The organism is Actinoplanes sp. NPDC049598 (genome assembly GCF_040675435.1).
Lineage (GTDB): Bacteria > Actinomycetota > Actinomycetes > Mycobacteriales > Micromonosporaceae > Actinoplanes.
In genome coordinates this window covers 1-57,050 of record NZ_JBFAOX010000006.1, presented here as the reverse complement: position 1 = coordinate 57,050, position 57,050 = coordinate 1, and the positions used below count along the sequence as shown (strand labels likewise).

The following is a 57,050-nucleotide window of genomic DNA, read 5'->3' as shown; positions in this document are numbered from 1 at the left end:
CGTACGCGTGTGAGGGCCCCACCACCAGCACGTCGGCCGGGGAGAGCTTGGTGTCGGGGTCGTCGAGCAGCCACGCCACCCGGCGCAGGGCCGTGACCGTCTTCCCGGTGCCCGGCCCGCCCTGGATCACCAGCAGGCTGTCGGCCGGCGTCCGGACCAGCTCGTCCTGGGCGGCCCGGATCGTCGCGACGAAATCCGGGCCGGCCTCGGTCGTCCCCTGCCGCACGGCATCGAGCAGCGCGTCCTCACCGCCGGGCGGAGCAGCGGGCCCCGGCTCGTCGCCGCTGTCCACGCCGGTTCAGTCGCTCGCGAGGGGCACTTCGAGGCGTACGCAGCCGTGCAGGTCGAGAAAGACCCGGTCCGGCGCGCGCACCACGCGGAGGACGACGTCGGAGCAGTGCGGGCAGCGGGCCACCCGCCCCGCGGTCGCGCCCCACAGCACCAGGGTGGCCACCGCGTCCGTGTGACCGCAGCCGGCGCACTTGTACTCGGCCGCGGTCACGTCGACGGCGAAGATCTCCCGCAGGTCGCCGGCCATGGCGTTGCCGTCCAGCGGCTCGTGGCTCTCCTCGCTCACGACGCGCTGCTCCTCGCTCACGACGTGCTGCTCCTCGCTCACGACGTGCCTCCGAAACGTTCGGTGCGGATGCGGCGCGGGTCGTGACCGAGGGCGACCAGGATGTCGGCCGCGGTCTCGACGAACGCCGTGGGTCCGCAGACGTAGCAGTCCGGTGCGAAGTCCGGCGGCCAACCGTACGTGTTCAGGGCCGCCACGTCGATACGCTTCGGTGCGGCGGGCCACCCGTCCGGGGCCTTCCTCGTGTACACGAAATGCACATCGAGGCCGGCGTCGTCGCGTACCCGCCGGCGCAGCTCCTCGGCATAGAGCGCGTCCTCGGGCGTACGCACCGAGTAGATCAGCCGGAACGGCTGTTTCGTGCCCGCGAGGGCCCGGGCCCGCACCATCGCCATCAGCGGCACCACACCCGAGCCGCCGCCGATCAGCGTCACCGGCGACGTGCTCTTGGACCGCCAGACGAACCAGCCGCCGACCGGGCCGCGCAGCTCGACCTGATCACCCACCTGCAGGTCGTCGGTCAGGTAGGGCGAGACCTCACCGTCGTCGAGCCGCTGAATCGTCAGCTCGACCTTCTGGCCCTCGGCCCAGGCCGAGGCGATCGAATAGCTACGCTGCGCCCGATAGCCGTCCTCGGCCGTCAGGCGCACGTCGACGTGCTGGCCGGGCAGATGGCCCGGCCAGTCGGGGACGTCGAGCACGAGGGTGCGCGCCGACGGCGTCTCCCAGCGTGCCTCCGCGAGCGTCGCCGCCCGCCAGGTCAGTCGCCCTGATACCGCTGTTCCAGCCATGGGTCTCCGTACATGTGATAGCCGGCGGCTTCCCAGAAACCGGGCTCATCCTCGTTCATCAGCTGGATCCCGTTGACCCATTTCGCCGATTTCCAGAAGTACAAGTGGGGCACGACGAGCCGAGCCGGACCACCGTGCTCCGGCGCGAGATCCTCGCCGTCGAATTTGTACGCTACCCAGGCCTTGCCGTCGAGCAGATCCTCCATCGGGACGTTCGTGGTGTATCCGCCGAAGCTGTGCACCATGGTGTAGTCGGCCGCCGACTCGACGTTCTCCATCAAGGTGTCCAGGGAGACGCCGCGCCAGGTCGTGCCGAGCTTGGACCACTTGGTGACACAGTGGATGTCGACGGTGTAGTCCTCGGCCGGCAGGGCCGTGAACTCGTCCCAGTTCCAGCTGGTCTTCTCACCGGTCTCGGTCTGGATCGTGAAGCGCCACCGATCGAGCGGAATGCGCGGGGTCGGCCCGGCCGAGAGCACCGGGAAGTCGTGGGTCAGATACTGACCGGGCGGCAGTCCCTCGACGGACTCACGCCGTCGGCCGCCGAATCCTCGGGAAATGATGGCCATGGTGCTGAGTAAACCGCATGATCAAGCACCCCGGGACCGGACGTACGCCACGTCACGTGCAGTTTGCTTCCCGCGCCTAGCCGTTTTGGCCCGATTTATCCGGCTCTTTGGGACCATAGGTGTTCGGAGTCCGCCCCGGCGGACCGCAGCCGAGATCTTTGAGGTTTCCTGAAATGAGCACTCCATCCGAAGATCAGCCCGGCGACGAGGGCGTCTACCAGTCGGACATGCACGACCGCCAGGAACGCCGCCGCAAGCAGCGCGCCAAGCAGGCCGTCGTCGGTGTGGCCGGCCTAGCCGTCCTCGGCGCCGGCGCCTACTTCGTCACCACCCAGGTCACCGGCCAGACCACCGAGACGCGCGACGCTGGCGCCCTGGCCCCGATCACTTCAGCGGCCACGAGCGCCCCAGCATCCGCCTCGGCCTCACCGGAGCCGACCGCCGAGGCCGACGCGGTCACCCCGACCAAGGGCGCCGTCAAACAGTCGACCAGCCCGACTCCGTCTCCCTCGCCGTCCCGCAGCATGTCGGTCGAGCAGGAGATCAAGGAGGCAAGGGAGAAGGCGGCCAAGGACGGCTACAACGTTAAGCGGCCGGTCACCCCTGCTCCCAACGCCGCCACCGGGCCGGTGACCGAACACAATGAGAACCGAAAGAATGGCACCTTCCGCGTCGTCACCGCCAGGCATGACCTCAGCGGCCAGCGCGAGCTGCTGTGGGTGGCCAATGGCGGTGAGTCGGTCGGTAGTGCGGACTGCACGCAGACCTTCAAGTTCTCCAACAATGACAAGCCTCAGGTCAAGAAGAACATGCTGGTCTGCTGGCGCACGTCGGCCAGCCGGAGCGTCGTGACCGTCATGGTGGACTACAACGGCAACCCGTCGAAGACGGACAGCGTCAAGGCCATCGACCGGGAGTGGGCCAAGCTCGGCTGAACTCCTACGACAAAAGGGCGTCCCCGTTTGTGGGGGACGCCCTTTTGGTGGGGCCGGCCCGCCCGCATGCGAAGCGGCCCGGAGCCGAGGCTCCGGGCCGCTTGTGCTGTCTAGCGCGGGATCAGACCGATCAGAAGTCCGAGACCGTGAAGACGGAACCGCTGGAGATCTTCGAGAAGTTAGTGCCCGCGACCCAGGCCGTGTTGCTGACCGGCTTGGTGTCGTTCACCACGACGAGCTGGTAGCTGCCCTTCGGGACCACCGTCGCCGAAGCCTTGAGCAGTGAGTACGCCGGGCTGGCGGCGGAGTCGAAGATGTTGTTCAGCATCAGCGTGCAGATGACCTCGTCGTCATCGATCTTGACGGGGCTGGCGCACTGCGAGATGAGGCCGGCACCCCGGGCGTCACCGGTGGTGAGACCGGTGACCGTCGTGAACCACGAGTTGTCCACGAGGAAGATGTACGACGTCCCGCCGGTGGTGACGTCGACCGGCTGCGAGCTGTTGTTCACGGTCGCGCCGTAGGTGAGGTTGCCGATGCCGGTGCCGACGATGTCGAGGGTCGGGTTGACCGCGTTGGTCACCGCCACGTACTGCTTGGCGGTGTTCGGGGTCACCGTGATGCCGAAGGTGTAGGCGAACGAGTTGGTGCTGTTCGCTGAGCCGGACTCGGTCGTCACCTTGACCGCGCTGCTGCCGGCCGTGTGAGCCGTCGTGGTGCCGACGAGCTCGGTGCTCGAGTTGACCACGATGTCCTTCAGCGGGGAGCCGCCGATCGAGACGCTCAGGGTGTCCTTGGCCGGGTCGTACGGCGACGGGAAGCCCGTGCCGGCGAGCGTGATGCGAGTGCCACCCTGGGACGGGCCCGAGGTCGGCGAGACGGCGCCGACGGTCAGCGGAGCGGCGACCGTGTACGTCGCCGGGGCCAGGATGAGCGCGCCGTCGGTCGTGTTGGAGTAGACGCAGACGTTGTACTTCGTCGTCTTGGAGTCGATCATCGCGACGTCGGCCGTCATCTTCGCGGCCAGGCGCGTGCCGCTGATCCGGCTGATCGTGTCCGCCGCGAACGCCGTCGCGCCGGTGGTGTACGTGGCCGGGCAGGCGTCCGAGGTGAAGATGACGCCGGGCGCCGACGGGAACGTCAGTGCGCTCTGGCTGATGATGATGGTGTTGGTCAGTCCGCTACCACCGGCCGACGGGCTGATCGACGAGGCCGGCAGAACCGAGTAGGTGGAGGCGGCAGTACCCAGCAGGGCCGAGTTGGCCGCCGTGCCGCCGTAGAGGCAGACCTTGTAGCTGCTGCCCGCGGTCAGCCCGGCCGGAGCCGTGATGGTCGCGACGCTGGCGCTGGTCTTGACCACCGTGGTGGCCGCGGTGTTCCCACCAGTGGTGGTGTAGGTGGCCGGGCAGGTGTCGCCCGTGGAGAAGGTCGCACCGACCGTGGTGGCCGAGGCGAGGTAGTTACCGGCGCCGGTCGCGGTGAACGTGTTGCCACCGGCCACCGGGCCGGCCGCGTTGCTCAAGGTCGGCTTGGTGCTGGCCGCGCTGACGACCAGGCCGGTGCCGTTGGCCACGATCGGCGAGGCCGACACGACGGTCGAGCCGGAGGCGACACCGTAGACGCACACCTTGTAGGTGCCGGCGGGGATCGTGCCGGCGGTGAGCGTGACCTCGGCCGTGTCCTTGTCTGTACGGCTCACGGCCACCGCGAGGCCGGTCGTCCCGTAGGTGGTCGGGCAGGTGGCCGTCGTGATGCGGCCGGCGAGGACGGTGGCGGTCGCGGACGGGAAGGCGTCGGTGCCCGTCACAGTCACCGTGGTGCCACCGCCGATCGGAGCGGTCAGCGGGTCCACCACCACAGTGGTGTTGGCGGCGAAGGCCGGGGCCGACATACCGGCAAGCACCGCGGCGGTGCAGCCGGCTACAGCAACGCCGGCCTTGAGCGGCCGAAAGCCGCGGGTGGATTGGGACTTGCGCATGCGAGGTCCTCCTACGGTTTTCACAAACCGCGATGTGGAATGGGTGAGCCCGCGCGTGACGAGGACGGCGGGCCGTCTCGCGAGGAGCCTAACGTGGCTTTTAGCGTGTTTTGCTCGTTAGAAGAAACTGGCCCGAATTGCCGGTTACCGTGATAAAGAAGCGGCCCGGAACCAGATGGTTCCGGGCCACTTGTTTACGTGCGGTCAGTGCTTAGAACGGGGCCACCGTGAAGGTGGAGCCGCTCGAGAGCACGCTGACGGTCGGCGTAGCGCCCGCCGCCGCGTTGCTCACCAGCTGCACGTTGTACGCGCCCGGAGGCACGGCAGCGGAGCTGGAGATGATCGGCGTGGTGAGACCGGCGGCCACCGGGTTGGACAGGGTGATCACCGTGCCGGCGTCGTTGACGCCAGTGATGTAGGTGCCCTCCGGAATCTTGGTGCCGTTGCCGGACTCGGTGATGTGCCGGCCGACGTCGGCCTGGGTGAACTGGGTGCCACCCGAGGCGTAGGTCAGCGTGGTGGCGTTGGCCGTTGTCGCCACGACGGTCGGGCTGTTCGTGCTACCGATGGCCACCGTCGTCGGCGTACCACTCGGCACGCCAGCCAGGACGACCGAATAACCGTCGATCACCTCGGTGATCCGGTTGGTGCCGGTGCTGCCGGCGGGCCCAACGAGGGCGGCGGTGACGGTCTTGCCGACGTCGGCCTGGGTGAAGATTGGCGAGGTCGACGTCATGATGTTGGAGGAGCTGGAGGTCACGACGGTCGCGCTGGCCCGGTAGGCGCTGAAGGAGCCGAAAAGCGCGCCGGTCGCCAGCAGCGACTTGCGCAGGTCCATCGTGCAGACGAGCTCGTTGTCGTTGATGACCAGAACACCCAGGCAGTCGGCGACTGCTTTGACGTTGTTGCGGTTGGTGCTACCGCCGGCCTGCGTCGCTGCGGCGGCCTCGTAGGAGCCCTTGACCAGGTAGACGTGAGCGCTGGTGTTCGCGGTGTCGGCGAAGACGTAGTCCTTGAAGTTGGTGCCGAAGATGTCCAGGGAGACCTGGCCCACCGTGACGGCCGCCGAATTCGGCGTGACGACCAGGCTGTTCACGTAGTTGTAGGCACCCGGAAGGGTGTCGGTGCCGATGTCGGTCTTGATGACGATCGACGAGGAGCCCATGGAGTGGGCCGGCGCGACGAAGGTGAAGCTGGTCGCGTCGAGCGGGGTGATCTTGCTGTTCTCCACCGGCGTGTTGCCGATGGTGACGGTGATCGAGCCGGCTGTGGCCGGCAGGTTGGCACCGGTCACGGTGATCGTGTTGCCGCCGAGGGCCGGGCCCTGGGCCGGCGACACCGAGAGGATCCGCGGAACCGCGGCGACCGTGTAGGTGGCCGAGGCGAGCAGCTTGCCGTCAGTGCCGTTGTTGTAGAGGCAGACACTCCAAGCGCCGCTGGCCAGCGGGCTCGACGGGAACTGGATCGAGGCCTTGCTGCTCGTGAGCTTGCGCGTGTTCTGCGCGGCGGTGCCACCGGTCACGGTGTAGGAGCCGGGGCAGTACGGCGCGGTCGCCGAGCTCTGCTTGAAGAAGACGGCGGCCGGGGCCGTCGACGTGGTGAGAGCGTTGGCGTTGTTCGACGTCATGGTGACGTTGACGCCGGAGCCGGCGCCGACGGTCTGGCTCAGCGACGCCGTGCCCAGCGTGACCGTGTAAGCGGTCAGCGAGGTGGTGCCGACCAGGTTCTCGCCGGAGTTGGCGCTGTAGACGCAGGCGTTGAACGTCTGGTTGTTGACACCGCCGACGCCGGCCGGGATGGTCGCCGTGAGCTGCGTCGTCGACACCTTGTTGACGTCCTGCGACTGCCGGGTCGCGGTAATGTCGGCGTACGACGCCGGGCAGCCGTTGGAGGCGAAACCGACGTAGTAGGTCGAGCCGCTGAGGATGGCGCTGGTTGACGGGAAGGTCACCGTCATGGTGCCGCCCGCCCCGCTGGCGCCGGTCGTCGGCGTGACCGTGGTGGCAGCCGGGGCCACCCGGTAAGGCGAGCTCATCAGCAGGGCGCTGCTCGCCGTGGTGCCCGGGTAGACGCACAGCGTGTAGGCCTTGAACGCCCCGCTGTTGAGAGCGAGCGTGGTCGGGACCGCGACCGAGATCTGGTCCTCACTGGTGCGCGTGACCGTTCCGACGGTGTTGCCGGACGCCGAGTAGTTGGCCGGGCACGAGGTCGGCGAGAAGACCGCCACCGGCGAGGCGATGTTGGTGAAGGTGCCGTTGCTCGTGACCGTGATGGCGCCGCTGGGCGGGCCCGCGACCGGCGTGGCCGTCGCGGACAGGTTGAACGTGCTCGACAGTGCGAGCGCGGCGCCGGCGGAGCTCGATGTATAGACACAGGCGTTGTACGCCCGGTTCGCACCCGAGTTGAACGCCAGCGAGGCCGCGCCGGTGCCCGGGGTCAGTACCACGGCGTCGTCGCTGGTCCGCTCCAAGGTGGCCACGGTGGCCGGCGGCGTCCCATAGGTGGCGGGGCACGCCGTCGCCGAGAAGTAAGCCGCCGGGTTCGCGATGCCGGTGAAGGCGCCGGCCGAGGAGATGTTCACGGGGCCGTTGAGGCCGCCGGTCACCGCCGCCGAGGTCGGCACGGCGGTGTACGTGCCGCTGCCGACGACGAGGTCGGTGCTACCTGTACCGACAAAGACGCACAGGTACCACGGTGTGGCCTGGTTGCCGGTGAGGGTGAGCGCACCACCACCGGTCGGCAGGGTCACCGTCGCGGTGCTGTCGTTCGTCTTGGTGATCGCGGCGACCTTGGCCGTGCCGGGGGGCGACCCGTAGGCAGCCGTACCACCGGAGCAGCTGTTGGTGGTGTCGAAATACGCCGCCGGGGTCGAGACACCGGTGAGGAAGTTCGTCGCCGAGATCGTCAGGGTCCCGGTGACCGGGCCGGCCGACGGGGCGATAGTGAGCGCGGCGTTGGCGGCGAAGGCCGGCGCCGGCACCATCGCGACGGCAGCGGCGGTTACCGCTGTCGCGAATCCGGCGCCGAGAAGGCGCCTTCGGGTTCGAGCATGGAACGTGCGCATGCGAGGTCCTCCTACGGGTCCATCCGGACCACGTCTCTGGATTGGGGTGGGCCCGGCGTGCGGAGAACCGTCGCGGGCCGTCTCGCTGGGAGCGTAGCCAGACTTGAGTGCTTCCTGACTAAAAGCAGTGAAGATTCGGATATGTCGGACCTAAGGCGTTCGGGCTGGTAGTGCGATGGGTTGAGGAGGGTCGATGTCGGGGTTTAGGAATGCCTTACCTCATTCAAATTAATGGTGGTGTAGTTCGGCATTGGTTGGGGAATGGTTTATCGTCGTGGGGGACGGGATGCTAGAAATGGGAGGCGACGAATCATGACTCAGGCTCTGGAAATGCCGCGGGTGCAGACGTGCACGGTTACCCAGTGTGGGTACAACCATGACGGGTGTACGGCGTTCGCGGTGACCATCGGCAGCATGAACGCCGAGTGCGACACCTACGTGGAGACCGGGGACAAGGGGGGCACCGGGAAGCCGCTGGCGCAGGTGGGGGCCTGTAAGCGGTCTGACTGTGTCCACAACGGGGACCTTGAGTGCCACGCGCCGGCGATCGTGGTGGGGGCGTCGGGGGACAAGGCTGACTGCCTTACTTACGAGGCTCGCTGAAAACAAACCTGATAAAGCGCTCGCGCCCCTGGATGAGGGGTGGCGGGCGCTTTTCTTTAGGTAAGGCACGCCTTTATTAGGTGAGCCTTTCTTTAGCCGCGGGCGGTGTCGGGAAAAGGCCAGGAGCGGCGGGAAGGGCGTGCGGGCTGCGGGGTGAAGGCCGAGGTGGCGGGCTGCGGCGGAGAGGGTCGAGGCGCGGCGGCGGCCAGGGATTGACGGGCCGCTGGAGTGCGGGCTAAGTTGTTCTCACATCGAGTTCATCTCAGGGTGAGGACAACATGGCTAGCGAAGCGGACTTCCTGGCGGGATATGACCCGGGGGCCTACCCGGCCGCGGCGGTCACCGTCGACGTGGTGGCGCTGACCATCCGCGAGGGGCGGCTCTGCGTTCTGCTCGTCGAGCGGGCCGAGCATCCGTTCGCCGGGCGGCGGGCGCTGCCGGGTGGCTTTGTGAAGGATGAGGCCCTCGATGAGGCGGCGCTGCGGGAGCTCGACGAGGAGACGGCGCTCGACAAGGTGCACCTTGAGCAGCTCAAGACGTACGGCGATCCGGGGCGTGACCCGCGGATGCGGGTGTTCTCGGTGGCCTACCTGGCGTTCGCGCCGGGGCTGCCGGAGCCGCGGGCCGGCTCGGATGCGGCGGGGGCGGCGTGGGTGCCGGTCGAGCAGGCGGTGGGGCTGGCCTTCGATCATGACGTGATCCTGGCCGACGGGCTTGACCGGGCTCGCTCGAAGCTCGAGTACACGCCGCTGGCCACCGCGTTCGTGGGGGACGAGTTCACCATCGGGGAGCTGCGGCAGGTGTACGCCGCGGTCTGGGGGGAGGAGCTGCACGCCGGGAACTTCCATCGCAAGGTGCTCTCGGTGCCGGGCTTTGTCGAGAGCACCGGGGAGACCACGGCCCGCGGCGGGGAGCGGGGCGGGCCGAGGGCCAAGCTCTACCGGGCCGGTGACGCTCAGCTGCTGCATCCGGCGCTGCTGCGGCCGGCCCGTGAGGACGGCGTGCGATGACGTTCGCCGAGGCGGTCCGCCAGATCGAGGCCGCGAGCACGTACCAGGAACTGACTGATGATTACCGGGAACTGGCCAAGGCCGTACACCCGGACGCCGTCAGTGAGGCGCAAAGCGCGACCGCCACCAGGGTTTTCGCCAAGCTGGCGCGGCTGCATGCGGAGCGGACCGTGCTGGTCGGTGACATCGCCGACTTGCGGCCCGGCGAGGGCGGGCTGGTCAAGGTGCCGCGCGACCCGGCCGACAACGACCTGATGGAGGCGGAGGCGGCGGCGCTCAAGCGACTGGAGACCGATGGCGACCCCAGATACCGGCCCTATGCGCCCCGGTTGATCAAGAGCTTCGTGCACGAGGACGAGCAGCGGCGCCGGCGCCGGGTCAACGTGCTCGAGAAGCTTGACGGCTTCGTGCCGCTCACGAAAGTCACCGGCCGGCTGGACCCGCGCGACGCGGCCTGGATGTGGCGGCGGCTGCTGGTCGGGCTCGGCTGGGCGCACCGCGCGGGCGTCGTGCACGGCGCCGTCTTCGAGGAACACGTGTTGATCCACCCGGAGCAGCACGGTGTGGCCCTCGTCGACTGGTGCTACTCGGGGGGCCGGGTCAGCGCCGTGATCAAGAACCGCCACTATCCGCCCGAGGTCAAGCGGGACCGGACGGTCACCCCGGCCACCGACATCTACCTGGCCACCGACCTGATGGCCCGGATCACCGACATGCCCGAGCCGATGCGGCGCTTCGCCGACGGCTGCCGGTACGACGCGCCGCGCATGCGGCCGCAGGACGCGTGGTCGCTGCTGGGCGAGCTCGACGACCTGCTCGACAACCTTTACGGGCCGCGCAAATTCCGGCCCTTCAAGCTGTAAGGAGAACGACATGGGAAGCGGACGCTGGTCAACCGACGTCTACACCGCAGCGGCCAACTACCGGGCGAGCAGCGGCACGAGCGCCTTCGCGTACAGCGACAGCGGCGCCCGGACCGCCCACCCCGCCCTGGATCCCAAGAGCAAGACCAGGGAGAGCCGCGACAGCGACGAACACCCGTACAGCACGCCCATCGCAGTGATTTTCGATGTCACCGGCTCCATGGGCAGCGTGCCCCGCGCGCTGCAGACCAAGCTGCCGCAGCTGCTCGGCCTGCTGACCCGCAAGGGCTACGCCACCGACCCGCACCTGATGTTCGGCGCGGTCGGGGACGCCACCTGTGACCGGGTGCCGCTGCAGATCGGCCAGTTCGAGTCGGACAACCGGATGGACGACGACCTGGCCCGGATCGTGCTCGAGGGCGGCGGGGGCGGCCAGAAGCGCGAGTCGTACGAGCTGGCCATGTACTTCATGGCCCGGCACACCCGGCTCGACTCGGTCGCCAAGCGGGGCCGGCGCGGCTACCTGTTCCTGATCGGCGACGAGATGCCGTACCCCCAGGTCAGCCGCAAGGAGGTCAAGCGGTTCCTCGGCGAGGACCTGCGGGAGCGGATCAGCACCGAGGACATCCTGGCCGAGCTGCAGCGCAAGTACGACGTGTACTACCTCATGCCGTCCGCGGCCGGCTGGGGCGGCGACAAGGAGATCCTCCAGCGCTGGCGGGGGCTGCTCGGGCAGAACGTGCTCGAGCTGGACGACCTGGACGCGGTCTGCGAGACGATCGCGCTCACGGTCGGCCTCGGTGAGGACACGATCGACCTCGACGAGGGCCTGTCGCACCTGGTCGAGGCGGGTTCGGCCCACGGCCGTACGGTCGGCAAGGCGCTTGCGCCGCTGCAGCGGGGCACGGTCGTCCGCTCCTCGATCAACGTCGGCACGGCGGCCAGCGGGAACGAGCGGCTGTGAACGAGCACGTCGCGGTCGTCGACCTCGGGTACGGCGACGCCGGCAAGGGCACCGTGGTGGACGCGCTCTGTGCGTCCGCCCCGGTGCGGGCCGTCCTGCGGTTCAACGGGGGAGCGCAGGCGGCCCACAACGTGGTCACCGAGGACGGGCGGCACCACACGTTCAGTCAGTTCGGCTCGGGCACGCTGCGTGGCGTGCCGACCCACCTGACCCGGTTCATGGTGGTCGACCCGCTCGCCTTGGCCGCCGAAGCGGCGGCCCTCGGCAATCCCTTCGAGCTGCTCACGGTGGATGGTGACGCCCTTCTCGCCACTCCGTGGCATCGGGCGGCGAATCAGCGGCGGGAGGCCGAGCGCGGCGGGTCCCGTCACGGTTCGTGCGGCATGGGCGTGGGTGAGACCGTGGCGTACGCGTTGAGTCACGCGCACGCTCCCCGCGTGGCCGACACCCGCAGCCGTACGCGTCTTCGCCGTGTCCTCTCCTCCCTGGCCGGCGATCTCGGGCCGATCGGCGCCCCGCTGGACGACGTGGTGGAGGCGTTCGCGCTCTTCGGCTCGAAGGTGTCGATCGTGGACGGCAGCCACACCGACCGGCTGCTCGCCGAGGGGCCGTGCGTGTTCGAGGGCGCGCAGGGCGTGCTGCTGGACGAGTGGCGCGGCTGGCACCCGCACACGACGTGGTCGACGACGACGTTCGACAACGTGACCGAGCTCTGCGGATCGTTCAAGCGGCTCGGCGTCGTGCGGACCTACACGACCCGGCACGGGGCCGGGCCGTTCGTCACCGCCGACCCGTCGCTCGACCTGCCCGAGGCGCACAACGGGACCGGCGAGTGGCAGGGCGCCTTCCGGGCCGGGCATTTCGACGCGGTGGCCCACCGGTACGCGGTGGAGGTGGCCGGTGGCGTGGACGCTCTGGCCGTCACACACCTCGACGCGCCCGGCCGGTGCGACTCGTTGCGCGTCTGCGAGGCGTACAGCCTGGAGGGTTTGACCTGGGCCCGCATCGAACCCGGGCCCCCGCGCGACCTCGGCCATCAGGCCGAGCTGACCGCGCGCCTGTTCCGGGCAACTCCGGGCGTCATGTCGCGACCGGACGAGTGGGCCCCGGCGATCGGCGCGATGCTCGGGGCGCCAGTGGAGATCGAGTCCTACGGTCCCACCGCGGCCGACAAGAAGTTCGTGTGACTCCTAGCTGACAGTGGCGGCGGGCCGGCGGGTGTCTGCTGGGGCCATGCGAGCCCCGGTACGCCGTCGGGTGGCGGCCATCCTCGCCGCGCTCGGCCCGCTCGGCTGGTTCGGGATGAACCCCCTCGGGCCGACGGAGCACGGTGGCCGGCCGGACGTCTCGCTGACGCTGACGGCCCGGTCCGAGGGCGGGCGGTACACGCTGAACGGCGTCACGCCCGGGCCGCAGATCCACGTTCGGCCCGGTCAGCTGCTGCAGGTGACGCTGGTCAACGAGTCGGTGCCGGAGGGTACGGCCCTGCACTGGCACGGGATCGCGGGGCTCACCCCCGACGCGGTACTCGGGGTGGGGGAGCGGCATGTCTACCGCTTCACGGCGCCGGACGAGGGGACGTACTGGTATCACTCGCAGGGGCTGTTCGGCGCCCTTGTCGTGGGCCGGTCGGCCGCCGATGTGGACGAGGTGCTGGTCGTGCACACGTACGACGGGAGGCGCACCATCAACGGAGCGCCGGGGTTGTCCTCGCTGACCGGGCCGCTGCCGGTCTGGGGATCGGTCGCCCGGGTGCGGGTGATCAACACTGATGCGGGGCCGATCCGGATCTGGGTTTCCGGTTCGTTGTTCCGGGTTGTGGCCGTGGACGGGCGCCCGGTCTACCGTCCCGTCGATATTTCAGACAAGTCGGTTCTGGTGGCGGCTGGTGGGCGGGTTGATCTGTCGTTCACGGGGGCGGCGCGGGTTGATGTGGGCGGCGGCGCGGCGGCGGTGTGGGGCACGGTGCCGGGGGCGGCTCGGCCCTCGTCCGTACTGGATCTGTTGTCCTATGGCGCGCCGAGGGCTCTCGGCTTCGACCCGGCGCGCGCGTCGCGGCACTTCGAATACCGGATCGGGCGGCGGATCGGCTTCCTCGACGGCGTGCCCGGCTTGTGGTGGTCGGTCAACGGCCGGTTCTTCCCGGACGGGCTGACGTACGTGGTCCAGAAAGGCGACATCGTGCGCATGACGCTCTCCAACACGAGCGGGCGCGCGCACTCGATGCACCTGCACGGGCATAGCGCGGTGGTGCTCAGCCGCAACGGGGTGGCGGCCACCGGAAGCCCGTGGTGGTTCGACTCGCTGGAGGTGGGCGACGGGGACACGTACGAGATAGCCTTCGTCGCCGACAATCCGGGCATCTGGGCCGCGCACTGCCACGACCTGCTCGCCTCTCTCGCGTACGCCTTCCCCTCGCCTCCGCGGTGAGATCTATAGGCTGGCGGCATGCCACTCACGGGAGAGTACGAGCCGAGCACGTCCGGCTGGGCCCGCTCGCAGGCCGAGAAGTACGAGGCGTCGGACGGCGCCGAGGCCAACGACATCCAGGGATACCCGATCATCCTCGTCTCCTCGATCGGGGCGAAGACCGGCAAGCTGCGGAAGACGCCGCTCATGCGGGTCGAGCACGAGGGCTCGTACGTGGCGGTGGGGTCGCTGGGCGGCTCACCCAAGAACCCGGTGTGGGTCTACAACCTGCGCAAGAATCCGCAGGTCACGCTGCAGGACGGCGCGGACCGGGGCGATTACACGGCCCGGGAGCTGTCCGGCGAGGAACGGGACGTGTGGTGGGAGCGGGCCGTCGCGGCGTTCCCCAACTATGCCGTCTACCAGACGAAGACCTCGCGGCTCATCCCGGTTTTCCTCCTTTCGCGCATCTGACTGAAAAACCACGTGCCATCCGGGCATCGAAGCTCGATCATGGAGTGATGCGCACCCCCCACCAGGCCGTCGACCGGCTCGGCGCCCGGCCGGAGACCGCGCCGGCGCCGGTCGCCACGCCGCTGCCGCTGGCCGGGGCGGTGGACGACGGCGACCGCCTGGTCGACGTGGTGGATCTGCTCGCGCTGGACGGCTTCGTCACCGGCCGGGAACCGTTCGGGCGCAGCCGCTACCTGGAGAACGTGCGGGCCGACGCCGCGCTGACCACCGACGACGCCCGCGTGGTGCGCGACGCCGTCGACGAGGACGGGCAGGGCCGGCTCTCGGTCGGCGAGGGCTGGACGCTGCACGTCACCCGCTGGAAGCAGAGCCGCCGGGCCCGCGTCACGGTCACCGCGATCACGGCCGAGCTGGCCGAGACGGTCCTCGAGGCGGCCGTGGCCAACGCGGTGCAGGAGCCGGAGCCGGCCGGCGACAGCGTGCCGATCGGTTTCTGGCACTTCGGCCCGCACGGCCCCCGCCGCGTCCAGCGCGAGATCGACGCCGCCCCCTGGTCGACGATCTCGGCCAACTACGCCGGGCCGGTCGCCCGCACCCTGGAAAAGCTGATGGCGCTGGACGGCTCGGCGGTCAACGGCCGCCTTCTGCTCCTGCACGGCGAGCCCGGCACCGGCAAGACGACAGCCCTGCGCGCGCTGGCCCAGCAGTGGCGCGCCTGGTGCCAGGTCGACTGCGTGCTCGACCCCGAACGCCTGTTCAGCGATCCCGCCTACCTGATGAGCGTGGCCCTCGGCAGCGATGACGAGGACGAGCCGCGCTGGCGCCTGCTCATGCTGGAAGACTGCGACGAGCTCATCAACGGCGAAGCGAAGGCCAGCGCCGGCCAGTCTCTCTCCCGCCTGCTCAACCTGACCGACGGCCTGCTCGGCCAGGGCCGCAACGCCCTGATCGCCATCACCACCAACGAGGACCTGGCCTCCCTGCACCCCGCCGTGGTCCGCCCGGGCCGCTGCCTGGCCAGCATCGAGGTCGGCCGCCTCCCCTACCCCGAGGCAGTCGCCTGGCTGGGCACGTCCCGGGGCGTCGCCCCCGAGGGGGCGACCTTGGCCGAGCTGTACGCCCTGAAGACCGGCACCGAACCCGTAACAGTCCCCAAACCAGAGCCCACCACGGGCATGTACCTGTAGCCGCGCCGCCCTGCTCCACCCCGGCCGCCCGGCCCACCCCGGCTGCCCGGCCGCCCGGCCCGCCCCCGGCTGCCCGGCCCACCCCGGCTGCCCGGCCCGCCTCGCCTTTGTGCGACCGCCTTGCTGCCCGGCCCGCCTTGTGCGACCGCTTTGCCTGCCTTGCTCCCCGGCCCTGCCTTGCCCGGCCCGGCTGTGGCTGGCCCAGGCGGTTGTGGCCGCCTGGGCCAGTTGGTCAGCGGAGGCCGACGACGGCGGCGTCGGTGCCGCCGCGCCACAGGATGCCGGCCTCGGTGAAGCCGGCGACGCGCAGCGCGTCGACGTGCCAGAGCGCGGGCGGCGTCCACTCGTGGCTGTGCCGCGTGGACGGGTAGATCCGATCCCGCTCCACCGCCTTGGGCGCGAGGAACTCGTCGGCCGCCGCAGCCGCCCACCAGTCACCCCACGACGTGGCCGCCCCGGTCGCGTAGCGCGCCTCGCGCAGCGCCCGCCCGTGCGCCCGAAGCTGCTCCGAGAGCGTCGGCAGCGACTCCTCCGGCATGTGATCGGCGTTCACGAAGATCCCGCCCGGCCGCAACACCTCCCGGATCTCGCCGTAGAGCGTGGCCACCCGCTCAGCCGGCAGCCAATGCAGGGCGGTCGCGGTCAGCACCGCGTCGAACTCACCCTCCGGCAGCTTGGCCCGCCACCCCGGGTCACCGAGATCGGTGTCGACGATCGTCGCCCGCTCCCGCAGCGACGCTGCGGCGATGGCCAGCAACACCGGATCCTGATCGAGCACCGTCACCGAGGCCCCCGGGAACCGGGCCAGCGCCCGCAGCGAGATCGTGCCGGTGCCACCGGCCAGATCGAGCACCCTCGGCGGCTCCCCGCCGTTGGTCGCCGCCACCGCGTCGAGCATCGCCCGGAACCGCTCCTCACGGTCCGGCATGAAGGCTTCCTGCTGGCGATCCCAGCTTTCCTGCCACACCTGCGGGTTGCTCAAGTAAGCACTCATGGGCCTAACGCTAGTTACTACCCAGGCCTCGGACAACCCTGTCCGAGCCTCACCGACAGTCGAATTCCGGCGCTCGGCTGTGGCGTCTCAGTGTCATCGACCACCCGCCTTCCGTTCGTCCGTGAGGCGTTCGGCGAAGGCCTTCAGGTCGCGCCGCTCGATCGCCGCGGCCATCAGCTCCGGGAACGCGTCGGGCGTACACGCGAAAGCCGGCACCCCGAGCGCGGCCAGCGCCGCCGCGTTCTCGTGGTCGTAGGCCGGCGCCCCCTCGTCGGAGAGCGCGAGCAGGACGACCACCTGCACCCCGGCCGCCGTCATCTCCGCCACCCGGCGCAGCATCTGCTCGCGCACGCCACCCTCGTACAGGTCGCTGATCAGCACGAAGATGCTGTCCCGGGGCCGCGTGATCAGCTGCTGGCTGTAGCCGATGGCCCGGTTGATGTCCGTGCCCCCGCCCAGCTGCGTGCCGAACAGCACCTCGACCGGATCGTCGAGCTGGTCGGTGAGATCGACGACCGCGGTGTCGAAGACGACCAGCGATGTGCGCAACGACTGCATCGACGCGAGCACCGCGGCGAACACCCCGGAGAACACCACCGACGCCGCCATCGACCCCGACTGGTCCACGCAGAGCACGACATCGCGCTGTACGGCCGTGGTCCGCCGCCCGTAGCCGATCAGCCGTTCCGGGATCACCGTGCGGTGCTCGGCCTGGTAGTGCTTGAGGTTGGCGCGGATCGTCCGTTCCCAGTCGATGTCGGCGTGCTTCGGCCGGTTGATCCGGGCCGCCCGGTTGAGCGCCCCGCTCACCGCCGCCCGCGTCTGCTGGGCGATCCGTTTCTCCAGCTGCTCGACCACCGTGCGGACCACCTGCCGCGCGGCGTCCTTGGTCTTCTCCGGCATCACCCGGTTGAGGGAGAGCAGCGTGCCGACCAGGTGAACGTCCGGCTCGACGGCCGCGAGCATCTCCGGCTCGAGCAACAGCCGGGTCAGGTCGAGCCGGTCGATGGCGTCGGCCTGCATGACCTGCACGACGGTGCTGGGGAAGTACTCCCGGATGTCGCCGAGCCACCGCGCCACCTTCGGCGCCGAGCTGCCCAGCCCGGCCGACCGCTTGCCGCTCCGCTCGCTCTCCCCGTCGGCCCCGCCGGCGTCGTAGAGCGCCGACAGCGCCGAATCCATCGCGCCGTCGCGCCCCTCGGCCTTGCCCAGCGCCTCCTCGGCCGACCCGCCGAGCACCATCCGCCAGCGCCGCAGCCGCTCCCGCTTCGCCGGCTCCATGTCACCCTCACTCTGGCTCATCGCACCTCCCCAGCCGAACCCGCAGCGACCTCACGCCCGTTGCCGGCCCCGGCCTCACGCCCGTTGCCGGCCCCGGCCTCGCGCTCGTTGCCGGCACCAGCTTCACGCCCGCTCCCGGCGCCGACTTCGTGGCCCAGCAGGGCGGCGAGGGTGGGCAGGACGAGATCGGCCCGCTTGGGATCGAAGCCGAGGCCGCCCGTCTCCGCCGCGGTCGCCGCCCGCGGCCCGGCCACCCGCTCGCCGATCGCGCGCCGCTCACCCGCGTCGAACGCCCCGAAGGTCCGCCGCAGCAGCGGCAGCACGTCGTCGAAGGCGCCCGGCGGGATGTCGGCCAGCCAGTCGTCGAGCAGCGTGAGCAGCGCCTCGTCGTGCACCAGCAGCAACCCGCCGCCGGAGAGGAACCCCTCGACCCAGGCCGCCCCGTGCGCCGGCGGGGTGCCCACGGTCAGCGGCAGCCGCAACCGGCGGCGCACCTCGGCCCCGTCGAGCCGCCCGGCGTCGAGCAGCAGCCGGGTCAGCCGCCCGGCCAGCAGCCCGTGCAGATCGGCCCGCCCGGCCAGTGACTCGAGCGTGGACAGCCAGCGCTGCCGCAACTCGTCGTCCTCGAGGAGGCCGACCGCGCTGTGCACGCCGTCGACCCGGTCGCGCAGCAGCTTGGCGGCCTCGTCGGAGAGCGACCCGACCGCCGACGGCAGCCCCGCGCACACCCGGCCGAGCAGGCTCGCCGTCACGGTCGCGAGCCCGGCCACGTCGGTGCGGCGCACGTCGCCGTAGCGCAGGGTCCGGGCCAGGGCCGGGATCGCCGCCATCAGGTGGTTGATGTCGGCGTCGAGAGCGGCGCGCACGTCGAGCGCGGCCAGCACACGCGGGTAGGCCTCGGTGAGATCGGCGAGCAGGCACGTCTCGACCAGCGCGGTCACGTCGGCCAGCGTCTCCGCCCGGTCGGCCGCCCGCACCACTTTGGCCGTGGCCGCCGCGGCCACCGTGGTGCCGTACATGCTGCCCTCGACGAGCCGGATCGCGAACTCCGGCTGCCAGCGCAGCCGCCACTCCTCGCGGAAGGTGCCGGTGCCGCGCCGGGTGGCGGTCGGCTCGCCCCACGGCACGTCGAACGTGCGGAGCCGATGCAGCAGGCGGCTGCGCCGCAGGTCGGTCTCCTTGCGGAGATCCAGATCGAGGGCGCGCTCCAGCGCCTCGGGCTTCAGCCGGGCCGTACGCTGCTGAGCCGCGAGGTCCTTGGCCAGCGGCACAGCCGGCATGTCGTCGGGCACCCCGCCCAGGCGCTCGCCGACCACGAGCTTGCGGTTGATCAGCTCAACCCGCAGCGGCTCGCCGTCGCACATCACCGCCTCGGCCGCCTCGGTCACCTCGGCCAGCCCGGCCAGCGGACGCCCGCGCATCGTCGCGAGCGCCTCGGCCAGCCGGGTCGCCTCGATGACGTGCGCGGACGACGTCGGCACACCCTCGGCCCGCAGCACACCGGCCGCGTCGACCAGCCACCGCGGCACCACCTCGTCGGCCGAGGTGAACAGGTGGTGGTACCAGCCCGGCGACCGTACGCCCGCGCCATAGCCGGACCAGGAGGCCAGCCGCCCGTACGTCCACGGCACCCAGGTGAAGTCGACCTTGGCCTTGCGGCGCCCCTTGAGCAGCGCCGCGTCGTCCTTGACGGCGACCTTGCGGGTCAGCGCGGGCACATGCCAGGCCCCGCAGACGACGGCGATCTCCTCGTACGTCTTGCGGGTCTCACGGAGGACCGTGCGCATGTACGCCTCACGCACCAGGTCGTCCGGATCCTCGTCGGAGCTCTCCCGGATCGCGGTCATCGCCTCGGCGATCGCCTCGAACGCGGGCATGCCGCGATGCTCGACCACGTCCTCCCACCAGCGCTCGGGATCGTCATAGCCGGCCGCGCGGGCCAGCTCCCCGATCGGATCGACCGGCCGCCGCGGCCCGGCCTCCCCACCCGGCCCGGCCTCCACGGCCTGCGGCGTCGCGTCCTCGCCGCCCCCCGCATCCGGCCCGGCGTCGTCATCCGGCCTGGACCCCGCACTCGATCCAGCCTCGCCGCCCGGTCCCGCTTCCGCCCCGGGTCCTGCTTGAGCGCCGGGTCCTGCTTGAGCGCCGGGTCCTGCTTCCGCGCCCGGTCCTGCTTCCGCGCCCGGTCCCGCTTGCGCGCCCGGTCCCGCTTGCGCGCCTTCCGGGGCGTCGGGGGCGGCTCGGCGGGAGCTGTCGGTCAGCCGATAGGCGAAGGGCAGGTCGAAGAAGCGGACCGGGACCTCGTGCTCGACGGCCCAGCGGATCGCCTGCCACTCCGGGGAGAAGACGGCGAAGGGCCAGAACGCCGCCCGGCGCGGGTCGTCCGACGCATATCCCAGCAGCGCCACCGGCGGCTCCAGCCCGGTGTCGGCCACCCACCGCACCAGCCCGTCGGCCTCCGGCGGACCCTCGACCAGCAGCACGTCGGGCCGCTGGCGGCCGAGCTCCTGCACCACCGCGCGGGCCGAGCCCGGGCCGTGGTGACGGATGCCGTAGAGCCGCTCAGGCATCGCGGGCGGCCCGGTAGAAATCGCGCCAGTCGGCCCGCTCGCGCACGACCGTCTCGAGGTACTCCCGCCAGACGACGCCGTCCGACACCGGGTCTTTGACCACCGCGCCGACGATGCCGGCGGCCACGTCGCCCGGGTGCAGGCGGCCGTCGCCGAAGTGGGCGGCCAGCGCCATCCCGTTGGTGATGACCGAGATCGCCTCGGCCGTGGACAGCGTGCCGGTGGGGGATTTCAGCTTGGTCCGGCCGTCCTCGGTGAGACCGCTGCGGAGCTCGCGGAAGACGGTCACGACCCGGCGGATCTCGTCGAGCGCGGCCGGCACCTCGGGCAGGTCGAGCGAGCGGCCGAGCTGTTCCACGCGCCGGGCCACGATCTCGACCTCGTCGTCGGCCGAGGCCGGCATGGGCAGCACCACGGTGTTGAAGCGGCGGCGCAGCGCGCTGGAGAGCTCGTTGACCCCGCGGTCGCGGTCGTTGGCGGTGGCGATCAGGTTGAAGCCGCGCTGCGCCTGCACCTCGGTGTTGAGCTCGGGGACCGGCAGCGTCTTCTCGGAGAGGATGGTGATCAGCGCGTCCTGCACGTCGGAGGGGACGCGGGTCAGCTCCTCGAGCCGGGCGATCGAGCCGGTCTGCATCGCCCGCATGACCGGGCTCGGCACCAGCGCCGCGTCGGTCGGGCCCTCGGCGAGGAGCCGGGCGTAGTTCCACCCGTACCGGATGGCCTCCTCGGCCGTGCCGGCCGTGCCCTGCACGAGCAGCGTCGAATCGCCCGAGACGGCGGCCGCTAGATGCTCGGAGACCCAGGTCTTGGCCGTGCCGGGCACACCGAGCAGCAGCAGCGCGCGATCGGTGACCAGGGTGGACACTGCGACCTCGATGAGGCGGCGAGGCCCGACGTACTTCGGGGTGATCTTCGCGCCGTCGCCGAGCAGATAGGTCACCACGGCCTGCGGGGAGAGCCGCCAGCCGGGCGGGCGGGGACGGTCGTCGGTGGAGGCGAGCAGGGCCAGCTCCTCGGCATACTGATCCTCGGCGTGCGGGCGCAATGCGGTCACTCGAACTCCTCGTGTCGGACGGGCTTGTCCAGAACCGAACGCTACTGGGTACCTCTGACAAAAATGCCGTTGTGGATCTTGGTTTCAGGGCTTCAACTCGTCGACCATCTCCTGCCGGAAGGCCAGCGTGCGGGCCAGGTCGGCGACCGGGCGGACCCGGGACGCGTCGGCCGGCTCCTGGTCGAGCTGCAGGGCCAGCCGGCCCACCAGATCGGCGTAGGCCGGGGGCATGGCCACCGCCGCCGCCCGGCACAGCTCGCCGAGCTGCCAACTGTGCCGGTCGTTGCGGGCGCGGTGGGCGATCGTCTCGAGGACGGCCACCGAGAGCTCCTCGGGCCAGCTGCCCGGATGGATCGCGAGCAGCCGGTTGGCCATCGGGTCCTCCCGGCGCAGCGCGTCGGCCGCGAGCCGGCCCAGCTCGGCGCCGGGCAGCACGAGATGCAGATCCCACCGGACGGACTCGCGCAGCGTGCCGGCCACCTCGTTGAGCAGGACGGTGGCCCAGCCGACGTCCTCCTGGGCCACGGCGGCCTTGGCCCAGCCGTGCAGCAGCGGCGACTCCCAGTCGTTGCCGCGGGCCAGGCGCAGCATCGTCGCGGGCTCGGCCCACGTGTCGAGCGGCGCCCCGGCGACGATCTCCTCCAGCAGCCAGGCGCTCACGCCGATGCCGCGGGCCGGGGTGGACGCCACCCCGTCGCGCCGCAGGCCCGGGTCGAGCTCCTCGGGCGGGGTGACGATCAGCCGATCGGCCCCGATCATCCGGCGCTCCCGGCGCACGGCGGCCCGGGCCCGCTGCGCCATGCGCGATCGCAGGCCCGAGCCGGGCAGGCGGCGCAACAGCTCCAAGGCAGCCTCGCGAACCTCTTTGCGGCGATCGTCGAGGGCCCGCTCGAGGAACGCGTCGTCGGCCTCGGACAACCCGGTGGCGAAGGCGGCGACGAAGCGCGCCCGGTCGTCGGAGGAATCCTCGGCCCAGGTGCTCTCCACGAGCTCGCGGGCGCGGGCCGGATCGCTGCGGCGCAGGGCGGTCAGGTGGCCGAGCCGCTCGCCGGACCCGCCGGTGTGCCAGTCGAAGGCCGTGGTGAGCGAGGGCGCCTTCGCCTCGTCGCGCAGCCACCGCCAGTCGTCGCGCAGACCGGCCAGCCACACGCCCCGCTCGCCGGCGACCCGGGCCAGGGCCGGCCGGATGATCGAGTTGCGCCGGCCGGCGTCGAGCAGCGCCGGGAGCGCGGCCGGCGGGACATGCCCGCCGAGCTCGCTTGCCGCCGCGAGCCACTGGCTCAGCAGCTCCTGCGCCAGCTGGGCGCCGCCGGGCACGCCCTCACCGAGGATGCGCATCAGCCGGGCCCCGGCCCGGCCGGGCAACGCGGCCGTGGTCTCGGCGGGCGCGGCGGCCACGGCCGCGTGGCCCGGGCCGGGGAGCACTCCCGCACGCCGGCGCATGAGGGCGGCGGCGGCCGCGTCGAGCAGCGGGGCGTCACCCGCCCAGGGGCGGCGATTGGTGCCGACCAGGGCGGCGGCCAACATCTCGGGCGGCAGCTCGGCCCGCCGGGCCGAGCCCGCGGTCGGCACCGGCGGGCCGGCGGCCACGAAGGAGCCCTCGGCCCAGGCGGCGAGCGGGCGCAGACCGGCCGGTGACCACTCGGCAGCCACGGTCGCGGGGCGGCCACCGGCCGCCGCCAGCAGCCACCACGGCTCGCTGTGGCCGGGCGCCAGCGGCAGCGCGGCGCCGGTCTCGTCGACCAGCCAGCCGTCGTCGCCCGGGATGACGCCGGCCAGCAGGACGGGCGCGTCGAAGCGCCAGGGCTCGGCGGCGACCGTGGTGCTGTAATTCAGCAGCGCCTCGGCGATCGTCGTCGCGCCCTCGGGACGGGTGAACGGCTCGGCCGCGCTGTCCCGGCTGGCGACGAGCGCCCGCAGCGGAGCGGCGCCCGGGTAGAACGCCAGCTCACCGCGGAACTCCGTGCCGGGGACGAGGTCGACCACGAGCGGCTGGCCGGGCGCGGCGAACGACAGGACCAGCGCGAACCGGCCGCTCGCGCCGCGCAGCCAGGTGCGCCGGGTGGTCAGCGCGCCGTCGTCGACCTCGACCTGGCCGAGCACCTGCCAGCGGTCGGCCACGTGCGGGCCGGCCAGGACGTCGTCGGTGGCGACCGGGAAGCCGATGCGGCTGCGCACCGTGGCGGCCAGCTCGGGCGGCAGCTCGGCCAGCCGGTCGTAACCGGTGACCAGCAGCCGGAGCAGGGCCAGCTCGCCCAGCAGGCGGTCGGCCCAGTGCGGGCCGATGCCGGCGATGGTGGCGAGCCGGCGCACGGCCCCCGCCGCGGTCGGGGCCTGCGCGTCGACCAGGCGGGCGGCCATCGCCTCGTACGGCCCCGGGCCGGAGCGCTGGGCGCCGGCCAGGCCCTGGCGGATCTGGTCGTCGAGCCAGCGGCGGAGCTCGGTCATGCCACCGGCGACGCGCTCGGCCCGCTGCTCGGCCCGCTTGGCCGCGGCGGCCGGATCGGGCGTGGCGGCGGCCCGCGGCTTGGCCACGGCCTTGGCCGCACGAGCGGCCTGCCACTCCCGGGCGAACTCGGGCGCCGGGGCCGTCGCCACGCCGGTGTCGGCCCAGAGCAGGAGCAGACCGAGGGCATGCTTGCACGGGATCTTGCGGCTCGGGCAGGAACACCGGTAGGCCGGGCCGGTGAGGTCGACGCACACCTGATAACCACGGCACTGTCCCCACAGGACGTCGTCGAGCCGCCCGGTGGCCGACCAGGACAAGGGCGCGGACAGGCCTCGGCCGGCCTTGATCGAGGCGGCGTCGGGCGCGAGCGTCTCGACCTGGGCGGTGGACCATCGTTCAACGGGCACGGGAAAACCCTAGGCCGCCGGTACGACACTTTTCCCGGCTCCGGGCCGCGCCGGTGAGTGCCATGATCAGGACGATCGAGAGGGAGAGACGATGAAGGTCGTTGTTTTCGGGGCGTCCGGCATGGTCGGCCAGGGCGTCCTGCGGGAGAGCCTGCTCGCGCCCGACGTCGAGCAGGTGCTGGCTGTCATCCGTACCCCCACGGGGGTCTCCCATCCGCGCTTGCGCGAGATCGAGCTGGCGGATTTCACCGACCTCGCGCCCATCCGCGACGAGTTGCGTGGCTTCGACGCCTGTTTCTACTGCCTCGGGGTGTCGTCGGTGGGCCTGGACGAGGCCGCCTACGCCCGGATCTCCTACGACTTCCCGATGGCCGCGGCGCGGACCCTGGCCGAGATCAACCCCTCGGCGACCTTTGTGTACGTGTCGGGGGCGGGCACCAATCCCGACGGCCGGCAGATGTGGCAGCGGGTCAAGGGGCGGACCGAGCGGGAGATCATCGACCTGCTTCCCAACGGCTACGCCTTCCGGCCCGGCGCCATCCAGCCGACCCGCGGCGTCCGGTCGAAGACCCGCGTCTACAACGCGATCTACACGCTGACCGCGCCGCTGCTGCCGTTCCTGGTGCGGGTGGCTCCGCGGTACGTCACGACGACCGACCGGGTCGGGCAGGCGATGCTCAGAGCGGCCCGGGTCGGCTTCCCGAACCACATCGTCGAGAACGCCGACATGCGCTGAGCCGCCGGCGACTCCCTCGACGGAAAGTATCTCGACATCGAGATAAAAGCCCGCTAGCCTCTCGTAGTCAAGAAGCTCGACATCGAGACAATGGTGAGGTGCAGACGGATGAACACCAGGCGGACGACCGGGCGGGCCATGACCTCACTCGCGAGCCCAAGCCGCTCTCGCGCCGTGACGCCGAGGGCTTCCACGGCGCTCGTGACGGCGTCGACCACGTCGTCGATCAGTGGGCGCACGTTCGACCCGATCTCGACACGACGGCGATGGCGGTCTTCGACCGGATCGCCAGCCTCTCGCGCATCGCCGGCGACCGCCTGGAGCGGGCCTATGCCGCCTTCGGGATAGGCCGCCCGGAGTTCGACGTGCTGGCCGCGCTGCGCCGCGCCGGCGAGCCCTTCCAGCTCTCGCCGGGCGAGCTGGCCACGTCGATGATGCTGAGCACCGGCGGCATGACGGCTCGGCTCGACCGGCTGGAACGAGCCGGCCTGGTGGAGCGGCGACCGTCACCGACCGACCGCCGCAGCGTTCTGGTCCGTCTCACCGAGGCAGGCTTCGGGGTGATCGAGCAGGCCGTCGGGGCCGGTGTGGCCGAGCAGCAGCGCATGCTCGCCGACCTGCCCTCGGAGAAGCTCCAGCAGCTCGATGACCTGCTGCGGGAGGCGCTGCGCGCGTCGGGCGCCACCCGCACGACCGCTGACCTGCGCTGGTTGGGTCCCGTTGGCGACAGCGGGCAAGCCGGCGCCCGTAACCCCAGGGGCCGCGGCCGAGGCCGCTCCTGACCCCCGCCCACACCCTCGTCCGCCGCGATCACCGCACCCTCCGACGCCCGACCGGGCGGCTGCCACCGGGGAGCAGCCTGTTCGGTGGCTACCCGGTCGGCAGCTGCCCGGTCGGCACCCCAACCAGCGGTCGCCCGTCGCCCGGCGGGCGGCCGTGCTCGCTCAATCGACAGCCGCGGCGGTCAGCCCGCCGGCCTCGGGGCCGTGTCCCGGGGGGACGACCTCGCCGGGCTTCGGCGGGGGCGGCGGCGTGCCGTCGCCGAACGGGCGGCCGCCCAGCTTCTCACGGCCGTGCTCGGTCAGCCAGCCGGTGAGATCCGGCCCGGCCGGAACGATTCCTGTGGGGTTGATGTCCTTGTGGACCACGTAGTAGTGCTTCTTGATGTCGATGAAGTCGGTCGTGTCGCCGAAGCCGGGCGTCTGGAAGAGATCCCGGGCGTAAGCCCAGAGCACCGGCATCTCGGTCAGCTTGCTCCGGTTGCACTTGAAATGGCCGTGGTAGGCGGCGTCGAAGCGGGCCAGCGTCGTGAAGAGCCGCACGTCCGCCTCGGTGATCGTGTCGCCCACGAGATAACGCTGCCCGGCGAGCAGCTCCGACAGCTTGTCCAGCCGGGAGAAGAGCCGGGCGTAGGCCTTCTCGTAAGCCTCCTGCGTGCCGGCGAACCCGGCCCGGTAGACGCCGTTGTTCACGTCGGCGAAGACGAGCCGGTTGATCTTGTCGATGTCCTCTCGCAGGTGCGGCGGGTAGAGCTGGGGCGCGCCCGTGCGGTGATACTTCGTCCACTCCAGCGAGAGGTCGATGGTGATCTGTGCGAAGTCGTTGGTGACGACCTGCCCGGTGGGCACGTCCACGATCGCCGGAACGGTGATGCCCTTCGCGTAACCGGGGTAACGGGCGAAGTACGCCTCCTGGAGGCGCTCGATGCCCAGCACCGGGTCCCGCCCGCCCGGGTCCAGGTCGAACGTCCAACTGCGCTCGTCGTGGGTCGGGCCGGCGATGCCCATCGAGAGCACGTCCTCCAGGCCGAGCAGCCGCCGCACGATGATGGCCCGGTTCGCCCACGGGCAGGCGCGGCTGACGATCAGGCGGTAACGGCCGGGCTCGACCGGGTAGCCGTCGCGGCCGTCCTCGGTGATCCTGGTCGGGATGTACCGCTGGTCACGGTTGAACTCGCCGGACGGATTCACGTAAGCCATGCCCTCATCCTGCGTCCCGTCTGGCAGAGTTGCCGGGTGGAGGCCAAGATTCGTAGCTATCTAGCTCACTGGACCCTCGCCGCCCCGATCGTGGCGATCGCCGCCCTCGTGCTCACCTGGGGGCGGGAGCTGCCGCCGCCCGTGGTCGTCATCGTGGCCCTGCTGCTCGGGGCCGCCGTCCTCGCGGCCGTCCACCACGCCGAGGTCGTCGCCCACAAGGTGGGTGAGCCCTTCGGGTCGCTCGTCCTCGCCGTCGCGGTCACCGTCATCGAGGTGGCCCTGATCGTCACGCTGATGATCAGCGGCGGCGAGAAGGCGCAGTCGCTCGCCCGCGACACGGTCTTCGCCGCGGTGATGATCACCTGCAACGGCCTGCTCGGCATCTCCCTGCTCGTCGGCGCGCTCCGCCGGCACGTCGCCGTGTTCAACGCCGAGGGCACCGGCGGCGCCTTCGCCACCGTGGCCACGATCGCCACGCTCAGCCTGGTCCTGCCGAGCTTCACCACGAGCCGGCCCGGCCCGCAGTTCTCGCCGGCCCAGCTCGCCTTCGCCGCGGTCGCCTCGATCGCCCTCTACGGGCTGTTCGTCGCCGTGCAGACGCGGCGCCACCGCGACTACTTCCTCCCGATCACCACCTCGGGCCGGGTGATCGACACGGAGGAGCACGTGGACCTGCCGACCACGCGGGCCACGCTGACCAGTCTCGGCATGCTGCTGGTGGCCCTGGTCGCGGTCGTCGGCCTGGCCAAGGGCGTGTCACCGTCCATCGAGTCGGCCGTGCAGCGGGTCGGCCTGCCCAACGGCGTCGTCGGCGTCGTGATCGCCCTGCTGGTCCTGCTTCCCGAGACGATCGCGGCCGTCCGGGCCGCCGCCCGCGACCGCATCCAGACCAGCCTCAACCTGGCCATCGGCTCCGCCATGGCGAGCATCGGCCTGACCATTCCGGCGATCGCCCTGGCCATGATCTGGCTACCCGGCCCACTGCTGCTCGGCCTCGGCGGCACCCAGATGGTGCTGCTCGCCCTGACCGTCGTCGTCGGCACGCTCACGATCGTCCCCGGCCGGGCCAACGTCCTCCAGGGCGGCGTCCACCTGGCCCTGCTGGCCGGCTTCCTCTTCCTGGCCGCCAGCCCCTGACCCCGCCAGGCACGGCGGCGGGTCAGCGGAAGGCTTCCGGCAACTCGAGGCCGAAGCGTTCGCACAGCAGTGGTACGTCGTGGTGGTCGGCCGGGCGGGGTGGATAGCCCGTGTGCCAGCGGACGGACCATGACGGCGCCTCGCACGGGACCTTCCGGCCGGCGATCACTCCCTCGCCGGAAAGCGCCTCGGCCGGGAACGAGAAGTCCTCGACCGCGGGCCCGTAGTGGAGGGCACCGTCCGGGCGCTGCTCGTAGAGGTGCAGGTCGACCTGCAGGCGGACGCCGTCGTGCAGGACGAAGTTCCACGGGCGCGTGTCCGGGCGGGGCGCCAGGCGATCGATCCCGTGCCCGCCGAGCGCGGTGACCAGCTTGGCCAGGTCCCCGGCGGGCAGGAACAGGTCCAGATCCGAGTGCTCCCGGGTCTGCTCGCCGAGCAGGGCGTCCACCGCCCACCCACCCGAGAGACAGAACCCCACCTCGGCGGCCGCCAGGCTGTCGAGCAGCCCCACCGCGTCCTCGGCCGACATGACAAAACGACTCATGCGAAGGACCTTGGCCAAACCGCCCGCCTCAGTCCACCGATTTGCCCACCGCGGGGGGCCGAGCTCTGCGCGTGGGCGAGGGGACGGGTGAAGGCGGCGGGTCGAGTTGTGCACGCTGGGAGCAGGGCCGGCGAAGGGGAGGTGGGCCGATTCGATCCCGCGGTCGGGGTGGCTTGAAGCTGCTAAGCCGACGCTCGCTGGACCAGGGAGGGTTCGTAGATCACTGAGGCCACTCGGCGGGCCGGCTCCTCGATGCGGGCCAGGAGGAGGCGGGCGGCTTCGGCGGCCATGTCTTCCAAGGGGTGGCGGATGGTGGTCAGGGGCGGGGAGGCGGCGGTGGCGGCGCTGCTGTCGTCGAAGCCGACCACGGCGACGTCGGCGGGGACCGTGCGGGCGGCCTCGCGCAGGGCCAGCAGGGCGCCCAGGGCCATCAGGTCGTTGGCGACGAAGACTCCGTCGAGGTTCGGGCTTTCCGCCAGGAGCGTACGCATGGCTGTCTCGCCGCTGTCCTGGGTGAAGTTGCCCGAGGCGGTGGGCACCCAGCCGTGGCCGTGGCGGGCCATGGCCCGCCGGAAGCCGGAGATGCGGTCGCTGCTGGCCGGCACGTCGGCCGGGCCGGAGATCATGCCGACGCGGCGGCAGCCGCGGGCCAGGAGGTGGTCGGCCGCCATCGCGGCGCCGGTGTCGTTGGCCAGGTCGACGTAGTCGATCGGGACGGACTCGGCCGGGCGGCCGATCATGACGGCCGCGACGTCGCCCTCGGCCAGCATGCGGGGGAGTGGGTCGACCGCGGGCAGCGACAGCACGATCGCCCCGTCGGCCTGGCCGCTGCGCAGGTCACCCACGAGGCGTTTCTTGCCCTCGTCGGTTCCGACGATCTGCAGGGCCAGCTGTACGCCTTCGCGCCGCAGCACGCTCATCAGCCCACCGACCACCCGGCCGAAGTACGGATCGGCGAAGAACCGGCTCATGAACGGGTCGTCGTCGTGCACCTCGGAGTCGGAGACGACCAGCGCCACCGTGCCCGTGCGGCGGGTCACCAGCGAGCGGGCCAGCCTGTTCGGCACGTAGCCGGTCTGGCCGACCGCGTCCCACACGACCTCGTGCAGCTGCGGATCGACGTTGCGAATCCCGTTGATCACGCGGGACACGGTCGCCCGCGAGACCCCCGCGACCCGGGCCACGTCCTCGAGGGTCGGGGCCCGTCCAGTGCGCATGACCGTCTTTATAGCACACGGAGAGCGCTCTCCTCGGACGGCGAAGATCGAGGTTCCGGAACCGGGACGACATTGACGGTCATGCTCTCGGAGCGCAGACTCGGAAAGCGCTCTCCAAGAAAGGAGAAGTCTGTGACCCCGCACAGAGTCATCCCCATCGCCCTGCTGACCGCCGCCTTAGTGCTCACGGCCGTTCCGCGAGCCGAGGCTGCCGACACCCTGCTCTCCCAGAATCGCCCCACCCTCGCCTCCTCGACCGAGAACGGTGGCGCCCCGGCCGCCGCCGCGGTCGACGGCAACCCGGCCACCCGCTGGGGCAGCGCCTGGTCCGACCCGCAGTGGTTGCGCGTCGACCTCGGCTCCACGGCCACCGTTACCAGCGTCAAGATCGTCTGGGAGGCCGCGTACGCCAAGGCTTTCCAGCTCCAGACCTCGGCCGACGGCAACGCCTGGACCACCGTCTACAGCACCACCAACGCCACCGGCGGCACCCAGACGCTCCCGGTGACCGGCCAGGGTCGCTACGTCCGCGTGTACGGCACGCAACGGGGCACCGGCTACGGCTACTCCCTGTACGAGTTCCAGGTCTACGGCTCGTACACCACCCCGCCCCCGACCGGTGGCGCCGGCTACGTCATGGCCGACCCGCCCGTGACCGGAGTCGTCCCGTCGCGGGCCGTCCCGCCGGACACGAACCCGCCCACCACGCACCACGAGTTCCAGGCCAACTGCTCGGTCAGCCGCTCCAACCTCAACGACGACCCGATCGTCTTCCCCGGGCTGCCGGGCGCCTCGCACTCACACACGTTCATGGGCAACACCACTACGTACGCGGGTACGACGCTCAACTCCCTCAAGGCGGGTGGCACGTCGTGCATCACGCCCGGTGACAAGACCGGCTACTGGATGCCGACCCTGCTGAACGGCGACACCGCGGTGCAGCCGATCGGCCGGCAGGTCATCTACTACAAGTCCGGTGTGATCGACTACCGCAGCGTGCGCCCGTTCCCGGCCGGTCTGCGCTACGTCGTCGGCAGCCCGCAGGCGACCCTCGAGGACTTCCGCAACAGCCCGGGCGCCGTCGAGGGCTTCGAGTGCGGCGACAGCTCGTTCAACTGGGACATCCCCGCCAACTGCCCCGCGGGCACCCAGCTCAACGCCCGCATGCAGGCCCCGAGCTGCTGGGACGGCCTGCACCTGGACACGCCGGACCACAAGAGCCACATGGCGTACCCGGTCCTCGGGATCTGCCCCGACGACCACCCGGTGGCCGTCCCGATGATCGAGTTCAAGATGGCCTGGCCGGTCAGCGGCAACATGAGCAACGTCCGCTTCTCCAGCGGCCGCGGCTACTCGTTCCACTACGACGTCTTCAACGCCTGGGACGCCCCCACGCTGGCCGCCCTCACCACCCACTGCATCAACGGCGGCCTGCAGTGCGACCCGCGCGGGTTCGACCTCTACAAGCCCGACCGGGGCGCCGCCCTGAACGAGAACTACCAACTTCCCTGACGTACGGACGGACAGGCGGGCGCCGGATAACAGGAATTCGGCGCCCGTCTCATTCCGTGGTTTTTATTGTGGACAGTGCGACTTCCCTGGTCCGCAATATTTGCAGCGCCAATTGCCGGGTCTGGCCTTCGACACCGGATTTCTCCTCGCTGCGGGCCAGGCTCTGACCTTGCTCCAGATGCCCCTTGATCCGCTTGGTGACCGTCTGGTCGAAGGCCGGCCCGGCCAGCTTCGACGCCTCGGTCACCTGCTCCGGCGTCACCATGCCCGGCATCGGCATGCCCTCGTGCGGGTTCTCGTCGGGCAGCCCGGCTTGCGTGTGCAGCTGCCGCAGCGTGCCCAGCTCGGCCTGCGTGAACGCCTTGACCTGCGTGGTCAGCGCGAGGGTGTCGGGGTTGGTGGTGCGGTGGGGCGGCAGCTCCAGCAGTGGGAGCAGCTGCTCGTCCATCGCAATGTTGATCTCGATCCAGGCCAGATCGGTCCCACCGAACCCCGCCGCGGCCGAGGTGGCCGGCGCCGGCGTCTCGGCCGCATCCCCGGTAGCGGAGCAGCCGCCCACAGCGAGAGCGGCCACCAGCAGTAGACGGGGAATCGCATTCACGTTTGGGAGTCTGTCGTTTATGGGCCACCGGTGTCAACAATTCGATATTGGCGGATGACAACGCTCACGTAACGAGACAGAACGCTATTAGCCGAGGCCCGGCCCGCTCACGACGCCGGCGCCTTCTTCACCACCCGCCGGCGCGCCCGCAGCCGCGCCGCCCCACCGTCCTCCACCACGACGACCCACCCTTCCGGCCAGCTGCTCGGCGCGTGGCCGACCTCGGGCGACCGGGCCTGGGGATCCTCGATCCTCACCTCACCCAGCCCCGCCGTCTTGCCGCCCTCCGCGAACTCCGCCCTCGTGAAGTTCACGCCGCCCGAGAACGTGACCCCGGCGAAGCGCGTATGACGCCCGAAGGTGGAGTGCTGGAAGCTGGCGTACCGCTTGAAGTGGGCGCCCGGGTAGAACTCGTCCGCGTTGAGCATGATCCCACCGTTGAAGCTCGCCCAGGAGAGCCAGGCGTCCCCCTCGAACACGGCGCCACGGAAGTCGGCGAAACCCTCGAAGATGGTGTTGGCGGCGAACAACCCGCCGCACTGGAAAGCCCGGAACAGCGTCTCGCCCTCGAAAACCGCCTCGTTCAACTGGAGCGACGCCACCGAGCAATGCTGCAGCGAGAAGCCGGCCAGCCGGGCTCCCGTCAGGTCGATGAAGTCGATCTCCGTCCACCGGGCCGTCTCGTCGCGATCGGACAAATGCGCGGCGATGATCTGCTGCGCGGCCGTTCGGACCTCCAGTTCCTGCCGGTTCTCGAAGTCGTCGGTCGCGTCCGCGGACGGCCGGGTGAACGGCATGCGGAGGTAGGAGGTGATCACCTTCATGACCACCTGCCGCTGGCCCGGGTTGTCCTGGCCGAGGCGCTCGAGGGCGTACAGGCCGGCCAGCCGCACCGCGGCCTTGGCCGAGCCGAGTTGCTCGGCCGCCTTCACGTAGAGCTCGGTCATCCGCCGTTCGACGGCGTCGCGTTCGGCCGCGGCGGCCACCCGCTCCGCGCGCTCGGCGGTGTCCGCGGCGACGTGCTCGGCGTGCAGGCGCTCGCGCTCCTGCAGCCACTGGCGCCGGGTGGCCAGCAAAAGGGCCAGCGTCCCGCCGGCGGCCAGTCCGACCGTGAACGCGGTCTTGATGGCGTCGAGCCGCCGGCCCGGATCGGGTCCGGCCATGCCGAGCAGCCAGGCGGCCAGTGCGGCGGTGCCACCCGCGATCACCGCCAACCCGGCCGCGACGACCGGCCAGGAGATGGTTCTGAACTTCGCGCCGTCGAAGCGTTCCGTCACCGATGCATCACGCGCCTCCGGTCGGGGCAAGGTCCGGGCAATGACGGGCCGGCGATGACGCGGCCCGCCATCGGCCTGAGGGTCAGGCGTTTTCCCAGAGGCCCAGGAGGTTGCCTTCGGTGTCGTGGAAGTAGGCGCAGTAGCCCATGTCGCCTACGGGCTGGCGGGGGATGGCGGTCTTGCCGCCGGATTTTTCGATTTTGGCCAGTGACTCGTCGATGTTGTCGACGCCCAGGACCAGGACGGGGCCCTGGAAGGGAGCCTCCCGGGCGAACATGCCGCCGTTGATGGCGCCGGGCTCGGAGGGGCGGCCGTTGTCGTCGGTGGGGGCGGTGGTGGCGATGGTGTAGTCCAGGCCGGGTATGGAGCCCAGCTGCCAGCCGAAGGCCTCCTGGTAGAAGGAGCGGGCGCGGTCGCCGTCGCCGAACGGGACCTCGAAATGAACGACTCTGTCCATGGTGAAGTACCTCCTCACCGAAGACGGTAGGCGCACGGATGCGGGGCCACCATAGGGCGACCCCGCATCTCAGCCCAGCGGAGGGCGATCAGTAGACGCCCAGCTCCCACAGGGAGTAGCCGTAGCCGGTGGCGCGGGCGGTCCCGGTGACGCGGACGTAGCGGCCGGAGGCGGTCACGTCCAGGTCGTCGAAGCCGCCGTCGCCGGACGACGTGGCGTACGCCTGGGTCCAGCTCGTGCCGTTGGTGGAGGTCTCCACGCGGTAGCCGGTCGCGTAGGCGGCCTCCCAGGCGAGCTGGAGGTGGCGGATGGACTGGACCGAGCCGAGGTCGACCTGGAGCCAGGCCGAGTCGACCCATTCGCTGGCCCAGCGGGTGCCATAGTCGCCGTCGACGGCGTACGCGGGCAGCTGCGGGCCGTTCGTTCCGGTGGGCTGATAGCTGGACGCCGTCACGGTCTTGCCGCGAGCGAGATTGGTGCCGGAAATGACGGGCGGGGTGACGCGGACGGATTTCTGTTCGATGCCGACGTTGCCGTGGCCGTCGAACGCGTACACGTAGACCTTCCAGACGCCGAGTTTGTCGGGCGCCTTGGCGGTGAAACTGCCGTTGCCGTTGTCCGTGAACGTCACGTTGGTCAGGCCGGTGTTGCCGGTGATGTGCTTGTCGGAATACATGAGGTTGTAGCGGATCAGGTCGGCCTGCGGGTCGGTGGCGGTGACGGAAACGGTGAGGTTGCCACCGGCGGGGACCGAGGTGGGCACGCTCATCGCCGTGATTTCCGGCGGCGTGTTGGCCGGCTGCTGACCCGTGTAGGCACGCATCAGCGAGTAATAGCCGTGGCGCCGCCAGCCGCCGGTGAACGTGTTGAGCCAGATGCCGCCGAAGTCGTTCTCGAGGCCGTAGTGGAATTCGGTGGCGCCCAAGGCGACGGTCGGGTGGGCGTTGACAGCGTTCCAGCTGTTCGTGTAGCCGTCACGTTTCTGCAGGTCGGTGGGCTCGGTCGGGACGCCGTTGACGTCGTTCGGCACTTCCCACTCGCCGGCCGGGCCGGCTTCGGTGACGATGTACGGCTTGGTGTAACCGCCGGCCACCCAGTCGTTGTAGACGTTGCCGATCGCGCCGTACGAGTTGACGGCCAGCAGGTCCAGGTCGGGCGCGTACTGCTTGTAGTACGGCCACGCCCCGGTATAGGCGTCGGTCGACGTCACGGGGTGGTTCGGGTCGGCCGCGTGAATGGCCTGGGCGACCTGGCTGACGAATTTCGCGTAGCCGACCCGGCGGGCCTCGACCTCGGCCGCGGACAGGCCATGATCCTGCATCGTGAGGATGACTTCATTGCCGACGTCCCACATCAGCACCCCGGGGTTGTTCTTCAGGGTGTTGACCCGGGCCACGATCTCCGCCTTGACCGAGTTCATGTAGGCGGTGTCGTTCACGTAGTCGGCGCCCTGGTTGAGCCAGTGGCCGACGATCACCTTGATGCCCTGCCGGGACGCCCGGTCGAGCAGCGTCGGGGTATTGGCGTCGTCCACTCCCCAGGTCCGAATCGTATTGACGCCCATGTTCTTGAGGTCGCGCATGTACCCGTCGGCGGCGGCCTGCGGCGGCCCGTACGTCAGGCCCTTGACCTGGTAGTTGGCCCCGTTGACCTGCAGGCGCCAGTTGCCCTGGGTGCCGGTGACCTTGACGACGCTGGGGCCGGTGGGCGGCGCCGGGTCGGTCATCGGGGTGGGGGTGGTGCCGGTGGCGCGGGCGACGGTGATCGAGTCGACGCTGAGGACGCCGCCCGAGGTGGTGTCGGCCGTGGGGGTGGTGCGGCCGGCGATCGCGTTGGGCAGCGAGCCGCCGATGGCCAGGTCGAGGCGCAGGAAGAAGCCGTGGTGCACGGCGGCGTTCCACGCGGTCACGCCGACCTGCGACTCGCGGACCACCCAGGTCTGCCGGCCGTCTAGGTAGAAGCGGATCTCCTCGTCGGTCTTGGTACGGTCGATGACCTGGGAGTACTCGTGGTAGCCGCTCTGGCAGCCGGTGCACGACGCGAGCCCGGACGAGCGGCCGTTGTACTCGGCGCAGGGCCCGTCGGGCGCGGTGCCGCAGTGCAGCGTCTGCGCGAGCTGGTTGCGCCCGTTGACGTCGGTCATGATGTCGGTCTCGCCGATGCCGGGCCAGTTGTTGTAGTTGCCGCGGTACGCCGCGCCGGTGGCCCGGAAGCCCGGCCAGTAACCGAGCGCGTTGGCCACGTCGGGCTGCTTGATCACCGCGGAGAAGCGGGTGAGCTGCCCGGCCAGCGGCTCGAAGTCGGTGCGCTGCGTCTCGATGCGGCCGGAGGTCCAGTTGCCGGCGCCGTCGCGGACCGCGCGGATGTTGAGCTTGCCCGACCCGTCGAGCGTGACGTTCGAGGTGGCGGCCGTCTCGACCGAGCCGGTGCCCCAGTTCGCGGCGCCGCCGGGGTACGAGGTGCCGGTCCGCGCGAGCCAGTTGCCGGTGTTCAGCGCGGTGCCGTCGAACGTGTCCTGCCAGACGGTGGTGAAGTCGTCGGCCGGCGGCGGGGTGGTGCCGGTCGAGCCGTAGACCTTGAACTCCCACAGCGAGTAGCCGTAGCCGCCGTTACGAGCGGTGCCGTAGAGGCGCACATAGCGGCCGGTGCCACTGACGGTGAGGGTCTCGGTGCCGCCGGCGCCCTGTGTCGTTCCGTAGATCTTGGTCCAGGTGGCGCCGTCGGCCGAGGTCTGGATCTCGTACGCCTTGCCGTAGGCGGCCTCCCACTGGAGCGTCACCGACGTGATCGTGGCGGTGGCGCCGAGGTCGACCCGCAGCCACTGCGGATCGGCGAACTGGCTCGACCAGCGGGTGCCGGCGTTGCCGTCGGTCGCGTTGGCGGCGGCGGTGTCACCGGACTCCTGGGAGGAGGCGGTGGTCGGGCGGCCTTGCGAGAGAAGCGCGTCGGCCGCGTGGGCGGGGCCCTGGGTCACGGTGAGGAAGGCCGTGACCAGGGCAAGGACAACTAGGGGGACGATTTTGTGAGTGCGCAAGGGGACTCCTGGGGATGGGAAAGCGCTCTCCAACAGTGTCCGCAGTCTTGCCCCGAGGTTTCACGCATGTCAATAGTTTCGGCTTGTTCCGGGCCGCGTGGCCCATCGCCGTCCCCGTTCTCGGAGAGCGTTTTCCCGAGACCTGGCGGTCTACTCTGCATCGATGGAAGCGCCTCCCGTCGATCGGCGATTGATGGAATTCGCGATCGCCCTGTCCCAGCGGGCGGGCAGTCTGGCCGCGGAGCGGTTCTTCGCGGCCGACTTCTCGACAGCCGTAAAAGCGGACGGGACGGAGGTGACCGACGCCGACCTGGCCGTGGAGACGTTGATCAGAAGCGAGCTGGCCGACCAGTTCCCCGCGGACGGCTTGTACGGCGAGGAGTTCGGCGCCACCGCCGGCACCTCGGGCCGCCGGTGGATCATCGATCCCATCGACGGGACCCGTTACTTCACCTACCGCATCCCCATCTTCGGCACCAACCTCGCCCTCGAGGACGAGTGCGGCCCGGCGTTGGCCGTGGTCAACCAGCCGGTGGCGCGGCAGCTGATCTACGCGGGCCGAGGGCTCGGCTGCCGCATCCGTACGGATGGCAAGGACACGGAGCCGGTCCTGAGGCACGCCCCAGATCTCGCCTCCGCCCGGGTGGAACTGGTGAACCCGGCGGGGTGGCCGGCGGAGTTGCTGAGCTCGCTGCACCGCAATACCCGCATCACCGGGCATCTCGGTGGGATCGGCGGCTTGCTGACCGGGCTGGTCGACGCTGTGGTGATCGCCGGTACGGAGATGGGTTATGAAGACCTGGCGCCGCTTCCGATCATTCTCGAGGAAGCCGGCGGCCGAGCGACTGATCTCCATGGCGGCCCTCTGCTCACCGGGGACGGAACAGCGTTGCTCAGCGCCGGGAGTCATCATGACGCTCTGGTGGCCATGATCTCGCCGCTCATGCGGTCGCCGGCCTGACCGCGTACAGCAAGAAGGGTTATTGCAGGAAAGAGCCCAGCGGCGAGAGCAGCAGCCGGTTGAGGTCGGTGGCGACGCGGTCGAGGCCGGCGCGTTCCTTGTCGAGGGCGCTCATGTCGTGGCGGAGGGTCCACAGTTTCTGCGCGTTGCGCCAGGCCACGTTGCGGGTGTACTCGACGGCCTCGCCCTGCCACCAGTCGTCCAGGCAGCCGTTCATCATGTCGATCAGGAGCTGCCATTTCTCGAGGTAGCCGCGGCGCAGGCCGGGGATCGAGTCGGCGAAGATCTCGTTGATGACGAGGTAGTCGTGGTGCTGGTCGCTCTCGTCGACCGGCTCGGTGCCGAGGTGGTCGAACGTGGTCACCAGCGCGAACGGCAGGTCGTAGTTGATGTGCGCGTTCACCCCGGCGCAGGCCGACGGCAACGGCCGGCAGTCGGGGCCGGGGATGCGGGCGAACAGGCTGCCCCACACCTGCGGGCAGCGTGGGCTCGCATCCGTACCGGCCCAGGCGCGCAGCGCGTCGAAATAGCGCGCCGCGAACTCCACGTCGAGCCGGGACAGGAACGCGGGGTCCTTGAACTCGCCGTCGTAGAGCTTCTCGAGCACGCCCTGGGTGATCGTCAGATAGAGCTTGTTGAAGTCGCCGAGCGGGTTCTCCACCAGCAGCGGCGGCACCCGCAACAAGATGTCCTGCAGCTTCGTCAGCTGGTCGACAACGGCGGGCACGTCGTCGGGGTAGCCCTGCAGGAGATCAGTCATCTCCCGCTGCACGGGTCCCCAGACCGACTGTGTCATCGGTTTCCTCCACGGCGATCTCGGCGGAGGGCCCCCAGCACCATCCCGGCGGCGGTGGCCGCCGGGATGGTGCTCCCCCGTGCGGACAGCCTCGCACCGGCTACCTACGTAGGGATCGGTAGAACTACGTATTCGAACGAGCCAGATAACGAAATGGTCACGCCGCGGTGAGATAGACCCGGCTGGCCTGTACGCGCGTACGCACCTGCAGCTTGTCGAAGATGTGCCCGACATGCACGCCGACGGTGCGCTCGCTGATGAACAGCCGCTCGCCGATCTCGCGGTTGGTCAGGCCCTCGGCCAGCGCGGCCAGCACCTCACGCTCGCGCTGGGTGAGAGCGCCCAGCTCATCGCCCTCATCGGGCTCCGGAGCCGGCATCGGCACGGTGTCGGTGTCGTCGGCCAGGGCCACCCGGAAACGGTGGGCCACCGACACGATCTCGGCCGCGAACGGGCGCGCGCCCATCGCGATCGCCGTCGCGTAGGCCTCGCGCAGCGGGGCGACCGCCGTGGCCTTGCGGACCTTGCGCTGCAGGATCGCCTCGGCCTGGCGCAGCCGCGCGTACGCCGCCGGGTAGGGCTGCTGGCGCTTGTCCCAGGCGCCGGCCGCGCGGGCCCAGGGCGCCGGGTCGGGCCGGCCCTCGACCCGGCTGATCTCGGCGTTGCACAGGTCCACGTAGGCGTCGATCACGGCCCGGACCTGCACCGCCGCGTTGCCGACGCCGGCCGCCATGCGGTTCACGGCGGACTTGAGCCGGCGCAGGGCCAGCGGGTCGACCTCGGCGCCGGCCGCGTGCGCCTCGGCCTCGGCCCGCAGGCCGTGCCAGGCCAGGATGCCGATCAGCACCAGGTCGTCGGAGCGGGTCTCGAGCAGGCCGCGCTGCACGGCGGCGCGGGCCTCGGGCCAGCGGGCCAGCCACATCGCGTTGCCGGCGCGCAGCGTGAGCATCGGCAGCACGTGCCGGGCGCCGCCGCCGGCCAGCAGGGTGGCCACCGCGTCGAGGTCGCGATGGGCCGCCTCGGCGTCGCCGAAACCGACCCAGAGCCGGCAGCGTGAGAGCAGCAGCTCGACCGCCTCGGCCCCGGACGGGCGGTGGCGCATGGCCGTGTCGAGCACGGCGTCGGCCTCGGCCCACTGACCGACCCGGAACAGGCCGTTGGCGGCGATCGCGAGCAGCCGCGACGCGTACGTCCGGCTGGCCTTCTCGGCGCCGCGCCGGGCGACCAGGACGCCCTCCTCGATGCTGTTCAGCGGGCCGGCCAGCAGCTCGGCCAGGTGCAGGTAGGCCACGCCGATCTCGTCCGGGTGGCCGCTGCGCTCGGCGATCTCGACCGCCTGGCGCAGCACGGCCAGGCCCGCGTCGGGGTCCTCGCGGAAGGCGGCGCTGAAGCCCAGGGCGGCGCTGGCCCGGACCAGGTCGGCGCTGGTGGCCCCGCCCATCTCCAGGGCCTCGCGGGCGCGCTCGTTGGCGTCGGCGTAGCGGCCCAGGTGCAGCAGGAGCTCGGCCAGCTCGGCGGCGGCCGACGCGCGCTGGGCCGGGCTGCAGTCGGGCGCCTCAAGCACGTGCACGTACTCGGCCTCGGCGGTGGCCGTGCGGCCGGCCGCGGTCAGGTAGCGGGCGCGGCGAAGATGCAGGTCGCAGACGCTCGGCGCGTCGGGCCGGGCGGCCAGGTCGTCGAGGCGGGCCAGGGCCAGCTGGTGCTCGCCGCAGCGGTGGGCCGACTCGGCCGCGTGGGCCAGCAGCTCCGTCCGCTCGGGAGCGTCGCCGGTGGTCAGGTCGAGCGCGGTCGTCCAGTAGCGGTGGGCCTCGGTGTAGCCGTAGAGAGCCTCGGCGTCGCGGGCCGCGGCCACCACCGAGGGCAGGGCCCGGGCCGGCTCGCCGGCGCGCTGCCAGTGGTGGGCCAGGCGGGGGTGGTCGGGCTCGGTCTCGCCCGACTCCAGGGCCTCCGCGTACCGGCGGTGCAGGGCCGTGGCCTCGGCCGGGAGCACCTCGTCGGCCAGGATCTCGGAGACCAGGCGGTGCCGCAGCCGGTAGCCGGCGGGCTCGCTGATCACGAAGCGGTGAGCCACCGCGGCGCGTACGGCCTCGATCAGTTGATCCTCGGCCAGGGGGACGATCCGGGCCAGCACCGCGTGGTCGACCGGCTCGACGCCGGCCGCGATGGCGCGGACCACCGAGTACGCCTCCGGGGGAAGCTCGTCGACCCGGGACAGGAAGATCTCGCGCAGCGTGTCGGAGAGCTCGACCCGGCCGTCGCGCAGGTCACGGGCCAGTTCCTCGGCCACGAACGGGTTGCCGCCGGAACGCTTGTAGACCCGCTCCGCGTCCTCCGGGTCGACCGTGCCGCCGGTGATCGCGGTGACCAGCTCGACGGTCTGCTCGCGGTCGAGCGGGGCGAGGTCGACGACCCGTACCGACCGCAGCCGGCGCAACTCGGCCAGGACCTTGCGCAGGGGGTGCGCGCCGTGCAGCGCCTCGGCGCGCACGGCGGCGAGGACCGCCAGGGGCACGTCACCCAGACCCGCGAGCAGGTAGAGCAGCAGCTGACGGGTGCTGCGGTCGGCCCACTGGAGATCGTCGAGCACGAGCAGCAGACGCCGGCCGCCGGCCACCTCGCGCAGCGCCTGGGACACCCGGTCGAGCAGGTCGCCGGCGTCGGTCGGCTGGACACTGTGGTCCAGCTGGCGCAGGGCCTGCAGAACCGGGTGCAGCGGGGAGGCGTCGCCGATGTCGAGACAGGTTCCGGACAGCACGGCGAAGCCCGCGTCGCGCATCGCCGAGGCGGTCTCGCGCAGCAGCCGGCTCTTGCCGACGCCGCTCTCCCCGGTGAGGAACACCGCGGAGGTCCCGCCCGGGCCCGCGTTGCGCAGATCGGTCTGGATCTGGGTCAGCGTGCCGGTACGCCCGACAAGCGGCCCGTCCTCCTCGCTGGCCATGGTGGGCAGCCTAGTGCGAACCGACCTAGCACGTTGTCGGCGGTTCGGTCTGTTCTGCGTCACATAAGTGACGGGGTCTTGAAGTGTCAGAGATACGTCGTTCTGCAGATCCGGGGAGTGGACCCGGGCTGGCACCGTTCTCCCGGGGCACAGCACGGAATTGGGGGAGCGTGAGACATGACCGCAATCGCTATGGCGGAGCAGGAGCGGCGTCAGACCGTAACCGTCCTCTTCATCGACATCGTGGGCTTCACCTCGTTGATCGACGACCTGGACTGCGCGGAGGTCCGCGCGTTGCAGCGCGACTACTTCGGAACCGTGAGCGAAGTGGTCCGCGCCGGCGGCGGAGTGGTGGAGAAATACGTGGGTGACGCGGTCATGGCGGTGTTCGGCACCGACGCGACCGGGTTCGGCCCGGAGGCGGCCGCCTCGGCGGTACGGGTGGGCCTGTCGGTCCAGGAGGCGTTGAGGGGGCAGCTCCTGGCCGGCAGGTTCGCTGTACGGACCCGGGTGGGCGTCGCCACCGGGGACGTCATCGTGGACGTCGCGGCGACCCGCGACTTCGGGCACGGGATGATCAGCGGCAACGTGGTCGCCACGGCGGCCCGGCTGCAGGCGTACGCGCCCCATGACACCGTGGTGGTTTGCTCGTCGACCCGTTCGGTTACTGACGAGTCCATCGCATATCAGGAGCTGCCGCCGGTGCGGGTGGCCGGCAAGCCGTACCCGCTGGACCTCTTCCGGGCTCTCGAGCCCCAGAGGGTTCTCTGCGTGGCGTAGGTCACCCGGCGTTACTTTTGCCGGTATCGTCCGGTTCTTCGTTGGCCGGTACCGGCTCGGTTGGCGGGAAGTGTCGGAGGCTCCCGGTAGGCTCGCCGCGACCTGACCACCCACCAAGGCCGATCGGGAGTGCCACCTCGTGACCGCGGAGACTCTGTACGGGGCCGATGACCTCACGCACCTGGAGGGGCTTGACGCCGTCCGGAAGCGACCGGGCATGTACATCGGCTCCACCGACAGCCGGGGTGTCAACCACCTCGCCAACGAGATCATCGACAACTGCACCGACGAGGGCGTCGGCGGCCATGCCACCAGGGTGGCCGTCACGCTCTACGCCGACGGCTCGGTCCAGGTCGAGGACGACGGCCGGGGCATCCCGACCGACGTCAACGCCAAGTCCGGGCTCAACGGCGTCGAGCTGGTGCTGACCCGGCTGCACGCCGGCGGCAAGTTCGGCGGGTCCGGCTACAAGACCTCCGGCGGTCTGCACGGCGTCGGCGCCTCCGCCGTCAACGCGCTCTCGCTGCGCTTCGACGTGCAGGTCAAGCGGGACGGCAAGGTCCACGAGATCTCGTTCCAGCGCGGCGTGCCCGGCGCCTTCGACGGCCCGGGCCCCGACGCCAAGTTCCACCCCGAGTCCGGCCTGCGCATCGTCCGCCGGATGAAGCGGGCCGAGCCCAGCGGCACGACCATCCGGTATTGGTACGACGCCCGTTACTTCGAGACCGGGGCCCGGCTCGACGTCGACGTGGTCCGGGCCAAGCTGCGCAACACGGCGTTCCTCGTCCCCGGCGTGATGTACACGCTGCGCGACGAGACGGCCGAGGAGCCGACCACCGAGACCTTCCACTTCCCGCGCGGGCTGACCGACATGGTGGAGTTCCTGACCCACTCGGGCGACAAGCCGGTCTCGGGCATCCTGCTGGTCAACGGCGAGGGCACGTACAAGGAGAACGCGGCCGACGCCAACGGCGTGATGCAGTCCAACGTCGTGCGCCGGGCCGAGATCGAGATCGCGTTCCGCTGGGGCACGGGCTACGAGCGTACGGTCGAGTGCTTCACCAACACGATCCGCAACATGCACGGCGGCACCCACCGCAAGGGCTTCGAGCGGGCGCTCGTCCGGGCCCTGGGCGAGGCCATCCGCAACACGCGCGGCCTGCTCAAGCCCAAGGAGGAGGTGCCCGTCCTCGACGACATCCTCGAGGGCATGACGGCGGTGATCCACGTCCGGGTGCCCGAGCCGCAGTTCACCTCGCAGACCAAGGACGAGCTGTCCACGGCCGGCGTCACCCGCGTGCTCCAGGGCCTGGTCGAGTCCCACCTCAAGGGGTGGATCGACGACCGCAAGACCAAGGCCGAGGCCCGTACGGTCCTGCAGAAGGTGGTCGACGCGGCCCGGGTCCGGCTGACCCAGAAACAGCAGAAGGACGCGGCCCGCCGCAAGACCGCCCTCGAGGGCGCGTCGATGCCGCCCAAGCTGGTCGACTGCCGGGCCACCGGCATCGCCCGCAGCGAGCTCTACATCGTCGAGGGTGACAGCGCGCTCGGCACGGCCCGGATGGCCCGCAGCTCGGAATATCAGGCCCTGCTGCCGATCCGCGGCAAGATCCTGAACGTGCAGAAGGCGTCGCTGCAGCAGGTGCTCGACAACGCCGAGTGCTCGGCCATCGTGCAGGTGCTCGGGGCCGGCTCGGGCCGCACGTTCGAGCTGGGCACGATGCGCTACGGCCGCGTCATGATCATGGCGGACGCCGACGTCGACGGCTCGCACATCCGCACCCTGCTGATCACCCTGTTCGCGAAGTACATGCGCCCGGTGATCGAGCAGGGCCGGCTCTACGCCGCGATGCCCCCGCTGCACAAGGTCGTCACCAAGGGCCGCAACTCCGAGACCATCTTCACCTACACCCAGCAGGAGATGGAGACGACGGTCGCCCGCATCGAGCGCGGCGGCGGCGCGGTCCAGAAGCCGGTTCCCCGGTTCAAGGGCCTCGGCGAGATGGACGCCGACGAGCTCTGGGACACCACGATGAACCCGGCCACCCGCACCGTCCGGCGGATCACGCTGGACGACGCCGAGCGGGCCGAGGCCACGCTCGAGCTGCTGATGGGCGAGCGGGTCGAGCCCCGGAAGAATTGGTTGATCGAGGCCAGCGGCCGGATCGACGAAGAGACGATCGACGCCTGAGAGGTCGCTGTCCCATGGCACGCCGTAAGAACACTGACAACCGCGTCGACCTGTCCGCCTTCGACCAGGCCGGCGCCCGCGTCATCGACAACCCCCTCACCACCGAGGTCGAGGACTCCTACCTGGAGTACGCGTACTCGGTGATCCACTCCCGGGCGCTCCCGGACGCCCGCGACGGCCTCAAGCCGGTGCACCGCCGAATCCTGTGGTCGATGTCCGAGCAGGGCCACCGCCCCGACCGGGGCTACGTGAAATCGGCCCGCGTCGTCGGCGACGTGATGGGTAAGTACCACCCGCACGGCGACGTGGCGATCTACGACGCCCTGGTCCGCCTCGCGCAGGACTTCTCGCTCAACGCGCCGCTGATCGACGGGCACGGCAACTTCGGCTCGCCCGACGACGGCCCGGCCGCCTCCCGGTACACCGAGGCCCGGATGTCGCGCGAGGCGATGCTGCTGGTCGGGGAGATCGGCGAGGGCACGGTCGACTTCAAGCCGACCTACGACGGCAGCGACGTCGAGCCCAAGGTGCTGCCCGCCGCCTTCCCGAACCTGCTGGTCAACGGCACGTCGGGCATCGCGGTGGGCATGGCCACCAACATGATCCCGCACAACCTGGGCGAGGTCGTGGCGGCCGCCCGCCACCTGATCACCCACCCCGAGGCCGACCTCGACCAGCTGATGCGCTTCGTGCCCGGTCCCGACCTGCCCACCGGTGGTCAGCTTCTCGGCCTGGACGAGGTGCGCCGGGCCTACGAGACCGGCCGTGGCGTGGTGCGCATGCGGGCCCGCGCGGTGACCGGCCCGCTCGAGGGCGGCCGCGGCCGCCAGGCCATCACGGTCACCGAGCTGCCGTACGGCGTGGGCACCGAGAAGATCATCGAGGCCATCACCGACGAGGTGAAGGGCAAGCTCATCGTCTCCGGCCCGCGGCGCGGCCAGCGGCAGGCGGCCCGCCTGCAGGGCATCGCCGACGTCAAGGACCTCACCGACCGCGAGCACGGCACCCGGCTGGTCATCGAGTGCAAGGTCGGCGTCAACCCGCAGGCCCTGCTGGCCGACCTCTACCGGCTGACCCCGCTGGAGAGCTCGTTCGGCATCAACAACCTGGTCCTGGTCGACGGCCAGCCGCGGACCCTGGGGCTCAAAGCGCTGCTCGAGGTCTTCGTCCAGCACCGGTACGACGTGGTCACCCGCCGCACCACGTACCGCCGGACCAAGCGGCAGGACCGCCTGCACCTGGTCGACGGCCTGCTCGTCGCCCTGATCGACATCGACCGGGTGGTGGCCATCATCCGCGGCAGCGACGACGCCGCGTCGGCCAAGGCGTCGCTGATGAGCGAGTTCTCGCTCTCCGACATCCAGGCCACGTACATCCTGGACACCCCGTTGCGCCGGCTCACCCGCTTCGACCGCATCGAGCTCGAGACCGAGCAGGAGCGGCTGCGGGCCGAGATCGCCGAGCTGTCCCGCATCCTCGACCACGACGACGTGCTCAAGCAGGTCGTCTCGGACGAGCTGGCCGAGGTGGCCAAGGACTTCGGCGCGGCCCGGCGGACCACGCTGATCGGCGGCGACCTCAAGGAGGTGCTGGCCGCGTCGGCGCCGGCCGGGCCGCTCGAGGTGGCCGACGACCCGTGCCAGGTGATCCTGTCGGCGACCGGGCTGATCGCGCGGACCGCGGCCGAGAGCGAGGAGGCCGCCGAGGGGCGCCGCCGCTCGGGCCGGGTCAAGCACGATGCCGTACGGGCCGTGGTGCACTCGACCGCGCGCGGGCGCATCCTGCTGATCACCAGCCGGGGCCGCGCCTTCAAGACCGACGTGCTGCCGCTGCCGGTGCTGCCCGAGCAGGTCGGCACGGTGTCGCTGCGCGGCGGCGTGTCCGCGTCGGAGCTGGTGCCGCTGGAGAAGGGCGAGCGTGTCGTCGGGATGGCGCCGCTGGTCGGCGAGGGCCTCGGCATCGCCATGGGCACCAAGCTGGGCGTGGTCAAGGTGGCCGCACCCGAGTGGCCGGTGCGCTCGGACGAGTTCGAGGTGATGAGCCTCAAGGACGGCGACGAGATCCTCCAGGCCACCTGGATCACCGACCCGGCCGTGTGGCTCACGTTCGTCACCTCGGACGCGTCCCTGCTGAAGTTCCAGGCCAAGAACGTCCGGCCGCAGGGCCTCAAGGGTGGCGGCATGGCCGGCATCGCGCTGTCGTCGGGGGCCGAGGTGATCGGCTTCAACGCGGTGTCCACGACCGACGCCGACCACGGCGAGCCGATGGTCGTGACCTCGACCGGCACCCAGGTCAAGGTCTCACCGTTCGCGGCCTACCCCGGTAAGGGCCGGGCGACCGGCGGCGTGCGGGTGCAGCGCTTCCTCAAGGGCGAGACGGCCCTGACGGTGGCCTGGGTCGGCCCGCGGCCGGTGGGCGCCAGCAAGACCGGCGACCCGATCGAGCTTCCGGAGCCGGACGCCCGCCGCGACGGCTCGGGCGAGGCCGTCCTGATGGGGCCGCAGATCATCGGCCACCTGATCGAGCGCGGCTAGGGGAGTCTTCGCCGGGCGGCGAAGCCGAGATCACTGCGGTGGTACCAGGTGATCTCGGTTTCGCCCTCGAGCCAGCAGAGGTCGACCTCGGCCCCGTCCAGCTCGGACGGGAAGTCGACCAGCAGCGGGGCCAGGCTCTTGAGCACGGCCCCGGTCTGCTGGATCTCGGTCATCAGGTCGTCCAGGCGGGCCGTGGCCGCCTTCCACTCCGGCAGACCGCCCCCACCGGCGTTGAGGACGGCGCCGAGCTCTGCCGCGTCGGCGCGCAGCGTGACGATCCGGTCGAGAACGGGCCGCAGGCGGATCAGCTCCGAGCGCGCCTCGGCCACGGTGAACAGACCCATGACGCCTAGCTTGGCGCATCGCCCAGCGCCGGGCGCACCCACCCCGTCGCCGGCCGCGCCGTCAGGAGGGAAAGTCGGTGCTGAGGCTCAGCTCGCGCCAAGTAGTGATCTCGGCGCGCTGGTGGTCGAGGACCGACTCGATCGCGGTGACGGCGTCGGTGCCGAGCATCAGCAGCTCGGGGGCCTTTCCGGAGCGTACGGCCGTGATCAGGGCCTGGGCGGCCCGGGCCGGATCGCCGGGCTGGGTGCCGTGGGCCCGGTCGTTCTCCTTGCGGCGAGGGCCGGCGGTGTCGGCGTAGTCGTCGATCGCGGTGGCCGACCCGGTCAGGGAGCGGCCGGCGAAGTCGGTGCGGAACCCGCCCGGCTCGACGGCGGTGACGGTGATGCCGAGCGGCTCGAGCTCCTTGCGCAAGGAGCCGGACATGCCCTCCAGCGCGGCCTTGGACGCGGCGTAATACCCCGAGCCGGGCGGGCAGATGCGGGCGCCGATCGACGAGATGTTCAGGATCGACCCGCTGCGGCGCACCCGCATCCCCGGCAGCACCGCCTTGATCATGGCGACCGCGCCGAAGAAGTTCGTCGCGAACAGCCGCTGCACGTCGGCCTCGTCCGCCTCCTCGATCGCGGCCCGGTATCCGTACCCCGCGTTGTTGACCAGAACGTCGACCCCGCCGAAACGGGTCTCGGCCTCGCCCACGGCCGCGGCGATCTGCCCCGGGTCGGTCACATCGAGGGCGACCGCCCGGGCCGTGCCGGGATGGGCGGCCGCCAGATCCGCCACGGCGGCGACGTCCCGGGCGGTGACGACGGCGTTGTCGCCGCTGTCGAGGACCGCCTCGGCGAGGGCCCGGCCCAGGCCGGTGGAACAGCCGGTGATCAGCCACGTGGTCATGCGCGTCTCTCCTGTGATGGGGTTGCTCCGTCAATACCCGCCAGACGCGGGTGCACGCCGCCCTTGCTGGATTCGCTCAGCAGGCCCACGCCTCCCTTGCTGGATTCGCTCAGCAGGCCCACGCCTCCCTTGCTGGATTCGCTCAGCGGGCGCGGCTGAGCGGTTGGGCCTCCGGGCGCGGCGGGACAACGGCCGGGCGGCGGGTTCGCTGGGTCAGGACGACGCACGCCAGGACCACGGCGGCGGCCACCATCGAAAGTGGCGTGATCGACTCGCCCAGCAGCAGGGCCGACCAGGCCAGGGTGAGCAGGGGCTGGGCGAGCTGGATCTGGCCGACGCGGGCGATGCCGCCGCGGGCGAGACCGGCGTACCAGGCGAAGAAGCCCAGGAACATCGAGATCGCGGTGAGGTAGGCGAAGGCCGACCAGCCGCCCAGGCCGGCCCGCGGGGGAGCGGCCACCCCGGCCGCGATCGTCACCGGGACGGAGACCGGGAGCGAGAGCAGCAGGGCCCAGCAGATCGTGCGGGCGCCACCGAGGCTGCGGGCGAGGACGCCGCCCTCCGCGTAGCCGAGGCCGCAGAGCACGACGGCGGCGAGCAGGAAGAGATCGGCGAAGGAAAGAGCGCCGGAAACCGCGCCGCTCAGGATCAGGAACGTGACGATGGCCAGCAGGCCGGCCCCGCTCGCGACCCAGAAGACCGGCGGTGGGCGCTCGCCGGCCCGCAGCACCGCGAAGACGGCCGTCATCGCGGGCAGCACGGTCACCACGACGGCCCCGTGGGCGGACGTCTGCGTGGTCAGCGCCAGCGACGTGAACAGCGGGAAGCCGACGACCACGCCGAGTGCGACGATCGCCAGCCGCCGCCACTGCTCGCGGGTCGGGCTCGGGGCGCGGGTCACCCGCAGGTAGACCCAGGCCAGCCCGGCCGCGCCGACGGCCCGGCCGAAGGCGACGAACCACGGGTCGAGCTGCTGCACGGCGACCCGGGTCATGGGCAGCGACAGGCTGAAGGCCAGCACGCCCAGGGCGCCGAGGGTGAAGCCCGCTGTTATCGTGCTCGGCTCAGTAGCGCTACTCTGCTCTTTCATGAGTGACGGTAACGCAGCGGCCCGGGTTATCCAAGATCTGCGCGGGCTGGCGGCGCGGGCCGACGCCGGGTCGAGGCTGCCATCCGTGCGCGAGCTGACCGCCCGCCATCAAGCCTCGCCGGTCACGGTGGCCGAGGCGATCCGACGGCTGGTGGCCGAAGGTGTGGTCGAGACACGGTCCGGGCGCGGCACCTTCGTGGCGGCTCGGCGGATCGTCGAGGCACCGCCCGACTTGTCCTGGCAAACCGTCGCGCTGGGGCCGCGGCGGCCCGGCGAGAACGAGATGCAGGCGTTACTGGCGTTACCGCCCGCGGGCGCGATTCCGCTCACCGGCGGCTACCTCGACGCCGACCTGCAGCCGACCGCGGCGCTGGGGGCCGCGCTGGCCCGGGCGGCGCGGCAGCCGGCGAGCTGGCAGCGCGGCCCGGCCGAGGGCCGCGAGGATCTGCGCGACTGGTTCGCCCGGTCCGTAGGTCTCCGGGCCGGTGACATGGTCATCTGCCCCGGCGGCCAGGCTGCGCTCTCGACCGCCTTCCGCGCCCTGGCCGCGCCCGGCGACACGATCCTCGTGGAATCGCCGACCTACCTGGGGGCTCTGGCGGCGGCGCGCGCTTGCGGTCTCCGGGTGGTTCCGGTTCCGGCCGACCCCGAGGGCGTACGCCCGGAGCACCTCACCGACGCCTTCACCCGAACCGGGGCCCGGCTGTTCTACTGCCAGCCCCTGTACGCGAACCCGACCGGCGCCACCCTCTCCACGGCCCGCCGCCCCGCCGTCGCGGCGGCCGTCCGCGACGCCGGCGCGTTCCTGATCGAGGACGACTACGCCCGCGACCTCACCATCGACGGCGAACCCCCACGCCCTCTCGCCGCCGACGACCCCGACGGCCACGTCGTCTACATCCGCTCCCTGACCAAGTCGGCCGCCCCCGCCCTGCGCGTCGCCGCCATCGGCGCCCGCGGCCCCGCCGGCGCCCGTCTGCGCGCGGCCCGCCTCCTGGACGACTTCTTCGTGGCCGGCCCCCTGCAGCAGGCCACCCTGGAGCTGGTCACGTCCCCCGCCTGGTCCCGCCACCTTCGCCACCTGCGCTCCGCCCTGCAGTCCCGCCGCGCAGCCCTGCTGACCGCCCTGCACCGGCACACCCCCACCCTGGTCCCCCCGGCCATCCCCCGCGGCGGCCTGCACTTGTGGACCCCCCTCCCCGAAGCCACCGACGACGTAGCCCTCACAGCCGCCGCCGCCACCGAGGGCGTCACCGTCTTCCCAGGCCGCCCCTGGCACGCCGCCGAGCCGCCCGCCCCCCACCTACGCCTGACCTACGCCGCCACCCCACCCGCCCAGATGGACGAGGCCGTACGCCGTCTGGCCCGCGCCCTGCGCTGACCCCGCCCGGTCCGCACCCGTCTGGTCCGGGCCCCACCGCACCCTGCGCCCCGCGCCGCACCTGGCCGGACCGCACCCCGTCGCACCTCGCGGCGCCCACCCGGCCAGCGGCTCCACCGCGCTCCGTCTCGCCGCTCCCCGCCCGGCCAGCTGCCTCACGTCCCGCCGCACCCCGCGCCTCGCCGCACCCCGCGCCTCGCCGCACTCCGCGCCTCGCCGCACTCCGCGCCTCGCCGCACTCCGCGCTGGCCCGCGCCCAGGGTTAGTCGCTGCTGCTGGCCGAATGGATAGGGCTTTCCGACGTTCGGCCCGAGCCTTGGCATGGGCCGTTGCCCCTGTCCGATATGTGCGTTTATTGGGGGAAGCGGCGAACGGGGGACAGTGATGGAACGCAGGCAACTACTGACCGGCGCGCTGGCCGTCGCGGCCGGCATCCTGGTGCCGGGCACGGTAGCGAGCACCGCGCACGGCAGCGAGCCGGGCGCCGCGCCCGGCAGCGCGGCGGCGTACGGCAACGACCCGGTCCTGGTCTACAGCGAGGGTGGCGGCTTCGTGCCGGCCGGTTACGACCAGGTGCGGCCGCCGCAGCTGGTGGTCTACCGGGACGGGACGGCGATCGTCGACGCCGAGCGGCGGCTGCGGCTGCGGCCGGACGCGCTGGACACGCTGCTGCGGCACTCGGTGCGGGTGCTGCGCGACCCGGCCAACGGCAAGCTGCTGCTGGGTCCCGGCGATCCGCAGATCTCGGATGCGCCCACGAGCCACTTCGAGGCTCGGTCCGGCGGGCGGACGCTGCGGCTCGACGTGTACGCCCTCACGCCCTACCGCGAGCACCACGGCTACGCGGCGGCGACCTACAAGCTGTACGACGCCCTCATGGCCTGCCGCGAGCAGGTCCGCCGGCGCGGCGCCGCCTACCGCCCGGAGGCCGTACGCCTCGTCGCGGTCCTCGCCGGCGGTGGCCCCACGAGTGAGACGAAGCCGTGGCCGTCCGGCGTCCGCCCGCCCGCGTTTCCTCAGGATGCTTGGTGGAGCAGCCGTGACCTGCGCGGACGCCAGGCACGGGCCGTGCTCGAAGCCCTGCCGCGCAAGGACGTCTGGGACTGGCGCTCCTACCGGCTGCCCGACGACCGGGTGGTCAGTGTGACCTGGCGCCGCCTGCTCCCACACGAGTAAGGCCGAGGCGCCCGCCCGCCGGTGGGGAGTGTGGGCCGCGCTGGGGTGATCGGCTGGGCGCGGCGGGGCCATCAGCCGGCCGCGCCGGGTCGGAAGATTTAGGCGTACGAGCGGGGGCGCTCTATTTTGGAGCGATGCACGAGCCCGTCGATCTGATTGCGCGCCTCGGCGAGGGCTGGTGCGTCACGGGGACGGTGCCGGCGCTGGAAGCGGTCACCGGCGTCGCGCTCGACGCCGGTGTGCTCGATGGTCCGTGGCTCGGGGATTGACGCAGGGGCCTACTTACTAGGCTCGGGAACGTCCGGGACGTCGCACTTGATCTTCGGGTTGACGCCCATCCAGTTGAGCGGGCCGGCCAACGTCGTGACGACGATCGTGCCGAACTCGGCGCAGCTGGTGTCGCCGGTGTCCTTGAAGTAACCGCGCTCGTACGCGGCGACGCCGCCCAGAACGAGCCAGAGAATGACGATCAGCCCGCCAATAGTGCCAAAGCGCATCGGGGCCTCCAGAGGTCGTGGGGATGACCGCGGAGTTACCCCGATCGCTTTGATCTCTAAACGGGCGTACGGACCGCTTGAAGGGTGTAGGTGTGCGGCAGCCGGTTGGGCTTGTCGCGGAGCCGGTACTCACCGTCGCCGATGTCGTCCATGAGGCGCTCGAGGGCGTGCCAGGGCACGCTGGTGTGCTCGACCAGGCCGGTGATGGTCATCCCGGCCTCGAGCAGCGCGGTCACGATCTCGCCGAGCCCGTGGTTCCAGGAGTGCGTCACGTTGTGCGTGAAGGCGGTGTCCGTCTCGACGTAGGTGCCCTCCTCCTCGTACACCGAGGGGGCCTCCGTCTCGAAGTACGGGTCGACCAGGACGAGCAGGTCGTCGTCGCGCTCGTAGTCGAGCGACCACAACACGGGATGGGCCTCCCGGATGAAGAGACGGCCGCCCGGGCGCAGCAGGGCGGCCACAGTCTGCGCCCAGCGGCGGATGTCGGGCAGCCAGCAGAGCGCGCCGACTCCGGTGTAGACCAGGTCGTAGCCGTCGCCGACCGCGGACACCGCGTCGTACACGTCCGACTCCACATAACGGACATCGGCCTTGGCGTCGGCGGCGAGGCGGCGGGCCTCCTCGAGCGACTTCGACGAGAAGTCGAGGCCGGTCATGGTCGCGCCGAGACGGGCGAGCGACACAGTGTCCGTACCGATGTGGCATTGCAGGTGGACGCCGCGCAGGCCGGCGACATCGCCGAGCAGGGGCAGGTCGAACCGGACGACATGGCTGAGATGCGCGGGGTCGTCGCGGAATCGGCTGAGGCCGTAGCCCGGGGAGGCCGCGTGGGCGGAGGCCCGATCGTCCCAGTTGGCCCGGTTCACGTCGCGATAGTCGGTCACTCGGGCACGATATGCCGCCACCGGTGACCCGCGCCTTCAGTTTTTCCCCGGGCATGGCGTTGAATGTCTGGTCATGGAAACCAGGCGGACGACCGTCCGGGACGTGCGCCGGGCGAACCGGGCCAGTCTGCTGACCGACCTGTTCCGCGGCGGGCTGCAGAGCCGTCAGCAGCTCGCCGCCAGCACGGCGCTCAGCCAGGCCAGTGTCAGCAATCTGATCGGCGAGATGATCGAGGAGGGGCTGGTCGAGGAGGCCGGTCTGGTCGGCTCGGACGGGGGCCGGCCGCGCGTGCTGCTCCGGGTCCGGCCGTCCTACCGGTACGTGGTCGGGGCCGACGTGGCCGAGACGCGGGTGCTGGTGGAGCTCTACGACCTGTCGATGGCCCGGCTGGCCGCGGCCACGCTGGAGCACGACGACGATCCGGCCCAGGTCGCGGCCCGGCTGCTCGAAGGCCTGCAGCAGGTCGTGGCCGAGGCCGGGGTCGAGACCAAGGACGTGCTCGGCTTCGGCGTGGGTGTGCCCGGCGTGGTCGAGGTGGACGACGGCGTGGTCGACTCGCAGTCCACCGGATGGGACGCGGTGCCGCTGGGTGAGATGCTGCGGGCCGGCACGGACGTGCCGGTCTTCGTGGAGAACGGGGCCAAAACCCACGGCCAGGCCGAGATGTGGTTCGGCGCCGGGCGCGGCGCGCGCCACGCGGTCATCATCATGATCGGTACGGGGGTGGGCGCGGCCGTCGTCATGGACGGGCGCTCCTACCGCGGGGCCAACAGCAACGCCGGCGAGTGGGGCCACACCACGCTGATCTACGACGGCGACGAGTGCCGGTGCGGGGCGCGCGGCTGTCTCGAGGCGTACATCGGGGCCGACCGCATCGCGGCCCGGCTGGCCGCCGCCACCGGCGAGGAGCTGACGCCCGACCTCCTGCCCCGGATGCTCGAGACCGGCGACGAGAGGGCGACCGAAGTCTTCGTACGGACCGCCGGTTATCTCGGGGCCGGCATCGCCGACCTGATCAACCTGTTCAGCCCCGAGCGCATCGTCGTCGGCGGCGAGACCGGCACGGCGTTCGCCGCCCGCTTCCTGCCCGAGATCCGCCAGGCCGCGGCCCGGCACGCCCTGCGCCGCCCCTACTCGAAGACCAGCATCGACGTCTGCGAACTGGGCCCCGACGCGGTCGCGATGGGCGCCGCCACTCTGCCCGTCGCCCGCCTCCTGGCCGAGGGCGGCCTCCCCGAACCCCCGGCCGAGCCGATCATGGCGTTCGCCCCGAGGCAACGCGCCCGCCGCTAACGCGTGGTGTCGCGGACGACGATCTTCCAGTCGTGCTGGGCCGGGTCCTTGGTGGGCAGGCCCAGGGCGGCCCGGGCGCAATGGGCGCCCTGATCGCGCAGTGACTGGGCCAAAGTGGTCAGACCGGCCGGCCCGGCCCGGTCGCTGTCGTCCCAGCCGGTCACCGCCAGGTCGGCCGGCACACGGCGGCCGGCGCTCGCGGCCGCCCGCAGCGCGCCGAGGGCGAGCTCGTCGCTCATCGCCGCGATGGCGTCCGGTGGATCGTCGCCGGCCAGCAGCTCGGCGGCGAAGGCCTCGCCGTCGGCGACGGTGTTGACCGGGCACACGGCGAACCGCAGGTCGGCCGCCGACTGCGCGGAAGTGTCGCTCGGGTGGGTCCAGGCGTCGTGGAGGCCGGCCCAGCGGTGCCGGGTCACGGGAAAGCTGATCTCCGGCACGTCGTCGCCGGTCAGCAACTGGCGGGTGCGGCGACGGTCGAGCGGAAAGCCCAGCACCACCGGACGCCGCGCCCCCGCGAACGCCACCTCGCCGATCGCCCGGGCCGCCGCCCCGTCGTCGATGCCGATCACCGGCAGGCCGTGCTTGCCCGGCCCCGCGTGCACGACCGCCGGCAGCCCGGTGCCGGCCACCGCGTCCAGCACCGGATCGTCGTCGCTGGTGGTCCAGACGACGAACCCGTCCACCGCCGCCTGCGTCACCCGCTGCGCGTCGGACGGGCCGCCCGCGATCGGCACGAGCGTCAGCCCGACCCCCTCGGCCGCGCACACGTCGGACACCCCGGCCAGGAACCGCGCCGCCTGCGGATCGTCGAACGCGTAGCTCAGCCGTTCACCCAGCACCACCCCGAGCGAGCCCACCCGCCCGCGCCGCAGCGACCGCGCGGCCGGGTGCGGCCCGGGGTAGCCGAGCTCCCGGGCCGCCGCCCGCACCTTGTCGGCGGTGTCGGGCGAGACCCGCTCCGGCCGGGAGTACGCGTACGACACCGTCATCGGCGAGACGCCGGCCGCCCGGGCGACATCACCCATCGTCGGTCGTCGTTTCGGGTTGCGGGCGGGGCTGGTCACGCTCAGACTGTACTTGTGTATCGATACACAGACGAAGTGAAGTTCACGCGGGACGCGCCCACCGTGCTCTCGTACGCGGCCCTGGGCTGCTACACGTTCTGGCTGTACGCGTTCGGCCCGGCCGTCACCCTGCTCCGCGACGAGCTCGGGTTCTCGTACACGTTGCTCGGCTTCTACTCGGTGCTGTGGGCGCTCGGCGCGGCCGGGGCCGGGGCCGCCTTCACGTGGACGGCCCGCCGGGTGCCGCGCGGACTGCTGCTGTGGTGCTCGGCCCTGGGCGCCGTCCTCGGCGCGGCCCTGTTCACCCTCGGCCGGGGCGCCCCGGTCACCCTGCTGGCCGCCGTCGTGTTCGGCCTGACCGGCACGATGCTGCTCACCGTGCTCCAAGCCGTTCTCTCCGACCGGCACGGCCCCAGACGCGACCAGGCGCTGACCGAGGCCAACATCGGCGCCGGCGCCTCCGCGGTCATCGCCCCGCTGATCCTGGGCGCCCTGGCCGGAACCGTCCTGGGCTGGCGGTCCGCCTTCGCCCTCCCGGTGATCGTGCTGGCCGCGCTTTACCTGCGCTATCGCCGCGAGCCGCTACCCCCACCGCGCGAGCACCACGAGAGCGAACGAGGCGGCCGCTTACCGCTGGCCTGCTGGCTGTTCGCCGTCCTCACCGCGGTCAGCTCGGCCGTCGAGTTCTGCCTGGTCTACTTCGGCCCGCAGGTCCTGGTCGGCATCGGCATGTCCGCCGCGGCGGCCGGCACCGCCCTCAGCGCCAACTACCTCGGGATCCTGGTGGGACGTCTGCTCGGCGCCGGCCTCACCCGCCGTCCCGGCCGGGGCACAATCCTGCTGTACGCCTCATTGGCGCTCACCGGCGCCGGATTCCTGCTCTTCTGGCTGACCGGCACACCCGCGCTCGCCGTGGCCGGACTCTTCCTCTGCGGCCTGGGCATCGCGAACCTCTACCCGCTGGCCCTGTCACTCACCCTTGCCGCCGCCCACGGCCGCGAGGACCAGGCCAACGCCCGATCGCAACTGATCCTGGGCCTGACCGCCGCCGCCTCCCCGTTCCTGCTCGGGAGCCTGGCCGACCGCTTCGGGCTGTCCACCGCTTTCGCGCTGGAGCCCATCCTGATCGCCCTCTGCCTGGCCCTGCTGTGGAGCGGCCTACGCGCCGCCGCCCGAAACCCCGCCCCCGACGCCTGACCACCCCGTGGCTTCGTTCGCGAGTCTGGGCGCCAGGTGTTCGCGACTTTCGGCACCACTCTGCCGGCACCGGGTCGGCAGGAGCCTGATCACGCTACGTGCAAGCAATCATGGCGCCACTCGGGACCTGAGCGCACTGATTTGCCGAGTTCCGTGCGCGAGGGGTCTCGAGACGACCGCTTGCTTCGCCGGAGGCGACGTCCCGGGGCCGGGTGGTCGCCTCCGGCGAGATCTATTCCGGTTGGCGGCCGGACGAGATATGAGTCATCACGACCGCGCTGAGTAACAGCACGCTGCCCGCCGTCAGAGCGGGAGAAATGGGCTCGTTGAGGATCAAGGTTGCCAGGACTGTTGCGGT

General features: G+C 71.4%; 48 protein-coding genes (1 of these 48 running past the window's edge). 22 read left to right on the top strand and 26 right to left on the bottom strand.

The annotated features are described in order from the left end of the window. The 4 genes in view from AB0J66_RS15820 to AB0J66_RS15805 are tightly spaced (at most 38 nt apart) and all read right to left on the bottom strand, a layout consistent with a single transcriptional unit that may run on beyond the window. Positions 1 to 292: the beginning of a UvrD-helicase domain-containing protein gene (locus AB0J66_RS15820; RefSeq protein ID WP_364660370.1), read on the bottom strand. The gene continues 1,556 nt to the left of window position 1, outside the view; the window shows 292 of its 1,848 coding nt (coding positions 1-292); the start codon lies at positions 290 to 292; the stop codon falls past the left edge of the window. Between the two features lie 6 nt (positions 293 to 298). Continuing rightward, complete coding sequence (locus AB0J66_RS15815) at positions 299 to 577, bottom strand: DUF6510 family protein (RefSeq protein ID WP_364661184.1); 279 nt, start codon at positions 575 to 577, stop codon at positions 299 to 301. Positions 578 to 615: 38 nt separating this feature from the next. Next, positions 616 to 1,368, bottom strand: a complete 753-nt coding sequence (locus tag AB0J66_RS15810) for a ferredoxin reductase (protein WP_364660368.1) — start codon at positions 1,366 to 1,368, stop codon at positions 616 to 618. After that, a complete protein-coding gene (locus AB0J66_RS15805) occupies positions 1,338 to 1,937 on the bottom strand; it encodes a sulfite oxidase-like oxidoreductase (protein ID WP_364660366.1) in 600 nt (199 codons plus the stop codon). The genes AB0J66_RS15810 and AB0J66_RS15805 overlap by 31 nt, the downstream gene beginning before the upstream one ends. A 173-nt stretch (positions 1,938 to 2,110) precedes the next feature. Here AB0J66_RS15805 and AB0J66_RS15800 point away from each other — a divergent pair, with 173 nt between their 5' ends. Beyond that, positions 2,111 to 2,872, top strand: a complete 762-nt coding sequence (locus tag AB0J66_RS15800) for a hypothetical protein (RefSeq protein WP_364660364.1) — start codon at positions 2,111 to 2,113, stop codon at positions 2,870 to 2,872. A gap of 130 nt (positions 2,873 to 3,002) precedes the next feature. Here the strand turns inward: AB0J66_RS15800 and AB0J66_RS15795 are convergent, their stop codons facing one another. Both AB0J66_RS15795 and AB0J66_RS15790 read right to left on the bottom strand, forming a co-directional pair. Then, positions 3,003 to 4,850 carry an IPT/TIG domain-containing protein gene (locus AB0J66_RS15795; RefSeq protein WP_364660362.1) on the bottom strand — a complete coding sequence of 616 codons (1,848 nt, stop codon included), beginning with the start codon at positions 4,848 to 4,850 and terminating at the stop codon, positions 3,003 to 3,005. A gap of 211 nt (positions 4,851 to 5,061) precedes the next feature. Continuing rightward, positions 5,062 to 7,914, bottom strand: coding sequence for an IPT/TIG domain-containing protein (locus AB0J66_RS15790; protein ID WP_364660360.1), 2,853 nt, complete (start codon positions 7,912 to 7,914; stop codon positions 5,062 to 5,064). Between the two features lie 312 nt (positions 7,915 to 8,226). On the opposite strand from AB0J66_RS15790, the gene AB0J66_RS15785 reads away from it, so the two are divergent. The 8 genes from AB0J66_RS15785 to AB0J66_RS15750 all read left to right on the top strand — a co-directional run bounded on the left by AB0J66_RS15785 (position 8,227) and on the right by AB0J66_RS15750 (position 15,424). Then, a complete protein-coding gene (locus AB0J66_RS15785) occupies positions 8,227 to 8,517 on the top strand; it encodes a DUF1540 domain-containing protein (protein ID WP_097327373.1) in 291 nt (96 codons plus the stop codon). Between the two features lie 278 nt (positions 8,518 to 8,795). Next, the gene (locus AB0J66_RS15780) at positions 8,796 to 9,527 is read left to right on the top strand and encodes an NUDIX domain-containing protein (RefSeq protein WP_364660358.1); all 732 of its coding nucleotides are present in this window, start codon (positions 8,796 to 8,798) and stop codon (positions 9,525 to 9,527) included. Next, entirely contained in the window at positions 9,524 to 10,390 is an 867-nt protein-coding gene (locus AB0J66_RS15775; RefSeq protein ID WP_364660356.1) for a molecular chaperone DnaJ, read from the top strand. Before AB0J66_RS15780 ends, AB0J66_RS15775 begins: the two co-directional genes overlap by 4 nt. Positions 10,391 to 10,400: 10 nt before the next feature. After that, entirely contained in the window at positions 10,401 to 11,354 is a 954-nt protein-coding gene (locus AB0J66_RS15770; protein ID WP_364660354.1) for a hypothetical protein, read from the top strand. Next, complete coding sequence (locus tag AB0J66_RS15765; RefSeq protein WP_364660352.1) at positions 11,351 to 12,541, top strand: adenylosuccinate synthetase; 1,191 nt, start codon at positions 11,351 to 11,353, stop codon at positions 12,539 to 12,541. The genes AB0J66_RS15770 and AB0J66_RS15765 overlap by 4 nt, the downstream gene beginning before the upstream one ends. A 46-nt stretch (positions 12,542 to 12,587) precedes the next feature. Then, positions 12,588 to 13,784 carry a multicopper oxidase family protein gene (locus AB0J66_RS15760; RefSeq protein ID WP_364660350.1) on the top strand — a complete coding sequence of 399 codons (1,197 nt, stop codon included), beginning with the start codon at positions 12,588 to 12,590 and terminating at the stop codon, positions 13,782 to 13,784. Positions 13,785 to 13,802: 18 nt separating this feature from the next. Beyond that, positions 13,803 to 14,237: a nitroreductase family deazaflavin-dependent oxidoreductase gene (locus tag AB0J66_RS15755; RefSeq protein WP_364660348.1), complete on the top strand. Its 435-nt coding sequence runs from the start codon at positions 13,803 to 13,805 to the stop codon at positions 14,235 to 14,237. Positions 14,238 to 14,284: 47 nt separating this feature from the next. Further along, positions 14,285 to 15,424: a DUF5925 domain-containing protein gene (locus AB0J66_RS15750; RefSeq protein ID WP_364660346.1), complete on the top strand. Its 1,140-nt coding sequence runs from the start codon at positions 14,285 to 14,287 to the stop codon at positions 15,422 to 15,424. Between the two features lie 232 nt (positions 15,425 to 15,656). On the opposite strand, the gene AB0J66_RS15745 is transcribed toward AB0J66_RS15750, so the two are convergent. From AB0J66_RS15745 to AB0J66_RS15725, 5 genes are all read right to left on the bottom strand, one after another. After that, on the bottom strand, positions 15,657 to 16,418 hold the full coding sequence (locus AB0J66_RS15745; RefSeq protein ID WP_364660344.1) for a class I SAM-dependent methyltransferase: 762 nt from the start codon (positions 16,416 to 16,418) through the stop codon (positions 15,657 to 15,659). Positions 16,419 to 16,511: 93 nt separating this feature from the next. Continuing rightward, positions 16,512 to 17,720, bottom strand: a complete 1,209-nt coding sequence (locus AB0J66_RS15740) for a VWA domain-containing protein (protein WP_364660342.1) — start codon at positions 17,718 to 17,720, stop codon at positions 16,512 to 16,514. Beyond that, the gene (locus AB0J66_RS15735; protein WP_364660340.1) at positions 17,717 to 20,269 is read right to left on the bottom strand and encodes a DUF5682 family protein; all 2,553 of its coding nucleotides are present in this window, start codon (positions 20,267 to 20,269) and stop codon (positions 17,717 to 17,719) included. The genes AB0J66_RS15740 and AB0J66_RS15735 overlap by 4 nt, the downstream gene beginning before the upstream one ends. Further along, on the bottom strand, positions 20,262 to 21,323 hold the full coding sequence (locus AB0J66_RS15730) for an AAA family ATPase (RefSeq protein WP_364660338.1): 1,062 nt from the start codon (positions 21,321 to 21,323) through the stop codon (positions 20,262 to 20,264). Before AB0J66_RS15730 ends, AB0J66_RS15735 begins: the two co-directional genes overlap by 8 nt. Before the next feature lie 84 nt (positions 21,324 to 21,407). Continuing rightward, on the bottom strand, positions 21,408 to 24,179 hold the full coding sequence (locus tag AB0J66_RS15725; RefSeq protein ID WP_364660336.1) for an SWIM zinc finger family protein: 2,772 nt from the start codon (positions 24,177 to 24,179) through the stop codon (positions 21,408 to 21,410). A gap of 91 nt (positions 24,180 to 24,270) precedes the next feature. Here AB0J66_RS15725 and AB0J66_RS15720 point away from each other — a divergent pair, with 91 nt between their 5' ends. Both AB0J66_RS15720 and AB0J66_RS15715 read left to right on the top strand, forming a co-directional pair. Further along, a complete protein-coding gene (locus tag AB0J66_RS15720; protein ID WP_364660334.1) occupies positions 24,271 to 24,915 on the top strand; it encodes an NAD-dependent epimerase/dehydratase family protein in 645 nt (214 codons plus the stop codon). Between the two features lie 98 nt (positions 24,916 to 25,013). After that, positions 25,014 to 25,697 (top strand): MarR family transcriptional regulator, encoded by a 684-nt coding sequence (locus AB0J66_RS15715; RefSeq protein WP_364660332.1) that lies wholly within the window; start codon positions 25,014 to 25,016, stop codon positions 25,695 to 25,697. A gap of 162 nt (positions 25,698 to 25,859) precedes the next feature. Here the strand turns inward: AB0J66_RS15715 and AB0J66_RS15710 are convergent, their stop codons facing one another. Beyond that, positions 25,860 to 26,894 carry a glutathione S-transferase C-terminal domain-containing protein gene (locus AB0J66_RS15710; RefSeq protein ID WP_364660330.1) on the bottom strand — a complete coding sequence of 345 codons (1,035 nt, stop codon included), beginning with the start codon at positions 26,892 to 26,894 and terminating at the stop codon, positions 25,860 to 25,862. A gap of 36 nt (positions 26,895 to 26,930) precedes the next feature. Here AB0J66_RS15710 and AB0J66_RS15705 point away from each other — a divergent pair, with 36 nt between their 5' ends. Continuing rightward, on the top strand, positions 26,931 to 28,031 hold the full coding sequence (locus AB0J66_RS15705) for an ionic transporter y4hA (protein WP_364660328.1): 1,101 nt from the start codon (positions 26,931 to 26,933) through the stop codon (positions 28,029 to 28,031). Between the two features lie 22 nt (positions 28,032 to 28,053). Here the strand turns inward: AB0J66_RS15705 and AB0J66_RS15700 are convergent, their stop codons facing one another. After that, a complete protein-coding gene (locus AB0J66_RS15700) occupies positions 28,054 to 28,575 on the bottom strand; it encodes an aminoglycoside nucleotidyltransferase (protein WP_364660326.1) in 522 nt (173 codons plus the stop codon). 182 nt (positions 28,576 to 28,757) lie between these two features. Then, positions 28,758 to 29,792: a LacI family DNA-binding transcriptional regulator gene (locus AB0J66_RS15695; protein ID WP_364660324.1), complete on the bottom strand. Its 1,035-nt coding sequence runs from the start codon at positions 29,790 to 29,792 to the stop codon at positions 28,758 to 28,760. A gap of 132 nt (positions 29,793 to 29,924) precedes the next feature. Between AB0J66_RS15695 and AB0J66_RS15690 the strand changes: the two genes are divergently transcribed. After that, a complete protein-coding gene (locus tag AB0J66_RS15690; protein WP_364660323.1) occupies positions 29,925 to 31,304 on the top strand; it encodes a DUF1996 domain-containing protein in 1,380 nt (459 codons plus the stop codon). 49 nt (positions 31,305 to 31,353) lie between these two features. On the opposite strand, the gene AB0J66_RS15685 is transcribed toward AB0J66_RS15690, so the two are convergent. The 4 genes from AB0J66_RS15685 to AB0J66_RS15670 all read right to left on the bottom strand — a co-directional run bounded on the left by AB0J66_RS15685 (position 31,354) and on the right by AB0J66_RS15670 (position 36,673). Further along, on the bottom strand, positions 31,354 to 31,905 hold the full coding sequence (locus AB0J66_RS15685) for a DUF305 domain-containing protein (protein WP_364660321.1): 552 nt from the start codon (positions 31,903 to 31,905) through the stop codon (positions 31,354 to 31,356). Between the two features lie 107 nt (positions 31,906 to 32,012). Then, complete coding sequence (locus tag AB0J66_RS15680) at positions 32,013 to 33,182, bottom strand: pentapeptide repeat-containing protein (protein WP_364660319.1); 1,170 nt, start codon at positions 33,180 to 33,182, stop codon at positions 32,013 to 32,015. A gap of 82 nt (positions 33,183 to 33,264) precedes the next feature. Further along, on the bottom strand, positions 33,265 to 33,639 hold the full coding sequence (locus tag AB0J66_RS15675; protein WP_364660317.1) for a VOC family protein: 375 nt from the start codon (positions 33,637 to 33,639) through the stop codon (positions 33,265 to 33,267). 88 nt (positions 33,640 to 33,727) lie between these two features. After that, positions 33,728 to 36,673, bottom strand: a complete 2,946-nt coding sequence (locus tag AB0J66_RS15670; protein ID WP_364660315.1) for a discoidin domain-containing protein — start codon at positions 36,671 to 36,673, stop codon at positions 33,728 to 33,730. A gap of 163 nt (positions 36,674 to 36,836) precedes the next feature. On the opposite strand from AB0J66_RS15670, the gene AB0J66_RS15665 reads away from it, so the two are divergent. After that, complete coding sequence (locus tag AB0J66_RS15665) at positions 36,837 to 37,634, top strand: inositol monophosphatase family protein (RefSeq protein ID WP_364660314.1); 798 nt, start codon at positions 36,837 to 36,839, stop codon at positions 37,632 to 37,634. Positions 37,635 to 37,653: 19 nt separating this feature from the next. Here the strand turns inward: AB0J66_RS15665 and AB0J66_RS15660 are convergent, their stop codons facing one another. Beyond that, complete coding sequence (locus AB0J66_RS15660) at positions 37,654 to 38,430, bottom strand: DUF5995 family protein (protein ID WP_364660312.1); 777 nt, start codon at positions 38,428 to 38,430, stop codon at positions 37,654 to 37,656. 157 nt (positions 38,431 to 38,587) lie between these two features. After that, positions 38,588 to 41,368, bottom strand: coding sequence for an AAA family ATPase (locus AB0J66_RS15655; RefSeq protein WP_364660310.1), 2,781 nt, complete (start codon positions 41,366 to 41,368; stop codon positions 38,588 to 38,590). A 177-nt stretch (positions 41,369 to 41,545) separates the two neighbouring features. Here AB0J66_RS15655 and AB0J66_RS15650 point away from each other — a divergent pair, with 177 nt between their 5' ends. The 3 genes from AB0J66_RS15650 (at position 41,546) to AB0J66_RS15640 (ending at position 46,873) form a co-directional block, all read left to right on the top strand. Next, complete coding sequence (locus AB0J66_RS15650; RefSeq protein WP_364660308.1) at positions 41,546 to 42,148, top strand: adenylate/guanylate cyclase domain-containing protein; 603 nt, start codon at positions 41,546 to 41,548, stop codon at positions 42,146 to 42,148. 139 nt (positions 42,149 to 42,287) lie between these two features. Then, a complete protein-coding gene (locus AB0J66_RS15645) occupies positions 42,288 to 44,339 on the top strand; it encodes a DNA topoisomerase IV subunit B (protein ID WP_364660306.1) in 2,052 nt (683 codons plus the stop codon). Between the two features lie 14 nt (positions 44,340 to 44,353). After that, positions 44,354 to 46,873: a DNA topoisomerase IV subunit A gene (locus tag AB0J66_RS15640; protein ID WP_364660305.1), complete on the top strand. Its 2,520-nt coding sequence runs from the start codon at positions 44,354 to 44,356 to the stop codon at positions 46,871 to 46,873. On the opposite strand, the gene AB0J66_RS15635 is transcribed toward AB0J66_RS15640, so the two are convergent. The 3 genes from AB0J66_RS15635 to AB0J66_RS15625 form a co-directional block, all read right to left on the bottom strand. Beyond that, positions 46,870 to 47,217 (bottom strand): DUF2203 domain-containing protein, encoded by a 348-nt coding sequence (locus AB0J66_RS15635; protein WP_364660303.1) that lies wholly within the window; start codon positions 47,215 to 47,217, stop codon positions 46,870 to 46,872. The genes AB0J66_RS15640 and AB0J66_RS15635 overlap by 4 nt on opposite strands. Positions 47,218 to 47,278: 61 nt before the next feature. Then, entirely contained in the window at positions 47,279 to 48,109 is an 831-nt protein-coding gene (locus tag AB0J66_RS15630; RefSeq protein ID WP_364660301.1) for an oxidoreductase, read from the bottom strand. A gap of 142 nt (positions 48,110 to 48,251) precedes the next feature. Then, the gene (locus AB0J66_RS15625; protein ID WP_364660299.1) at positions 48,252 to 49,199 is read right to left on the bottom strand and encodes a DMT family transporter; all 948 of its coding nucleotides are present in this window, start codon (positions 49,197 to 49,199) and stop codon (positions 48,252 to 48,254) included. Between AB0J66_RS15625 and AB0J66_RS15620 the strand changes: the two genes are divergently transcribed. From AB0J66_RS15620 to AB0J66_RS15610, 3 genes are all read left to right on the top strand, one after another. Next, positions 49,198 to 50,580, top strand: a complete 1,383-nt coding sequence (locus AB0J66_RS15620) for a PLP-dependent aminotransferase family protein (protein WP_364660297.1) — start codon at positions 49,198 to 49,200, stop codon at positions 50,578 to 50,580. The genes AB0J66_RS15625 and AB0J66_RS15620 overlap by 2 nt on opposite strands. Positions 50,581 to 50,964: 384 nt before the next feature. Beyond that, positions 50,965 to 51,756 (top strand): hypothetical protein, encoded by a 792-nt coding sequence (locus AB0J66_RS15615; protein ID WP_364660296.1) that lies wholly within the window; start codon positions 50,965 to 50,967, stop codon positions 51,754 to 51,756. Positions 51,757 to 51,890: 134 nt separating this feature from the next. Beyond that, entirely contained in the window at positions 51,891 to 52,025 is a 135-nt protein-coding gene (locus AB0J66_RS15610) for a hypothetical protein (RefSeq protein WP_364660295.1), read from the top strand. A 9-nt stretch (positions 52,026 to 52,034) separates the two neighbouring features. On the opposite strand, the gene AB0J66_RS15605 is transcribed toward AB0J66_RS15610, so the two are convergent. Both AB0J66_RS15605 and AB0J66_RS15600 read right to left on the bottom strand, forming a co-directional pair. Continuing rightward, positions 52,035 to 52,253 carry a hypothetical protein gene (locus AB0J66_RS15605; RefSeq protein WP_364660294.1) on the bottom strand — a complete coding sequence of 73 codons (219 nt, stop codon included), beginning with the start codon at positions 52,251 to 52,253 and terminating at the stop codon, positions 52,035 to 52,037. A 56-nt stretch (positions 52,254 to 52,309) separates the two neighbouring features. Next, positions 52,310 to 53,137, bottom strand: a complete 828-nt coding sequence (locus tag AB0J66_RS15600; RefSeq protein ID WP_364660292.1) for a class I SAM-dependent methyltransferase — start codon at positions 53,135 to 53,137, stop codon at positions 52,310 to 52,312. Between the two features lie 73 nt (positions 53,138 to 53,210). Here AB0J66_RS15600 and AB0J66_RS15595 point away from each other — a divergent pair, with 73 nt between their 5' ends. Next, positions 53,211 to 54,431, top strand: a complete 1,221-nt coding sequence (locus AB0J66_RS15595; protein ID WP_364660290.1) for an ROK family protein — start codon at positions 53,211 to 53,213, stop codon at positions 54,429 to 54,431. Here the strand turns inward: AB0J66_RS15595 and AB0J66_RS15590 are convergent. Continuing rightward, entirely contained in the window at positions 54,428 to 55,495 is a 1,068-nt protein-coding gene (locus AB0J66_RS15590; RefSeq protein WP_364660288.1) for a LacI family DNA-binding transcriptional regulator, read from the bottom strand. The two genes, AB0J66_RS15595 and AB0J66_RS15590, sit on opposite strands and share 4 nt — an antisense overlap. A gap of 36 nt (positions 55,496 to 55,531) precedes the next feature. Here AB0J66_RS15590 and AB0J66_RS15585 point away from each other — a divergent pair, with 36 nt between their 5' ends. After that, the gene (locus tag AB0J66_RS15585; RefSeq protein WP_364660286.1) at positions 55,532 to 56,692 is read left to right on the top strand and encodes an MFS transporter; all 1,161 of its coding nucleotides are present in this window, start codon (positions 55,532 to 55,534) and stop codon (positions 56,690 to 56,692) included. Positions 56,693 to 57,050: the final 358 nt, after the last annotated feature.

Excerpts from the sequence above, each read along its gene's own strand:
- AB0J66_RS15780 (WP_364660358.1), top strand. The coding sequence starts at position 8,796 with ATGGCTAGCGAAGCGGACTTCCTGGCGGGATATGACCCGGGGGCCTAC.
- AB0J66_RS15700 (WP_364660326.1), bottom strand. The coding sequence starts at position 28,575 with ATGAGTCGTTTTGTCATGTCGGCCGAGGACGCGGTGGGGCTGCTCGAC.
- AB0J66_RS15795 (WP_364660362.1), bottom strand. The coding sequence starts at position 4,850 with ATGCGCAAGTCCCAATCCACCCGCGGCTTTCGGCCGCTCAAGGCCGGC.
- AB0J66_RS15750 (WP_364660346.1), top strand. The coding sequence starts at position 14,285 with ATGCGCACCCCCCACCAGGCCGTCGACCGGCTCGGCGCCCGGCCGGAG.
- AB0J66_RS15630 (WP_364660301.1), bottom strand. The coding sequence starts at position 48,109 with ATGACCACGTGGCTGATCACCGGCTGTTCCACCGGCCTGGGCCGGGCC.
- AB0J66_RS15625 (WP_364660299.1), bottom strand. The coding sequence starts at position 49,199 with ATGAAAGAGCAGAGTAGCGCTACTGAGCCGAGCACGATAACAGCGGGC.
- AB0J66_RS15790 (WP_364660360.1), bottom strand. The coding sequence starts at position 7,914 with ATGCGCACGTTCCATGCTCGAACCCGAAGGCGCCTTCTCGGCGCCGGA.
- AB0J66_RS15675 (WP_364660317.1), bottom strand. The coding sequence starts at position 33,639 with ATGGACAGAGTCGTTCATTTCGAGGTCCCGTTCGGCGACGGCGACCGC.
- AB0J66_RS15695 (WP_364660324.1), bottom strand. The coding sequence starts at position 29,792 with ATGCGCACTGGACGGGCCCCGACCCTCGAGGACGTGGCCCGGGTCGCG.
- AB0J66_RS15610 (WP_364660295.1), top strand. The coding sequence starts at position 51,891 with ATGCACGAGCCCGTCGATCTGATTGCGCGCCTCGGCGAGGGCTGGTGC.
- AB0J66_RS15620 (WP_364660297.1), top strand. The coding sequence starts at position 49,198 with ATGAGTGACGGTAACGCAGCGGCCCGGGTTATCCAAGATCTGCGCGGG.
- AB0J66_RS15665 (WP_364660314.1), top strand. The coding sequence starts at position 36,837 with ATGGAAGCGCCTCCCGTCGATCGGCGATTGATGGAATTCGCGATCGCC.
- AB0J66_RS15745 (WP_364660344.1), bottom strand. The coding sequence starts at position 16,418 with ATGAGTGCTTACTTGAGCAACCCGCAGGTGTGGCAGGAAAGCTGGGAT.
- AB0J66_RS15775 (WP_364660356.1), top strand. The coding sequence starts at position 9,524 with ATGACGTTCGCCGAGGCGGTCCGCCAGATCGAGGCCGCGAGCACGTAC.
- AB0J66_RS15595 (WP_364660290.1), top strand. The coding sequence starts at position 53,211 with ATGGAAACCAGGCGGACGACCGTCCGGGACGTGCGCCGGGCGAACCGG.
- AB0J66_RS15810 (WP_364660368.1), bottom strand. The coding sequence starts at position 1,368 with ATGGCTGGAACAGCGGTATCAGGGCGACTGACCTGGCGGGCGGCGACG.
- AB0J66_RS15755 (WP_364660348.1), top strand. The coding sequence starts at position 13,803 with ATGCCACTCACGGGAGAGTACGAGCCGAGCACGTCCGGCTGGGCCCGC.
- AB0J66_RS15720 (WP_364660334.1), top strand. The coding sequence starts at position 24,271 with ATGAAGGTCGTTGTTTTCGGGGCGTCCGGCATGGTCGGCCAGGGCGTC.
- AB0J66_RS15635 (WP_364660303.1), bottom strand. The coding sequence starts at position 47,217 with ATGGGTCTGTTCACCGTGGCCGAGGCGCGCTCGGAGCTGATCCGCCTG.
- AB0J66_RS15785 (WP_097327373.1), top strand. The coding sequence starts at position 8,227 with ATGACTCAGGCTCTGGAAATGCCGCGGGTGCAGACGTGCACGGTTACC.
- AB0J66_RS15760 (WP_364660350.1), top strand. The coding sequence starts at position 12,588 with ATGCGAGCCCCGGTACGCCGTCGGGTGGCGGCCATCCTCGCCGCGCTC.
- AB0J66_RS15735 (WP_364660340.1), bottom strand. The coding sequence starts at position 20,269 with ATGCCTGAGCGGCTCTACGGCATCCGTCACCACGGCCCGGGCTCGGCC.
- AB0J66_RS15605 (WP_364660294.1), bottom strand. The coding sequence starts at position 52,253 with ATGCGCTTTGGCACTATTGGCGGGCTGATCGTCATTCTCTGGCTCGTT.
- AB0J66_RS15770 (WP_364660354.1), top strand. The coding sequence starts at position 10,401 with ATGGGAAGCGGACGCTGGTCAACCGACGTCTACACCGCAGCGGCCAAC.
- AB0J66_RS15640 (WP_364660305.1), top strand. The coding sequence starts at position 44,354 with ATGGCACGCCGTAAGAACACTGACAACCGCGTCGACCTGTCCGCCTTC.
- AB0J66_RS15710 (WP_364660330.1), bottom strand. The coding sequence starts at position 26,894 with ATGGCTTACGTGAATCCGTCCGGCGAGTTCAACCGTGACCAGCGGTAC.
- AB0J66_RS15660 (WP_364660312.1), bottom strand. The coding sequence starts at position 38,430 with ATGACACAGTCGGTCTGGGGACCCGTGCAGCGGGAGATGACTGATCTC.
- AB0J66_RS15655 (WP_364660310.1), bottom strand. The coding sequence starts at position 41,368 with ATGGCCAGCGAGGAGGACGGGCCGCTTGTCGGGCGTACCGGCACGCTG.
- AB0J66_RS15615 (WP_364660296.1), top strand. The coding sequence starts at position 50,965 with ATGGAACGCAGGCAACTACTGACCGGCGCGCTGGCCGTCGCGGCCGGC.
- AB0J66_RS15740 (WP_364660342.1), bottom strand. The coding sequence starts at position 17,720 with ATGAGCCAGAGTGAGGGTGACATGGAGCCGGCGAAGCGGGAGCGGCTG.
- AB0J66_RS15805 (WP_364660366.1), bottom strand. The coding sequence starts at position 1,937 with ATGGCCATCATTTCCCGAGGATTCGGCGGCCGACGGCGTGAGTCCGTC.
- AB0J66_RS15650 (WP_364660308.1), top strand. The coding sequence starts at position 41,546 with ATGACCGCAATCGCTATGGCGGAGCAGGAGCGGCGTCAGACCGTAACC.
- AB0J66_RS15800 (WP_364660364.1), top strand. The coding sequence starts at position 2,111 with ATGAGCACTCCATCCGAAGATCAGCCCGGCGACGAGGGCGTCTACCAG.